Here is a 57,671-nt window from a genome sequence, read left to right as displayed (position 1 = left end):
CGTTGAGCCCCATCCAGCTCTCCGCCCACTCGGCGGTCGAGGTCCGGCGCGGATCGACCGCGTACATCCGGGCCCCGTTCCTGATCCCCTTCAGCACGTGCTGGAAGAAGATCGGATGCGCGAACCGGGCGTTGGAGCCCCACATCACGATGACGTCGGTGTGCTCGATCTCCTCGTACGACGACGTCCCGCCGCCCGAGCCGAACGCCGCCGACAGGCCCGCCACGCTGGGGGCGTGGCAGGTGCGGTTGCAGGAGTCGACGTTGTTGGTGCCCATGACGACCCGGGCGAACTTCTGCGCCACGTAGTTCATCTCGTTGGTGGCGCGGGCGCAGCTGAACATCCCGAAGGCGTCGCGGTTGCGCCCGAGGCCCGCGGCGGCCCGGTCCAGGGCCTCCTCCCAGGTGGCCCGCCGGAACGGCTCGTCGCGGGAGTCCCTCACGAGCGGGTGGGTGAGCCGGGTGTAGGTCTTGGGGGTCCGATCGCGTTTCCTCATGCGGCGCTCCTCAGCGCGAGCAGGTCCGAGATGGCGTGCACGGTGCGCAGGGTGGGCACCTCCACGCCGGTGATCTCCGCCAGCTCGACGACCGCCGCCAGCAGCACGTCGAGTTCGAGCGGCTTGCCGCGCTCCAGGTCCTGGAGCGTGGAGGTGCGGTGGTCGCCGACCCGCTCGGCACCGGCGAGCCGGCGCTCGATGGAGACACCGACCTCGCAGCCGAGGGCCTGGGCGACCGCCAGCGTCTCGGTCATCATGATCTCGATGACTTTGCGGGTGCCGCCGTGCAGGCACATCTGCCGCATGGTCGCGCGGGCCAGGGCGCTGATCGGGTTGAAGGAGATGTTGCCGAGCAGCTTGACCCAGATGTCGCCCCGCAGGTCCGGTTCGACCGGGCACTTCAGCCCGCCCGCCTGCATGGCCTCGCTGAACGCGAGACAGCGCGCGGAGCGGCTGCGGTCGGGCTCGCCGATGGAGAACCGCGTGCCCTCCAGGTGCCGGACCACGCCCGGCCCTTCGAGTTCGGTCGCCGCGTAGACGACGCAGCCGATGGCCCGTTCGGGCGCGAGCACCGCACTGACCGCGCCGTCCGGGTCGACACTCTCGACACGATGGCCGTCGTACGGACCGCCGTGCCGGTGGAAATACCACCAGGGGATGCCGTTCTGGGCCGCGACGACCGAGGTCGTCTCGTGCAGCAACGGCGCGATCAGCGGCCCGCACGCCGCGTACGCGTTGGCCTTCAGGCCCAGGAAGACATGGTCGACCGGGCCGACTTCGGCCGGGTCGTCGGTGGCGTGGGGGCGCGCGGTGAAGTCGCCGCGTGGGCTGCGCACCCGGACTCCGTGCTGCCTCATGGCCGCCAGATGCGGTCCACGGGCGATGAGATGCACCTCGGCACCCGCGCGGTGGAGCGCGGCGCCGACGTAGGCGCCGATGGCACCGGCGCCGAGAACTGCGACTTTCACGGGAACACTCCGTTCGGTTTGAGGGATACCGCGGAGGTGGCTGCCGTCCGGCCGCTCACGGGTCGCGTATGGCTCGCGGACGGCTTGTGTCGACGAAATATTGTCTACAGTATGGAGGTTGGGTGGGCAAGAGTGCGTGCGCCGACCGTTCGGCGCATGCCGGATACCGTTCACCGCATACGGTCGACGTGCCGCCTTCCCAACTCCCCTGCGGATCCCTACCGTCCGGGGTTCATGAGTCCCCCAGTCGCGCCCCCGGGCTGGAGCCGCTGGCTCGTTCCGCCCGCCGCTCTCTCCGTACATCTCTCCATCGGCCAGGCCTACGCCTGGAGTGTGTTCAAGCCGCCCCTGGAGTCCGCGCTCGGCCTCAGCGGCACACAGAGCGCGCTGCCCTTCCAGCTGGGCATCGTCATGCTGGGCCTGTCCGCCGCGTTCGGCGGCACGCTCGTGGAGCGCAAAGGCCCGCGCTGGGCGATGACCGTCGCCCTGATCTGCTTCTCCTCCGGCTTCCTGCTCTCCGCGCTGGGCGCGTCCCTGGAGCAGTACTGGCTGATCGTCCTCGGCTACGGCTTCGTCGGCGGCATCGGTCTCGGCATCGGCTACATCTCGCCCGTCTCCACCCTGATCAAGTGGTTCCCGGACCGGCCCGGCATGGCCACCGGCATCGCCATCATGGGCTTCGGCGGCGGCGCGCTCATCGCCTCGCCCTGGTCGGCCCAGATGCTGGAGTCGTTCGGCAGCGACAGCTCCGGCATCGCACTGGCCTTCCTGGTGCACGGGCTGTCGTACGCCGTGTTCATGCTGCTGGGAGTGCTCCTGGTCCGGGTTCCGCGTCATGCCCCAGGGGCGCGGGGAACCGCGCGACAAGCCCCCACCGGCCCGCAGGTCTCGGCGAAACAGGCCATCCGCACCCCCCAGTTCTGGCTCCTGTGGATCGTGCTCTGCATGAACGTCACCGCCGGCATCGGCATCCTGGAGAAGGCCGCGCCGATGATCACGGACTTCTTCGCGGACACCTCCACCCCGGTGTCGGTCACGGCCGCCGCCGGTTTCGTCGCGCTGCTGTCCGCCGCGAACATGGCCGGCCGCATCGGCTGGTCCTCCACCTCCGACCTCATCGGCCGCAAGAACATCTACCGCGTCTACCTGGGTGTAGGCGCCCTGATGTACGCCCTCATCGCCCTGTTCGGCGACTCCTCCAAGCCGCTGTTCATCCTGGGCGCGCTGGTCATCCTCTCCTTCTACGGCGGTGGATTCGCCACGGTTCCCGCCTATCTGAAGGATCTGTTCGGCACGTACCAGGTCGGTGCCATCCACGGGCGGCTGCTCACCGCCTGGTCCACGGCCGGGGTGCTCGGCCCGCTGATCGTGAACTGGATCGCCGACCGGCAGGAGGAGGCGGGCCGGCACGGGGCGTCCCTGTACGGGCTGTCCTTCGTCATCATGATCGGGCTGCTCGTCGTCGGCTTCGTCGCCAACGAACTGGTCCGGCCCGTCGACGCCCGCCACCACGTCCCCGCCCCGAAGGAGGCCGCCCATGCCGAGCGACAGCAGTCAGAGTCCGCCTAGCCCGGACCGCCGGTGGCTGATCGCCCTCGCCTGGGTGTGGGTGGGCGTACCGCTCGCCTACGGGCTGTACGAGCTCGTCCGCAAGGCCACGCAGCTCTTCACCGGGTAGGCGCACCGGCGCGGTGGGCGTTCGACAGGTGTCCGAGCGTCCGAGGTCCTGACCGAAGCTGACAACGCCGGCGCACGTTTCCTGTCACCTTGGCTGCCGTCGTACCCGTGAGTCACTGATCAGACTGGTGGATCCGCTACCCAAGGCAACGAGGGGGATCCACCCAATGAACGGCTCGCGCATCGCCGCCGTCGGCCACTACCAGCCCGCCAAGGTGCTCACCAACGAGGACCTGGCGGGCCTGGTGGACACCAGTGACGAGTGGATCAGGAGCCGGGTGGGCATCCGTACGCGTCACGTCGCCGGACCCGACGAGCCCGTCGACGAACTGGCCGCCCACGCCGCCGCCAAGGCCCTGGCCGCGGCCGGGCTGACCCCGGCGGACATCGACCTGGTGCTGGTCGCCACCTCCACCGCCGTCGACCGCTCGCCCAACATGGCCGCCCGGGTCGCGGCCCGCCTGGGTGTCCCGCAGGCCGCCACCATGGACCTGAATGTGGTGTGCGCCGGGTTCACCCACGCCCTGGCCACGGCCGACCACGCCGTCCGCGCGGGAGGCGCCAGCCGGGCGCTGGTCATCGGAGCCGACAAGATGTCCGAAGTGACCGACTGGAGCGACCGCAGCACGTGCGTGCTCGTCGGCGACGGGGCCGGGGCCGCGGTGGTGGAGGCCGCGGGCGAGGCGGCCATCGGGCCGGTGCTGTGGGGCTCGGTGCCCGAGATGGGTCGCGCGGTGCGCATCGAGGGCAGCCCGCCGCGCTTCGCCCAGGAGGGCCAGAGCGTCTACCGCTGGGCCACCACCCAACTCCCGCCCATCGCACGCCGGGCCTGCGAGCGGGCCGGGCTGGAGCCGGCCGACCTCGCCGGGGTCGTCCTGCACCAGGCCAACCTGCGCATCATCGAACCCCTCGCCGAGAAGATCGGCGCCGTCAACGCGGTCGTCGCCCGCGATGTCACGGAGTCCGGCAACACCTCGGCCGCGAGCATCCCACTGGCCTTCTCGAAGCTGGTCGAGCAGGGGGCGATCGCCACGGGCGACCCGGTGCTGCTGTTCGGCTTCGGCGGGAACCTGTCGTACGCGGGCCAGGTCGTCCGCTGCCCGTGAGCCCGGCCCGGTCCCTCGTGGTGTGACGCGCTCAACTGCCCGAAACCCTGGCTCTTGTGCGCCGTAGACTGTAGACGAAAGACAATCAATACTGACTCTGCGGCGATACCGGCTCGCGCCGCGTTGTGCACGGCCCTGCCGAGGAGGGGGACCGCGATGCTTTCGACAGGCCTGCCCCAAGGGGCGGTACCCAAGCTGGAACGCCCGGGTCCGCTGCGCGACCGTGTCTACGAGGCACTGCTCGAACTCATCACCACCCGTGCGCTGCAACCCGGCCAGCATCTCGTCGAGAGCGAACTCGCCGGGCATCTCGGCGTATCGCGGCAGCCGGTGCGCGAGGCGCTCCAGCGGCTCAACACCGAGGGATGGGTCGATCTGCGGCCCGCCCAGGGCGCGTTCGTGCACGAGCCGACGGAGGAGGAGGCCGACCAGCTCCTCACGGTCCGTACGCTCCTGGAGGCCGAGGCGGCCCGGCTCGCGGCGGCCAACGCGAACAGTGCGGGCATCGCCGCCCTGGAAGCGCTGTGCGCGGAGGGCGAGAAGGCCGTCGAGGCCGACGACGTGGACGGGGCCGTCGCCATGAACGCCCGCTTCCACGCCAAGATCATGGAGCTCGCCGGCAACGCCGTCCTCGCCGAACTCGCCGCCCAGGTCGACCGTCGCGTGCGCTGGTACTACACGCCCGTCGCACGTCGGCGCGGTCACCAGTCCTGGATCGAGCACCGCGAACTCATCGCGGCGGTCGCCGACCGGGACGAACAGCGCGCCACCCAGCTGATGCGCGCGCACACCGAGCACACGCGGCGCTCGTACCACGCGCGGTCGCGCGCGTAGCGCCCCAGTGCGTTCGTAACGCCGCCACTCCTGCCCTGCGATGGGGGACAGGTGTGGCGGCTTCTTTGTCCACTGAGTGGAAAAAGTAGGGGGCAATTCCTGCGCGACTTCTTCCCACCCCCGGCAGCCGCTGCTACGTTCCCTCCGAAAGCAAGCCACCGTGTGGCGGGAAACCGGCGCGGACAGGCCGATCGAGGCGGGAGGGGCTCGTGAGACGTATGACCGCACGACCCGGAAACGCCCACCAGGCCCGGCTGCTCAAGCTGTTGCGTGACGGCGGCCCCAACTCCCGTGCCCAGCTGGGCGACCAGGTCGACCTCTCGCGGTCCAAGCTGGCCGTGGAGGTGGACCGGCTGCTGGAGACGGGGCTGGTCGTGGCCGACGGACTCGCCGCCTCGCGCGGCGGCCGCCGCTCCCACAACATCCGGCTCAACCCAGAGCTGCGCTTCCTCGGCGTCGACATCGGCGCGACCTCGGTCGACGTCGCCGTCACCAACGCCGAACTGGAGACGCTCGGACACCTCAACCAGCCCATGGACGTGCGCGAAGGCCCCGTCGCGGTCTTCGAGCAGGTCCTCGCCATGGCCGCGAAACTGAGGGCCTCCGGGCTCGCGGAAGGGTTCGACGGCGCCGGCATCGGCGTCCCGGGCCCGGTCCGCTTTCCCGAGGGCATCCCGGTGGCACCGCCGATCATGCCCGGCTGGGACGGCTTTCCCGTGCGGGAGGCCCTCAGCCAGGAACTCGGCTGCCCGGTCATGGTCGACAACGACGTGAACCTGATGGCGATGGGGGAGCAGCACGCGGGCGTCGCCCGCACCGTCGCCGACTTCCTCTGCGTCAAGATCGGCACCGGCATCGGCTGCGGCATCGTCGTCGGCGGTGAGGTCTACCGCGGTACGACGGGCAGCGCCGGCGACATCGGGCACATCCAGGCCGTCCCCGACGGCCGCCCCTGCGCCTGCGGCAACCGGGGCTGCCTGGAGGCCCACTTCAGCGGGGCCGCCCTGGCCCGCGACGCCACGGAGGCCGCCCAGCAGGGCCTTTCGGCCGAACTGGCCTCGCGGCTGGAGACGAACGGCGGCCTCACCGCCGTCGACGTCGCCGCCGCGGCCGCCGCCGGCGACGCCACCGCCCTCGACCTGATCCGTGAGGGCGGCAACCGCACCGGCCAGGTCATCGCCGGCCTGGTCAGCTTCTTCAACCCGGGCCTGGTGGTGATCGGCGGCGGGGTGACCGGCCTCGGCCACACCCTGCTCGCCGCGATCCGCACCCAGGTCTACCGCCAGTCGCTGCCCCTGGCGACCGGCAATCTGCCCATCGTCCTAGGCGAGTTGGGGCCCGCCGCCGGAGTGATCGGCGGGGCCCGGCTCATCAGCGACCACCTGTTCTCTCCCGCATAGCCCCGCACGACAGCCCGCAGTCACCGCACAGCGCCCCCGCACGACAGCCCGCAGTCACCGCACAGCGCCTTGCGCGACAACACAGCGCCCCCGCACGACAGCACGGCTCATCGCACAGCGCCCTGCTCTGCCCTGCCCTGAAACCGGCCCGCACGCCCGCCAAGGGGACCTCATGGCACCAGAACCACCGCTGCTCAGCATGTCCGGCATCACCAAGTCGTTTCCCGGAGTCCGGGCCCTCGACGGCGTCGACCTCGACGTCCAGGCCGGCGAGGTGCACTGCCTGCTCGGCCAGAACGGGGCCGGCAAGTCCACCCTCATCAAGGTGCTGGCCGGCGCCCACCAGCCCGACACCGGCCGCCTCCACTGGCGCGGCGAGGAGGTCACCCTCCGTTCGCCGATCGCCGCCATGCGCCTGGGCATCGCCACCATCTACCAGGAACTCGACCTGGTGGAGCACCTGTCGGTCGCCGAGAACGTCCACCTCGGGCATGAGCCGACCACCGCGGGATTCGTCGTCCGCGGCAAGACGGCCAAGGCTTCAACGGCCGCACTGCTCAAGCGGCTCGGTCATGCCGAGATCGATCCGGCCCGGCTCGTGGGGGAGCTGTCGGCGGCGCAGCAGCAGATCGTGTCCATGGCCCGGGCGCTCTCCCACGACGTGCGGCTCATCGTGATGGACGAGCCGTCCGCCGCCCTCGACCCGGACGAGGTCGACAACCTCTTCCGCATCGTCGGCGACCTGACCGCGGCCGGAGTCGCCGTCGTCTACATCTCTCACCGCCTGGAGGAAATCCGCCGCATCGGCGACCGGGTGACGGTGCTCAAGGACGGACGGGCCGTCGCGAACGGACTCCCGGCGAAGTCGACGCCGACCCGCGAGGTCGTCGCGCTGATGACGGGCCGCAACGTCGAGTACGTCTTCCCCGACCGGCCGCTCTCGCCGCCGCACGGCGAACCCGTGCTGACCATCCGGGGGCTCTCCCGGCAAGGGGAGTTCGAGCCCTTCGACCTGGAGGTCCGCCCGGGCGAGATCGTCGGCCTCGCCGGACTCGTCGGCTCCGGCCGCTCCGAGATCCTGGAGACCGTCTACGGCGCCCGTAAACCGACGACCGGTCAGGTGCTGGTCGGAGAGCGGGCGTTGAAGCCGGGCAGCGTACGGGCCGCCGTCCGGGCCGGACTCGGGCTCGCCCCCGAGGAACGCAAGGCACAGGCCCTGCTGATGCTGGAGTCCGTCACCCGCAACGTGTCGGTCTCCTCCATGTCCCGTTTCTCGCACGGCGGCTGGATCGACCGGGGCGCCGAACTCGGTGCCGCCCGGGCCGCCACGCGCGAGCTGTCGCTCCGGCCGGACAACCCGTCCGTGCCCGTGCGCACCCTGTCCGGCGGCAACCAGCAGAAGGCCGTCCTGGCCCGCTGGCTGCTGCGCGGCTGCAAGGTGCTGCTGCTCGACGAACCCACCCGCGGCGTCGACGTGGGCGCCCGCGCCGAGCTCTACGCCGTCATTCGCCGGCTCGCCGACGAGGGCCTCGCCGTGCTGCTGGTCTCCAGCGAGGTCCCCGAGGTGCTCGGCCTCGCCGACCGCGTCCTGGTGCTGCGCGAGGGCCGTGTCGTCCACACGGCGCCCGCCCGCGAACTCGACGAACACCGCGTACTCGACCTGGTCATGGAAGGAAGCCCGGCGTCATGACGCAGCCCGTCTCCCCGCCGCGGGACAGCACCGCGAAGGTGCCCGGGGCCCAGCCCCCGGCCTGGCGCGGCCTGCCGGCCCGTGCCGACCTCCGTACCCTCTCCCTGCTCGGCGTGCTCGCCGCACTGATCGTCGTCGGCGGCATCACCAAGCCCGACGAGTTCCTCGACACCCGCAACCTGCAACTGGTCCTCACCCAGGCCTCCGTGGTCGGCGTCGTCACCGTCGGCATGACCTTCGTCATCGTCTCCGGCGGCATCGACCTGTCGGTCGGCGCGATCGTCGCCCTCGCCTCGGTGTGGGCCACCACGGTCGCCACCCAGGAGTACGGCTTCGCCGGCATCCTCTTCACGGCGATCGTCGTCGGAGTCGGCTGCGGCCTGGTCAACGGGGTGCTCATCGCCTACGGCTCGATGGTGCCCTTCATCGCCACCCTCGCCATGCTGGCCTCCGCCCGCGGCCTCGCCCTGCAGATCACCGACGGCAAGACACAGATCGTCACCGTGCCCTCCGTCCTCGACCTGGGGGAGCGCGACGCCTACGTCCTCGGCATCCCGCCCCTGGTCATGGTGTTCGCCGTCGTCACGGTCATCGGCTGGCTGGTGCTCAACCGCACCACCTTCGGCCGCCGCACGGTCGCCGTCGGCGGCAACCCGGAGGCGGCCCGGCTCGCCGGCATCGACGTCCGGCGCCAGCGGCTCTACCTCTACCTGCTGTCCGGGCTGTGCTGCGGCATCGCGGCCTTCCTGCTGATCGTCCTGTCCGGCTCCGGTCAGAACACCAACGGCAACCTCTACGAACTCGACGCCATCGCCGCGGCGATCATCGGCGGCACCCTGCTCACCGGCGGCCGGGGCACCATCACCGGCTCCGTGCTCGGCGTCCTGATCTTCTTCACGATCACCAACATCTTCGCCCTGAACAACCTGCAGAGCGACGTCCAGCAGATCGCCAAGGGCGCGATCATCGTCGCCGCCGTGCTGGTCCAGCGCCGTACCGCGAGCACGACCTGAGGAAAGGGTTGACCGCCATGCCAGAGATCACGAGCCGCAGAGGGCTGCTCTTCGGGGCCGCCGCCGTCTCCGCCGGTGCCCTCCTCACGGGGTGCACGAGCAACGAGCCGTCCGACTCCGAGGACGAGCCGGCCGGCAACGACCAGCCGGCCGCGGACGACAAGCCGGGCAAGAAGGTCACCATCGGCTTCGCCGGACCGCAGGCCGACCACGGCTGGCTCAACGCCATCAACGACAACGCCAAGAGCCGCGCCGAGAAGTACTCCGACGTCACCCTGGAGATCACCGAGGGCTCCAACGACACCGCCCAGCAGATCGGCCAGATCGAGACCCTCATCAACAAGAAGGTCGACGTCCTGGTCGTGCTGCCCGCCGACGGCAAGGCCCTCACCCAGGTCGGGCTCAAGGCCATGCGCGCCGGCATCCCGGTCGTCAACCTCGACCGGATCTTCAACACCCCGCAGGCCTACCGCTGCTGGATCGGCGGCGACAACTACGGCATGGGCCTCAACGCCGGGCACTACATCGGCGAGAAGCTCAAGGGCAAGTCCGGTGCCCGCGTCATCGAACTGGCCGGCCTGGACAACCTGGAGCTCACCAAGCAGCGCACCCAGGGCTTCGACGACGCCCTGAAGAACTACCCCAACATCAAGAAGGTCGCCCGGCAGGCCGCCGAGTTCACCGTCGAGTCGGGGCAGGCCAAGATGGCCCAGCTGCTGCAGGCCCAGTCGACGTTCGACGCCCTGTGGAACCACGACGACGACCAGGGCGTGGGCGCGCTCCGCGCCATCGAACAGGCCGGGCGCGACGACTTCCTGATGGTCGGCGGCGCCGGTGCGCTCTCCGCGTTCCAGGCCATCAAGCAGGACGACGGTGTGCTCAAGGCGACCGTGCTGTACCCGCCGACCATGGCCGCCTCCGCGATCGACCTGGCCCGCGCCCTCGGCCAGAGCGAGGGCATCGGAGGTCTCGCCGAGTTCGAGATCCCGTCGTCGCTCACCCTCTACTCGGCCGTCGTCGACAAGACCAACGTCGACCAGTACATGTCCACCGGCTTCAAGTGAGCCGCCCCGCACCCCCCACGTGCGCCACCCCGACCAGGACGAGGAGGACACCCGTATGGGACAGCCGCAGGAGCAGCCGGAGGGGACCGAGGCAGGCAAGCCACCCCTGCGCGTGGGGATGGTGGGCTACGCCTTCATGGGCGCCGCCCACTCCCAGGGCTGGCGCACCGCGGGCCGCGTCTTCGACCTGCCGCTGAACCCCGTGCAGGCGGTGATCTGCGGCCGGGACGGCGCCGCCGCCCGGGCCGCGGCCGACCGGCACGGCTGGGAGTCCACCGAGACCGACTGGCGGGCCCTCGTCGAGCGGGACGACGTCGACCTGGTCGACATCTGCACCCCCGGCGACAGCCACGCCGAGATCGCCCTGGCCGCCCTGGCCGCGGGCAAGCACGTCCTGTGCGAGAAGCCGCTCGCCAACACCGTCGAGGAGGCCACCTCGATGGCACTGGCGGCCGAGCAGGCCCACGCGCGCGGCCAGGTGGCGATGGTCGGCTTCAACTACCGCCGGGTGCCCGCCACCGCCCAGGCCCGCCGCATGGTCGCCGAGGGCCGCCTCGGCAGGCTGCGGCACGTGCGCGTGACGTACCTCCAGGACTGGCTGGTCGACCCGCAGTTCCCGCTGACCTGGCGGCTGCGCAGGGAGCAGGCAGGGTCGGGCTCGCTCGGCGACCTGGGGGCGCACATCGTCGACCTCGCGCAGTACCTGGTCGGGGAGCCGCTGGCAGGCGTCTCCGCACTGACGGAGACCTTCGTACGGGAGCGGCCCCTGCCCACCGGCGCCACCAGTGGGCTGTCCGCCGTCACGTCCGCCGGCACCGGGCAGGTCACCGTCGACGACGCGGCCCTGTTCACGGCCCGCTTCCCCTCCGGTGCGCTGGCCTCCTTCGAGGCCACCCGCTACGCCACCGGCCGCAAGAACGCCCTGCGCATCGAACTCAACGGGGAGCGCGGCTCGCTCGCCTTCGACCTGGAGCGGCTCAACGAACTGTCCTTCCACGACGGCACCGCGCCCGGCGCGGAGGCGGGCTTCCGCCGGATCCTCGTCACCGAACCGGACCACCCCTATCTGGACGCCTGGTGGCCGCCGGGCCACGGCCTCGGCTACGAGCACACCTTCGTCCACCAGGCCCGCGACCTCGTCCACACCATCGCCGAGGGACGCCGCCCCGAACCCTCCTTCGCCGACGGGCTGCAGGTGCAGCGCGTGCTCGCGGCGGTAGAGGAGAGCGCCGAGAAGAACTCCGTCTACACGCCGATCGCGGTCTGAGGAGGCCCCTTTCGATGCCGCGCACTTTCACGCTCTTCACCGGCCAGTGGGCGGACCTGCCCCTGGAGGAGGTCTGCCGCCTGGCCCGCGACTTCGGCTACGACGGCCTGGAACTAGCTTGCTGGGGAGACCACTTCGAAGTCGACAAGGCGCTGAGCGACCCGTCGTACCTGGACGGCCGCCGGGCCCTGCTCGACAAGTACGGCCTGAAGTGCTGGGCCGTCTCCAACCACCTCGTCGGCCAGGCCGTCTGCGACGCCATCATCGACGAACGCCACCAGGCCATCGTGCCGGAGCAGGTGTGGGGCGACGGAGAACCGGAAGGAGTCCGGCAGCGGGCCGCGGAACGCATGAAGGACACCGCCCGGGCCGCGGCCGCCTTCGGCGTGGACACCGTCATCGGCTTCACCGGATCCGCCATCTGGCACCTGGTCGCCATGTTCCCGCCCGCTCCCGAGGCGATGATCGAACGCGGCTACCAGGACTTCGCCCACCGCTGGAACCCGATCCTGGACGTCTTCGACGCCGAGGGCGTGCGATTCGCGCACGAGGTGCACCCCAGCGAGATCGCCTACGACTACTGGACCACCCAGCGGGCCCTGGAAGCCGTCGGCCGGCGCCCCGCCTTCGGCCTCAACTTCGACCCCAGCCACTTCGTGTGGCAGGACCTCGACCCGGTCGGCTTCCTCTGGGACTTCCGCGACCGGATCTATCACGTCGACTGCAAGGAGGCCCGCAAGCGCCTCGACGGACGCAACGGCCGCCTCGGCTCCCACCTGCCCTGGGGCGACCCGCGGCGCGGCTGGGACTTCGTCTCCGCCGGGCACGGCGACGTCCCCTGGGAGGACGTCTTCCGGATGCTGCGCTCCATCGACTACACGGGCCCGGTCTCGGTCGAGTGGGAGGACGCCGGCATGGACCGGCTCCAGGGCGCCCCCGAGGCGCTGACACGCCTCAAGGCCTTCGACTACGAACCGCCCAGCGCGTCCTTCGACGCCGCGTTCAACAGCTGAACCACGGGCTCGGCGACACAGACCTGCCTTGACGTGCTCAAGGCACACTCCGGGGTGACGGCGCACCCCGGCGCCCGCACCGCACGCTTCGCACCCACCCCGTACGGCCCACCCCGTTCCCGGAGGGACTTCGTGCACAGAACCAGACCCAGAAGCACCCGCAGCCCCAGGCGGCCCGGACTGCGCGCCACCGTCGCCCTGTTCACCGGCCTGCTCCTCGCGGTCGGCACCCCGGCCACCGTCGCCGGCGCCCACCCCGGCCACCCGGAACACGACGAACCGGCAGCCGCGGAGGGCCAGTTCCAGCAGGTGCCGCTCGCCAAGGGCGAACCGGAGACGGGCGAGCCGATGTCACTCGCCGTGCTCCCGGACCGCAGCGTCCTGCACACCTCGCGCGACGGCACGCTGCGCCTCACCGACCAGGGCGGCGTCACCAAGATCGCCGGCAAACTCGACGTCTACAGCCATGACGAGGAAGGCCTCCAAGGCGTCGGCATCGACCCGGACTTCAAGAACAACCGGGCGATCTACCTCTACTACGCCCCGCCGCTCGACACCCCCGCGGGCGACGCCCCGGAGACCGGTACCGCCGACGACTTCAAAAAGTTCGACGGCGTCAACCGCCTCTCCCGCTTCGTCCTCAACCCCAACGGCACGCTGAACCTGTCCAGCGAGAAGAAGGTCCTGGACGTCGCCGCCTCCCGGGGCACCTGCTGTCACGTCGGCGGCGACATCGACTTCGACAAGGACGGCAACCTCTACCTGTCGACCGGCGACGACACCAACCCCTTCGCCTCCGACGGCTACACCCCGATCGACGACCGGCCGAACCGCAACCCCGCCTTCGACGCCCGCCGCAGCGCCGGCAACACCAACGACCTGCGCGGCAAGATCCTGCGCATCAAGGTCGCCGAGGACGGCTCGTACACCGTCCCGGAGGGCAACCTCTTCGCCCCGGGCACCGAGAAGACCCGCCCCGAGATCTACGCGATGGGCTTCCGCAACCCCTTCCGCATGAGCGTCGACGACAAGACCGGCACCATCTACGTCGGCGACTACGGCCCCGACGCCGGCGCCGCCGACCCGAAACGCGGCCCGGGCGGACAGGTCGAGTTCGCCAAGGTGACGAAGGCCGCCAACTTCGGCTGGCCCTTCTGCACCGGGGACAACGACGCCTACGTGGACTACGACTTCGCGACCAAGGAGTCCGGCGAGACCTTCGACTGCAACGCCCCGAAGAACACCTCGCCGCACAACACGGGCCTCACCGACCTGCCGCCCGCGCAGGCCGCCTGGATCCCGTACGACGGCGGCTCCGTGCCCGAGTTCGGCAGCGGCTCCGAGTCCCCGATGGCCGGCCCGGTCTACCGCTACGACCCCGAGCTGAACTCCGGCGTGAAGTTCCCGGAGGCCTACGACGGGGACTTCTTCGCCGGTGAGTTCGGCCGCCGCTGGATCAAGCGGATCGAGGAGAACGCGGACGGTTCCGTCGCGAAGATCAACGACTTCCCGTGGACCGGCACCCAGATCATGGACATGGAGTTCGGCCCCGACGGCGCGCTCTACGTCCTCGACTACGGCCTGTCCTGGTTCCAGGGCGACAAGGACTCCGCCCTGTACCGGATCGAGAACGCCGAGGACGGCTTCTCCCCGATCGCCGAGGTCAGCGCCGACAGGACATCCGGAGCGGCCGGCCTGAAGGTGAAGTTCACCGCCTCCGCCAAGGACGCCGACTCCACGGACCTCACCTACGGCTGGGACTTCGGCGACGGCACCAAGGGCGAGGGCCTCACCCCCACCCACAAGTACAAGAAGGCCGGCACCTACAGCGCCACCTTCACCGCCAAGGACCCCGAGGGCAACACCGGCAACGCCAGCGTCCGGATCGTGGTCGGCAACACCGAGCCGAAGGTGACGATCGAGACCCCGGGCAACGGCAGCCTGGCCGCCTTCGGCAAGCCCGTCCCGTTCAAGGTGAAGGTCACCGACCCCGAGGAGACCGTCGACTGCTCCAAGGTCAAGGTCACCTACAGCCTCGGCCACGACTCGCACGCCCACGAACTGACCAGCGAGCTGGGCTGCGAAGGCACCCTGACACCGCCCCCCGGTGACGGCGGCCACGACCCCAACGCCAACATCTACGGCGTCGTCGGCGCCAGTTACACCGACGGCGGGGCGAACGGCCAGGAGTCCCTGACCGGTACCGCCCGCACCGTGCTCCAGCCGCTGCACCGCCAGGGCGAGCACTTCACCACCCAGTCGGGCGTCTCGGTCATCACCAAGACCGGCGCCAACGGTGGCAAGACCGTCGGCGACATCAACGACGGCGACTGGATCTCCTTCAGCCCCTACCGGTTCGACGGGCAGAAGAAGATGACCGTGCGGGCCTCCTCCGGCGGCGCGGGCGGCTTCATCGAGCTGCGCACCGGCTCGCCCGACGGACCGCTGCACGGCTCGGCGTACATCCCGCCCACCGGCGGCTGGGAGACCTTCCAGAACGTCGACGTGCCCCTGCGATCGCTGCCGAAGAAGACCACCGACATCTACCTGGTCTTCAAGGGCGGCGAGGGCGCGCTTTACGACCTGGACGACTTCGAGTTCTCCAAGGAGCCGTTCAAGGGCGGCAAGAAGGTCCTGGTCTTCTCCAAGACCGCCGGCTTCCGCCACGACTCCATCCCGGCGGGCATCACCGCCCTGAAGGAACTCGGCGGCCCGGCCGGCATCACGGTCGACGCGACCGAGGAGGCCAGGCAGTTCACCACGACCAACCTCGCCAAGTACGACGCGGTCGCCTTCCTGTCCACGACCGGCGACGTGCTCAACGCCGAGCAGCAGAAGGCGTTCGAGGACTACGTGGCGGGCGGCGGTGGCTACATGGGCATCCACGCGGCGGCCGACACGGAGTACGACTGGGAGTTCTACGGCGGCCTCGTCGGCGCCTACTTCCAGTCGCACCCGGCCATCCAGAAGGCCACCGTCCGCGTCGAGGACCACGACCATCCGTCGACCGCGCACCTGGACGACGCCTGGGAGCGCACCGACGAGTGGTACAACTACCGCACCAACCCGCGGGAGAAGGCCAAGGTCCTCGCCACCCTGGACGAGACCACCTACCAGGGCGGCACCATGAAGGGCGACCACCCGATCGCCTGGTGCCAGAGCTACGGCGGCGGCCGGTCCTTCTACACCGGCGGCGGCCACACCAAGGAGTCCTACGCCGACGCCGCCTTCCGCTCCCACCTGCTCGGCGGCCTGCAGTACGCCACCGGCCAGGTGAAGGCGGACTGCAAGCCGGGCAAGGACTACCGGAAGATCTTCAACGGCAGGACCCTGGACGGCTGGAAGCAGGCCGGCCCCGGCAAGTTCGACGTCAAGGACGGCACGCTGGTGACCGAGGGCGGCATGGGCCTGCTCTGGTACCAGGCCAAGGAGCTGAAGTCGTACTCGCTCAAGCTCGACTGGAAGATGCGGGGCGACGACAACTCCGGGATCTTCGTAGGCTTCCCCGCATCCGACGACCCCTGGTCCGCGGTGAACAAGGGCTACGAGATCCAGATCGACGCCACCGACGCGCCCGACCGCACCACGGGCTCCGTCTACTCCTTCAAGTCGGCGAACACCAAGGCCCGTGACCAGGTCCTGCGGCCGCCCGGCCAGTGGAACTCCTACGAGATCAAGGTCCGGGGCGAACGCCTCCAGGTGTTCCTCAACGGAGTCAAGATCAACGACTTCACCAACGAGGACCCCCAGCGGAGCCTGACCGACGGCTACATCGGCCTCCAGAACCATGGCGCCGACGACCAGGTCTCCTTCCGCAACATCCAGTTGAAGGAACTGCCCGTCCAGGGCGACTGAACGGCGGCGGGCGGGGGACGCCGGACCCCCGCCCGCCGTCTCCGCATCTCTCCCCCCGGGGCTCGCGCACGATCAGGAGGCTGCCCATGTCCGCGTCCCTCTCCCGACCGCGTGTGGGGGTGTGGCTGATCGGAGCCCGAGGCTCCGTCGCCACCACCGTCTTCACGGGGTGTGCCGCCGTCACCGCGGGACTGCACCCGCCCACCGGCATGGTCACCGAAACACCGGCGTTCACGGGCAGCGGTCTGCCCGCGCTGTCCGACCTCGTCTTCGGCGGCCACGACACCCTCGACTGCCCCCTGCCCAAACGCGCCGAGGCACTCACCGCCGGCGGCGTCCTCCCACCCGGCGTGGCCACCGCCGTCGCCTCCGAACTCGTTGCCGCCGACAGGGAGATCAGACCCGGCGGCCCCACCCCGGGGGACACCAGGAGCGAGGCCGAACTGATCACGGCCTTCGCCGACGACCTGCGCGACTTCGTGCACCGCCACGAACTGGAGCGGGCCGTGGTGGTGAACGTCGCCTCCACCGAACCCGTCTCCCAGGGACCCGGGGCCCCGCTCCCGGCCAGCACCCTGTACGCGCTGGCCGCCCTGCGCGCGGGCTGCTCCTACGTCAACTTCACTCCCTCCGCGGGCATGCACCACCCCGTTGCCACCCGAGAGGCCTATGGCAGCGGCCTGCCCCACGCGGGCCGGGACGGCAAGACCGGACAGACCCTGCTGCGGGCCGTCCTCGGCCCGATGTTCGCGCAGCGCGCGCTGACGGTCCGCGCCTGGTCGGGTACGAACCTGCTCGGCGGCGGCGACGGCGCCGCCCTCGCCGACCCGGCCGCCGCCGCGGCCAAGAACGCCGGCAAGGAACGCGTCCTCGCCGACACCCTCGGCACCGTCCCCGAGGGCGAGGTCCACATCGACGACGTCCCCGCCCTCGGCGACTGGAAGACCGCCTGGGACCACATCGCCTTCGACGGCTTCCTCGGCACCCGCATGATCCTCCAGACCATCTGGCAGGGCTGCGACTCGGCCCTGGCGGCACCCCTGGTGCTGGACCTGGCCCGCCTGACCGCCCGCGCCCACGAGGCCGGGATGTCCGGCCCGCTCGGCGCTCTCGGCTTCTACTTCAAGGACCCGGTGGGCGACGGGCCGTCGGGGCTGGCCGAGCAGTACGGCGAACTGGTCCGGTTCGGGCGGGGCCTGGGGGAGGAGACGGGCCCGGGCGACGAGGCATCGGCCTCGCAGGCCGCCGAAGAGGCCCGTGCGCTCGCTCCGGCGGGGCAGATCACCCCGGACGGGCTCCCCGGAGAGGGGCGCGTGACCGGTTCAGCGGGGCAGGCCGACGAGACGGAGGGCCGCCGGTGACGCGGCGCGAGAACACTCCTGGACGCGGTGGCGGCACAGGGGACGCCGTCACCGAGGTGCCCTCCGAGCCCGACGGTCGCTCGGGGCGCGGTCGCGCCTGGGCCGAACTCCTTCGCCTGCCCGCCCTGTTCAGCGTCCCCGGCGACGCCCTGGCCGGCACGGCAGCCACCGGCGCACCTCCCACCTCCCGCACCCTGCTCGCCATCGCCTCCTCCCTCTGCCTGTACGAGGCCGGCATGGCCCTCAACGACTGGGCCGACCGGGACATCGACGCCGTCGAACGCCCGCACCGACCCCTGCCCTCCGGACGCATCCGCCCCGCCGCCGCCCTCACGGCCGCCGGAGCCCTCACCGGAGCCGGACTGGCCCTGGCCGCCGGCGCGGGCCGCCCCGCTCTGGCCGTCGCCGCACCCCTGGCGGCGACCGTCTGGGCGTACGACCTCGGTCTCAAGCACACACACGCGGGACCCCTGGCCATGGGCACGGCCCGCGGCCTCGACCTGCTCCTGGGAGCCGCTGCCACCACCGGCCGCACCCGTCAGGCCCTGCCCCACGCCGCCCTCCTCGGCACCCACACCCTGGTCGTCACGACGGTCTCCCGCCAGGAAGCACAGGGTGGCTCGCCCCTGCCCCCGCTGGCGGCCCTCGCCACGACCGCACTGCTCACCCGACTGGTGACACGCCGCTCCGCCGCCTCCACGAACAGCCGCAGGCAGGCAACCGCCCACGCGCGGACAGGCCCCCGGGCCCGCTGGCACCCGGTCCAGGCGCCCGGGGCGCTGCTCACCACCGCCCTCGGAGCCGCCTACGCAGCGACGACCGCCCGCCCCTACTTCCACGCCACCCTGAACCCCTCACCTCCCCTCACCCAACGCGCCGTCGGCGCCGGCATCCGCGCCACCATCCCCCTCCAGGCCACCCTCACCGCCCGCTCCCGGGGCACGGCCACCGCACTCCTCATCGCGGCCCTCGCCCCCCTCGGAGCCCGGTTCGCTAAGAAGGTGAGCGTCACATGAGCCCCGACGCCAACGCCCACACCTCCAAGAGCCGTGCCGGCGCCGTGTCCTCCCTCCGTTTCGGCTACGGCACCAACGGCCTCGCCGACCTCCGGCTCGACGACGCCCTCGCCCTCCTCTCCGACCTCGGCTACGACGGCGTCGGGCTGACCCTCGACCACATGCATCTCGACCCCCTCGCCCCCGACCTCGCCGCCCGCACCCGCCGGGTCGCGCACCGGCTGGACGAACTCGGGCTGGGCGTCACCGTCGAGACCGGCGCCCGCTACGTGCTCGACCCGCGCCGCAAGCACGGCCCGTCCCTGCTCGACCCGGACCCCGACGACCGGGCCCGCCGCGTCGGCCTCCTCGTGCGGGCCGTCCGGGTCGCCGCCGACCTCGGCGCCCACGCCGTCCACTGCTTCAGTGGAGTCGTCCCGCAGGGCACCGACACGGACACCGCGTGGAAACGCCTCACCGAGACCCTGAGCCCCGTCCTGGACGCCGCCGCCTCGGCCGGCATCGCGCTCGCCGTCGAACCCGAGCCGGGCCACCTCCTGGCCACCCTGGCCGACTTCCACCACCTCCGCAGCGCCCTGGGCGACCCCGAACCCCTCGGCCTCACCCTGGACATCGGTCACTGCCAGTGCCTCGAACCCCTGTCCCCGGCCGACTGCGTGCGGGCCGCCGCCCCCTGGCTACGGCACGTCCAGATCGAGGACATGCGGCGCGGTGTCCACGAGCACCTCCCCTTCGGAGACGGGGAGATCGACTTCCCTCCGGTCCTGGCGGCCCTCGCCGCCACCGGCTACCAGGGCCTGACCGTCGTCGAACTGCCCCGCCACTCCCACGCCGGCCCGCACTTCGCCGCACACTCCCTCCCGTTCCTCCGCCACGCCGAGCGGACCGCGGCCACCGCGTCGCCCGCTTCCGCTCCGCCCCGCCGGCACGCCGCGCCACCCCACGGCGCTCCCTCCACCACCCATGAGGGGAGCAGCACCCGATGAACCGTCCCCGAGCCACACCAGCGGCGAGAACCGAGAACACCGAGCGCAGCCAGGACGCCCAGAGCATCGAGGAGCCCGACGCGACCGCCGGCCAAGGCCCGGCCTCCCAGGGCCCGACCGCCGCCCAAAACCCGACCACCGCCCAGGGCCCGGGCGACGTCCGCACCGGCGCTCCCTTCTCCACCAGGGACACCGCCCCCACCCCCTCGCTCACCCACCTCCGCCACCACCTCACCACCCACCTCGACCCGCCCGCCCGCACCTGGCTCGACCACGCCCTCGACGAGGCCGCCGCCCACCCCGGCCTCCACGGACCCATCTCGGTCTGGGAGCTGCGCCTCGCCGAAGCCGGCCGGCGCTGCGGCGCCGCGTACGCCGACGCCGCACGCGTCCTCATCCTGGCTGCGGCCCGCGCCGACGCCGACGCCCTGACCCGGGTGTACTTCCAGGGCACCGCCGACGAACGCCGAGCCGTGCTGCACGCCCTGCCCCACCTCGTCTCCGGTCCGGGCGCCCTCCCTCTCGTCGAGGACTCCCTGCGCACCAACGACACCCGGCTCATCGGCGCCGCCGTCGGCCCCTACGCCGCCCGGCACCTGACCGCCCACGCCTGGCGCCACGCCGTGCTGAAATGCCTGTTCACCGGCGTCCCCGTCGACGACGTGGCGGACCTGCCCCGGCGCGCCGCCGACGACGTCGAGCTGGCCCGCATGCTGGCCGACTACGCCGCCGAGCGCACCGCCGCCGGCCGCACCGTCCCCGAGGACCTGTACCGCGTCCTGGACCTGACCGAGTCCGTCACCCCGGCCCCCGGCACGGACCACCCCCACGGCAAGGAGTCCTGATGCGCATCTTCGACCCCCACATCCACATGACGTCCCGCACCACCGACGACTACGAGGCCATGTACGCCGCCGGTGTCCGCGCCGTCGTCGAGCCGTCCTTCTGGCTCGGCCAGCCGCGCACCTCGCCCGCCTCCTTCCGTGACTACTTCGACTCCCTCCTCGGCTGGGAGCCCTTCCGCGCCGCCCAGTACGGCATCGCCCACCACTGCACGATCGCCCTCAACCCCAAGGAGGCGAACGACCCGCGCTGCCGGCCCGTCCTCGACGAGCTGCCGCGGTACCTCGTCAAGGACAACGTCGTGGCAGTCGGAGAGATCGGCTACGACTCCATGACCCCGGCGGAGGACACCGCCCTCGCCGCGCAGCTCCAGCTCGCCGCGGACCACGGCCTGCCCGCCCTCGTGCACACCCCGCACCGCGACAAGCTCGCCGGGCTGCGCCGCACCCTCGACGTCGTCCGGGAGTCCGCGCTGGCCCCGGACCGGGTCCTGGTCGACCACCTCAACGAGACCACCGTCAAGGAGGCCAAAGACAGCGGGTGCTGGCTGGGCTTCTCCGTCTATCCGGACACCAAGATGGACGAGGAGCGCATGGTCGAGATCCTGCGCGCCTACGGAACCGGGCAGGTCCTGGTGAACTCCGCCGCCGACTGGGGCAGGAGCGACCCCCTCAAGACGCGCGAGGTCGGCGACCTCATGCTGGCGGAGGGCTTCGACGAGGACGACGTCGACCAGGTGCTGTGGCGCAACCCCGTCGCCTTCTACGGGCTCAGCGGACGCCTGAATCTCGACGTCACCGGCACGGACCCCACACACGAGGGCAACTCCGTCCTCCGAGGCGCCCCGAAGGACCCGCACGAGGCGGACACCGGCCCGGGGGACGGCGACGTGCCGGCTCGCGTCCCCGCCGCGGAGGCGTGAACCGTGCGCTTCCGCCACCCGGACGGTTCCACCGTCCACCTCGCCTACTGCACCAACGTCCACCCCGCGGAAACCCTCGACGGCGTCCTCGCCCAGCTCCGCGACCACTGCGAACCCGTCCGCCGCCGCCTGGGCCGCGACCGGCTCGGCATCGGGCTGTGGCTCGCCAGGGACGCCGCCCACGCCCTCGTCACCGACCCGTCCGCCCTGCGCGGCCTGCGCTCCGAGCTCGACCGGCGCGGCCTCGAGGTCGTCACCCTCAACGGCTTCCCCTATGAGGGCTTCGGCGCCGAGGAGGTCAAGTACCGCGTCTACAAGCCGGACTGGGCCGATCCGGAGCGCCTCGACCACACCACCGCCCTGGCCCGCGTCCTCGCCGGTCTCCTCCCGGACGACGTCACCGACGGGACCATCTCCACGCTGCCCCTCGCCTGGCGCACCGCGTACGACGACTCGCGCGCGGAAACCGCCCGCACCGCGCTGCGCACACTCGCCGAACGCCTCGACGCCCTCGAGGAACTGACCGGCCGCTCCATCCGCGTCGGCCTGGAACCGGAACCCGGCTGCGTCGTCGAGACCACCCGCGACGCCATAGCCCCGCTCACCGCGATCGGCCATCACCGCATCGGCATCTGCGTCGACACCTGCCATCTCGCCACCTCCTTCGAAGATCCGCACACCGCCCTGGACGCGCTCTCCGCGGCCCGCGTCCCCGTCGTCAAATCCCAGCTCTCCGCCGCCCTGCACGCCGAGCACCCCCATCTCCCCGAAGTGCGCGAAGCACTGGCCGCCTTCGCCGAACCCCGCTTCCTGCACCAAACCCGCACGGCGACCGCCGTCGGCCTGCGCGCCACCGACGACCTCGACGAGGCCCTCGCCGGACACGCCCTGCCGGACGCCTCACCCTGGCGCGCCCACTTCCACGTCCCGCTGCACGCGGCCCCCGCCGCGCCCCTCACCTCCACCCTTGCAGTCCTGACATCCGCACTGACCCGACTGGTCGGCGGCCCGGTCCCGCTCACCCGCCATCTGGAGGTCGAGACCTACACCTGGCAGGCCCTTCCGCCCGAGCTGCGCCCCAAGGGCCGCACCCAGCTCGCCGAGGGCATCGCCGCCGAACTCACCCTCGCCCGCGACCTGCTGACGGACCTCGGCCTGAAGGAGCTGCCATGAGCACCGGCCCCCATGAGGACCCCGAACCGGCCGCCACGGACACGCCCGCCCCGCCTCCGGCCGCCACGGGCCGCCCCACCCCGCTCCTCGTCCTGGACGTCGTCGGCCTCACCCCCCGTCTCCTCGACCACATGCCCCACCTCAAGGCCCTCGGCCAGTCCGGCTCCCGCGCCCCGCTGGGCACCGTCCTGCCCGCCGTCACCTGTGCCGCCCAGTCCACGTTCCTCACCGGCACCATGCCCTCGGAGCACGGCATCGTCGGCAACGGCTGGTACTTCCGCGAACTCGGCGACGTCCTTCTGTGGCGCCAGCACAACGGGCTCGTGGCCGGCGACAAACTCTGGGACGCCGCCCGCCGCGCCCACCCCGGCTACACCGTGGCGAACATCTGCTGGTGGTACGCCATGGGAGCCGACACCGACATCACCGTCACCCCCCGTCCCGTCTACTACGCCGACGGCCGCAAGGAACCCGACTGCTACACCCGCCCGGCCGCACTGCACGACGAACTCACCGACAGATTCGGCACGTTCCCCCTGTTCCACTTCTGGGGCCCCGGCGCCGACCTCGTCTCCAGCCGGTGGATCATCGACGCCACCCGCCACATCATGACCACCCGGCAACCCGACCTGACGCTCTGCTACCTCCCTCACCTCGACTACGACCTGCAGCGCTTCGGCCCCGACGACCCACGCTCCCTGAAGGCTGCCGCCGACCTGGACGCCGCCATGGCCCCGCTGCTGGACGACGCCCGCGCCGAGGGCCGTACCGTCGTCGCCCTGTCCGAGTACGGCATCACCCGGGTGAACCGGCACGTCGACATCAACCGCGCCCTGCGCCGCGCCGGGCTGCTGGACGTGCACACGCAGGACGGCATGGAGTACCTCGATCCGATGGCGTCCCGTGCCTTCGCGGTCGCCGACCACCAGATCGCCCATGTCTACGTGCGTCGTCCCGAAGACCTCGACGCCACCCGGGCGGCGCTCGAGAATCTGCCCGGCATCGCCCAGCTCCTCGACGACGAGGGCAAGAAGACCCATCACCTCGACCATCCGCGCGCCGGCGAACTCGTCGCCGTGGCGGAACCCGACGCCTGGTTCACGTACTACTACTGGCTCGACGACGAGCGCGCGCCCGACTTCGCGCAGCTCGTCGAGATCCACCGCAAACCCGGCTACGACCCGGTCGAGCTCTTCATGGATCCCCTCGACCCCTACGTCAAGGTCAAGGCGGCCACCGCACTGGCGCGCAAGAAGCTCGGCATGCGCTACCGCATGGCGGTCGTGCCCCTGGACCCCTCACCTATTCGCGGCAGCCACGGCCGCCTTCCGCAGAGCGACGACGACGGTCCGCTCCTCATCTGCTCCACCCCCCGTGCTGTCGGCGACCGCGTCGCGGCCACCGATGTGAAGTCACTGCTGCTCCGACTCGCCGGTCTCGCCTGAGGCCACAGCCCTCGCCACCGACCGCTCACAAGTGAAGCACTCACCACTGACAACGCCCCGCGATCACGAGGAGTTCCCCGCATGAGCCGCTTCTCCCAGCCCGACCCCGAACTCGGCCACCGTCTCAGCAGACGAGGCATGCTCGGCGTGGCCGCCGGTGCCACCGCGGCCGCCCTGCTCGGCGCCGCGGCCCCGGCGAACGCCGCCACCGGTGACGCGACCGGCAACGCCACTCCCGCCACCGCCTCCGGGGCCAAGGGACGCGGCCGTCCCGTCCTGCCGCCCGGCCGCCTCGGCATCCAGCTCTACAGCCTGCGCGACAAGGTCTCCACCCTCGGCTTCGGTCCCGTCTTCGCCGAGCTGGAGCGGTACGGCTACGACGAGGTCGAGTTCGCCGGTTACACCCAGGGCTCCGCGGGCCCGATCACGCTCGCCCAGCTCAAGCGGCTGGCCCGCGACCACGGCCTGAACCCGATCGGCAGTCACGTCGGCTACTACTCCAGCGACCCGAACGCCTACACCTTCGCCCAGAACCTCACCAAGGTCCTCGACGACGCCCAGGCCCTCGGCCTCAGGCACATCGGCACGGCCGCCGGCCCGTTTCGCTACGGCTCGACCGTCGACGCCTGGAAGCGTGCCGCCGAGGACTTCAACACCTACGGGGCGGCGGCCAGGGCCCGGGGCATGAAGTTCTACCAGCACAACCACTCCGAGGAGTTCTCCTTCGCCACCGACAACCCCAAGGTCCGCCTCTACGACGTACTGCTCGAGGAGACCGACCCGAACCTGGTCTTCCTGGAGATGGACATCTACTGGGCCTATGTCGGCCAGTTCCGCTTCTCCAAGCGGCCCGACGGCACGCCCGCCCCCTTCGAGCCGCTGAACTACGTCCTGCGGCAGCCCGACCGCTACCCGCTCTTCCACGTGAAGGACGGCGAGAGCGACCCGTCGAACCCGTACGGCTACCGCATGACCGACGTCGGCGACGGGGACATCGACTACCAGCGGTTCATCTCCGCCGTGACCCGGCTGCGCGGCCACCGCATGGCCCACCACTGGCAGGCCGAGCACGACAACCCGGCCGAGTCCTTCACCTTCGCCCGCCGCTCCAGCGCGCACCTGCACTCCCTGAGGGAGAAGTGCTGACCGCTGTCCGGACAATGAGGAGGCCCCTCCCCGAACGGGGAGGGGCCTCCTCATGGGTGCCGCGTCCGTCAGCCCGCCGTCCGTGCCCGAGCCGGTGCGCGACCCGGCCGGCGCAGCAGCAGGGCCACCAGAGCGGCGAGCATGGACACGCCCCCGGCGAGGGCGTACGCGCCGTTGTAGCCCCAGGCCGCGACCACCATCGAGCCCAGTCCGCCGCCGAACAGTCCGCTGATCAGCTTGCCGCTGTAGACCAGCCCGTAGTTGGTGGCGTTGTAGTTCTCCCCGAAGTAGTCCGGGGTGAGCGCCGCGAACAGCGGGTAGAACGCGCCGCCGCCGAAGCCGGACAGAAACGCGAAGAACAGGAACAGCCACTCGCTCTTCAGATCGCCCGCCCAGATCACGCCGAACTGGGCGAGGCCCAGCACGACGATGACGAACACCAGGGTGGACTTGCGGCCCCACCGGTCGGACAGCCAGCCCACCACACCACGGCCGATCCCGTTGACCACCGCCATCACGCCCATCGACGACGCCGCCACCAGCGGGCCGAAGCCCACCTCCTTGGCGAAGTCGACCTGGAACGAGATCCCGAAGATCGACACGCCGGCGGTCATCACCACCGAGATCCACATCAGCGGCAGCATGCCCGTGCGGATGGCCTCCTTCGGGGTGTACTGCCGTACCGCCGGCGGGTTCTTGGCCAGGCTCGCCGCGTTCTTCCGGTCCCCCGCGAAGGACAGCGGGTCGATCTCCGCGGGCCACCAGTTCTTCGGCGGGTCCTTGAAGAAGAACGCGCAGACCACGACCACGATCATGACGTAGGCGCCGATGAGGTCCAGGACGCGGTGGTAGTTCGCCGTGTCGAAGCCGTAGTTGAAGATGAAGATGAACGGCAGTGACCCGTACGCGAACCCTCCGTTGACGAACCCCGTGCGGGCGCCGCGCCGCTCCGGGAACCACTTGCCGACCATGTTGATGCAGGTGGCGTAGACGAGCCCGGCGCCGATCCCGCCGACCACGCCGAAGCCGAGGATCGCCAGCAGCACGTTGTCCAGGTGCGACAGCGCCAGGAACCCCAGCAGGCACAGGCCCGACCCGATGTACATGGCCGAGCGGGCCGACAGATGGCCCTTCTCCCGCAGCCAGCCCGCCGGGAAGGCGATGCCGGCCTGGAAGAACACCCAGACGCTGAGGATCCAGAAGGTGTTGCTCTGCGTCCAGCCGTGCGCGTGGGACAGGGTGTCCTCCGCGGAGCCGTACGCGTACTCGAAGACGCTGATGGCCATCATGGCGATCCACGGCAGATACACCATGATCGTGCGGGAGTGGCCGAGGATGTCCCGGTCGGTCTCGCCGAGGCGGTAGACGCGGCCGTGGGGATCGGTCACCTCGCGGTAGGGACGGTGTGCGGCGGCGGAGGGTAAAGGGGACGTCCTTGCTTCGTACGGATCTGCCGTCATGTCAGGCTGTGTCCTCGCCGAGCGGTTGCGGGTTGGGGGAGATGCGGCCCGTCTTCCTGTCGCGTCCCGGCGGGCTCAGGAACACCGCCACGCAGCCGGCGAAGAGGGAGATGGAGCCGGCCAGGATGAAGGCACCGGAGTGCCCCCAGGCGCCGACGACCACCGCGCCCATGCCGGCGCCCAGGCCGGAGACGAGCTTGGCGCTGTAGACCATGCCGTAGTTGGAGGCGTTGTTGTTCTCACCGAAGTAGTCGGCGGTGAGCGCGGCGAACATCGGGAAGATGGCGCCGCCGCCGAAGCCGGAGATCGAGGAGAAGACCAGGAACAGCGGAAGGTTCTCGGCGTTCGCCGACCAGAGGATGCCGTACTGGGACAGGCCGAGGATCACGCACACGACGAGCAGGCACCGCTTGCGGCCGTACAAGTCGGAGAGCCAGCCGATGACACCGCGGCCGGTGCCGTTGACGATGGCCTTCAGGGACATGGCCGTGGCCACGATCCCGCCCGCGAACCCGGCCTCCTCGCCGATCTCCACCTGGAAGGCGATGCCGAAGATGTTCACGCCGGACGTGCAGGCCAGGCAGAACCACATCAGGGCGACCCGGCCGGTCTTCCACGCCTCCTTGGGGGAGTACTGGCGCACCGCCGGCGGGTTCATGCGCATCGAGCGGGCCGCGCGCGGGTCGTCCGGCGGGTTCAGCGGGTCGATCGTGGAGGGCCACCAGTTCTTCGGCGGGTCCTTGAAGAAGTAGCCGGAGCACGCGACCATGCCGGCCAGGAACACACCGACCGAGACCAGCACCCAGCGGAAGTTGGTCAGGTCCATGTAGCCGTTGAAGAGGAAGACGAAGGGCACCGAGCCGTAGGCGAAACCGCCGTTGACGAAGCCCGTCTTGCCGCCCTTGCGCTCCGGGTACCACTTGCCGACCATGTTGACGCAGGTGGCGTACACCATGCCCGCGCCCATGCCGCTGAACATGCTGAAGCCGATGTAGGCGAAGACCACGTGCGGCGCGAAGGCGAGGGACAGGTAGCCCAGCAGGGTGCCCGTCGCGCCGAGCATCATGGCCCAGCGGGCCGGCAGTTTTCCGCTCTCACGCAGTTTGCCCGCGGGGAAGGCCACCGCGGCCTGGAAGAAGACCCAGACGGTCATCATCCAGAAGATGTGCATGCTGTTCCAGCTGTGCGCCGTGTGCAGGGTCTCCTCGGCGGACGCGAACGCGTACTCGGCGGAGGAGATGCCCATCATGCCGATCCAGGGCAGGATCACCATCCACTTGCGCTTGCGGCCCATGATGTCGATGTCGGTCTCACCGAGGCGGTAGACGCGGCCGTTCGCGTCGGTGACCTCCCGGTAAGGAACCGTTGTGGGCAGATCGGTCGTTGTCATGTCGTGTCGCACCCCTTGCGTCGAAAGATCTGGCCAGCGCCCCCTGTCCCATGCCTTTCGTGCGCGCGCGGGTCCCGGGGCCGGCCGACGCGCACCGTCAGCCGGCCCCCCGCTCACTCACCTCATGTACCGCCCCCCCAGCCGTCCCGCCTCCCGCGCCCAGCGGTACTTCGCGCCGAGCACGGCCACCGGCTTCTCGGTCGTGTACGGGTACGCCACGACCCCGCGTTCGAAGAGGTACTGGCAGGCCTCCTCGACCTCTACGTCCCCCGCGAGCGACGCCACCACGGGCTTCTCGATCCCGCGCTCCCGGAACTCGGCCACCACGCGCGCGGTGAGCTCCGCGAAGACCATGGGAGGAGTGACGATGGTGTGCCAGTAGCCGAGGACCAGCGCGTGGATGCGCGGGTCCTCCAGACCCAGCCGGATCGTCGCCTCGTACGTCGACGGTGGCTCGCCCCCGGTGATGTCCACCGGGTTGCCCGCGGCCCCGAAGGGCGGGATGAACTTCCGGAACGCCTCGTCCAGGTCCGGCGGGATCTCCATCAGGGACAGGCCGTTGTCCGTCACCGCGTCGGAGAGCAGCACACCACTGCCGCCGGCGCCCGTGATGATCACGACGTTGTCGCCCTGGGGAGCGGGCAGCACCGGCAACGCGCGCGCGTACTCCAGCATGTCGTTCAGGCCCGGCGCCCGGATCACCCCGGCCTGCCGCAGGATGTCGTCGTACACGGCGTCGTCACCGGCGAGGGCGCCGGTGTGTGAACCGGCCGCCTTGGCACCGGCCGCCGTCCGCCCGGCCTTCAGCACGACCACCGGCTTCTTCGGCACGGTCGCACGGGCGGCCTCCACGAAGGCCCGGCCGTCCTTGAGGTCCTCCAGGTGCATCGCGATGCAGTCGGTGTGCGGGTCCTCGCCGAACCAGGTCAGCAGGTCGTCCTCGTCCAGGTCCGACTTGTTGCCGAGCCCGACGATCGCCGACACGCCCGTCTTGGTGGTGCGTGCGAAGCCCAGGATGGCCATCCCGATGCCGCCCGACTGCGAGGTCAGCGCCACCCCGCCCTTGACGTCGTACGGCGTGCAGAACGTGGCGCACAGGTCCTGCCAGGTCGAGTAGTAGCCGTAGATGTTCGGCCCCAGCAGCCGGACGCCGTGCCGCTCGGCGATCTCCACGATCTCCGCCTGGAGTTCGTGCTCGCCGGTCTCCGCGAACCCGGAGGGGATCAGCACGGCGTTCGGGATCTTCTTGCGTCCCACCTCCTCCAGGGCCGAGGCCACGAACTTGGCGGGGATCGCGAAGACCGCCACATCCACCTCACCGGGAACGTCCGTGACACTCTTGTACGCCTTGCGGCCCAGAATGTCATCGGCCTTGGGGTTCACCGGGTGGATCTCGCCCGCGAAGCCCCCGTCCACGAGGTTGCGCATCACCGAATTGCCGATCTTGCCTTGCTCGTTGGAGGCGCCGATCACGGCGACCGAGCTGGGCTGCATCAGCCGGCGCATCGAGGTGAGGATCTCGTCGCGCGAGTACTTCCGGCGGGGAGCCGGCTGCGACTCGGCGAGGATCACCCGGATGTCGGCCGCGACGGCCCCCTCCGCCGTCGCGATCACCGGATTGAGGTCCACCTCGGCGATCTCGGGAAAGTCCGCGACGAGTTGGGACACCCGGCGGATCTGCTCGGCGACGGCCCACCGGTCCACGCCCGCCTGGCCGCGCACCCCGCGCAGGATCTCCGCCGACCGGATCGAGTCCAGCATCGACAGCGCCTCGTCGGCGGTCACCGGCGCGAGCCGGAACGTGACGTCCTTCAGGACCTCGACGAGCACCCCGCCGAGCCCGAAGGCGACCACCTTCCCGAACGTCGGGTCCGTGACCGCGCCGACGATGACCTCCTGCCCCTTCGGCAGCAGCTCCTGCACCTGCACGCCCGAGATGCGGGCATCGGCGTCGTAAGCCCGCGCGTTGTCGATGATCGTGTGGAACGCGGTCCGTACGTCGGCCGCGCCCTCGACCCCGACGATCACCCCGCCGGCGTCGGTCTTGTGCAGGATGTCCGGAGAGACGATCTTCATCACGACGGGTCCGCCGAAGCGCGCCGCGAACGCCACGGCCTCGTCGACGTCCGTCGCCAGCTCCTCGCCCGGTACGGCGATCCCGTACGCGTCGGCGATCAGTTTGCCCTCGGGCGCGGTCAGCGCGGTCCGCCCCTCGGCCCGCACGGACTCCAGGAGGGACCGCACCCGCAGGACCCGGTCTTCCGCCATCACGTCAGATCACTCCGTTCGACTTGAGCAGGCGCACTTCCTCGTCGCCGAGACCGAGTTCGCCGACGTAGACCTCTTCGTTGTGCTCGCCGAGCAGGGGTGAACTGGTCACGTGCACGGGAGAGTCGGACAGCTTGAGCGGGCTGCCGACGGTCACGAAGTCGCCGCGCTCGGGGTGCGGGACGGTGACGACCATCTCGTTGGCGACCAGCGAACGGTCCTCGATGATCTCCCGGGTGGACAGGATCGGCCCGCACGGTATGTTGTGCGCGTTGAGCCGCTCCAGCACCTCCCACTTGGGCAGCGTCGAGGACCACTCCTCGATCAGCTGGAACATCTTGCCGAGCTTGGGCAGCCGCGCCTCGGGCGTCGCCCACTCGGGGTCGTCGGCCAGCTCGGGCCGGCCGATGAGCTCGCTGATCGGCTGCCAGCCGACGGGCTGCACGATCACGTACACGTAGTCGTTCGGGCCGCCCGGTGCGCATTTGACCGCCCAGCCGGGCTGACCGCCGCCGGACGCGTTCCCGGACCTGGGAACCTCGTCGCCGAAGTCGTCGTTGGGATATTCACGGAGCGGGCCATGTGCCAGCCGCTGCTGATCCCTCAGCTTCACCCGGCAGAGGTTGAGGACGGCATGCTGCATGGCCACGTTGACCCGCTGTCCGCGCCCGGTGTTCTCCCGCTGGTACAGCGCCGCGAGAATCCCCGCCACGGCGTGCACACCCGTCCCCGAGTCCCCGATCTGGGCCCCCGTCGCCAGCGGCGGTCCGTCCTCGAAACCGGTGGTCGACATCGACCCGCCCATGGCCTGCGCGACGACCTCGTACGCCTTGAAGTTGGTGTACGGGCCCTCGCCGAACCCCTTGATGGAGGCATAGACGATCCGTGGATTGATCTCCTGGATGCGGTCCCAGGTGAAGCCCATCCGGTCCACCGCGCCCGGGCCGAAGTTCTCGACCATGACGTCGGAGCGCCGGATCAGCTCGGTGAGGATCTCCTTGCCGCGCTCGGTCTTGGTGTTGAGGGTGATGCTCCGCTTGTTGCAGTTGAGCATCGTGAAGTAGAGGGAGTCGACGTCCGGCAGGTCACGCAGCTGCTTGCGCGTGATGTCGCCGGTCGGCGCCTCCAGTTTGACGACGTCCGCGCCGAGCCAGGCGAGCAGCTGGGTCGCCGACGGCCCGGACTGGACGTGGGTCATGTCCAGGACGCGGATGCCTTCGAGGGCCTTGGTTCCTGTCATCGGGGGCACCTCACTTGTACATGGTCTGGTTCATGGTTCCGGGGGCGTACGCGTCGGGGTCGACCCAGACGTTGATGAGCGACGGCTTGCCGGACTCGCGGGCGCGTTGCAGCGCCGGGCCGATGTCGGCGGGGTCGCGGACCTCCTCGCCGTGACCTCCGAGCATGCGGGCGAACTCGTCGTAGCGGACGTCGCCCAGGGTGTTGCCGATCCGCTCGCGGTCCTTGCCGTACTTGGCGGCCTGGCCGTAGCGGATCTGGTTCATGGAGGAGTTGTTGCCGACGATGCCGACGAACGGGAGGTTGTAGCGGACGAGCGTCTCGAAGTCCCAGCCGGTGAGGGAGAACGCGCCGTCGCCGAAGAGCGCCACGACCTCCTTGTCGGGCCGCGCCTGCTTGGCCGCGAGCACGAAGGGGACGCCGACGCCGAGCGTGCCGAGGGGACCGGGGTCCATCCAGTGCCCGGGCGACTTGGGCTGCACGACCTGCCCGGAGAAGGTGACGATGTCGCCGCCGTCGCCGATGTAGATCGAGTCCTCGGTGAGGAAGTCGTTGATCTCGCTGACCAGGCGGTAGGGGTGGATGGGTGAGGCGTCGGACTTCAGGTTCGGCAGCCGCTTCTCCAGAGCGGTCTGCTCGGCCGCCCGCAGCTCGTCCAGCCACTCCTTGCGCTTGGACGCGCCGCCGTTGATGCGCCCGGAAGCCGCCTCGGTCACCGACTTCAGCACCAGCCCGGCGTCGCCCACGATGCCGAGGTCGATGTCGCGGTTCTTGCCGACGGTGCGGTAGTCGAGGTCGATCTGCACGACGGTCGCGTCCGGGGACAGCCGCTTGCCGTAGCCCATGCGGAAGTCGAAGGGCGTGCCGACGATGACGATGACGTCGGCGTTGGAGAAGGCGTACCGGCGCGAGAGCTGGAAGTGGTGCGGGTCGCCGGGCGGGAGGGTGCCGCGTCCCGCGCCGTTCATGTAGGCGGGGATGTTGAGGGTCCTGACGAGCTCGATGGCCGCTTCGGTACCCCGGGTCGTCCAGACCTGGCTGCCGAGCAGGACGGCCGGCTTCTCGGCGTGCACCAGCAGGTCGGCGAGCTTCTCGATGGCCTCGGGGTCGCCGGCCGAGCGGGTCGAGGCGCGGTAGGCGCCTTCGTGCGGCACGCGCGCCTTGGCGGCCGGGACCTTGGCGTCGAGCACGTCGCGCGGAATCTCCAGGAAGGAGGGCCCGGGTGCGCCGTGGAAGCACTCGCGGAACGCCATGGACACCATGTCCGCGGCGCGGGCCGTGTCCGGCACGGTCGCCGAGAACTTGGTGATGGGGTTCATCATGTCGACGTGCGGCAGGTCCTGCAGGGACCCCATCTTGTGCTGGGTGAGGGCCCCCTGACCGCCAATCAGCAGCATGGGGGACTCCGCGCGGAAGGCGTTGGCGACACCGGTGACGGCGTCGGTCGTCCCGGGTCCCGCGGTGACCACCGCGCAGCCGGGCTTGCCGGTGATGCGGGCGTAACCGTCGGCGGCGTGGGCGGCGACCTGCTCGTGGCGTACGTCGACGACCTCGATGCCCTCGTCGACGCAGCCGTCGTAGATGTCGATGATGTGGCCGCCGCACAGCGTGTAGATGCGGTCGACCCCCTCGGCCTTCAGCGCCTTGGCTACGAGATGACCACCGGAAATCAAGTCCTGGGTGTCGTCGGGCATGGCGAAGTCCTGTCCCTTCGTAGGGGTTTGGAGCGGCTCGCAGTACATTGCATACAGTCGACGAATACTGTATGAAGCTTGTTATCCCGCATCCGGTGGGTGGTGTCCAGGGGGCGTGCGGCATTTTCAGTCAGGAGCCGAAATGGACCTGTACGAACACCAGGCAAGAGAACTCTTCGAAGAACACGGCATCTTGGTACCGAGGGCCGAGGTGACCGACTCGCCCAAGAAGGCACGCGAGATCGCACGCCGGCTCGGCGGCCGGGTCGTGGTGAAAGCCCAGGTGAAGACCGGTGGACGCGGCAAGGCAGGCGGTGTGAAGCTCGCCGCCGACCCGGCCGCCGCCGAGCTGACCGCACGCCAGATCCTCGGCATGGACATCAAGGGACACACGGTCGGCAAGGTCATGCTGGCCCAACCGGTGGACATCGACACCGAGTTCTACGTGTCCTACGTGCTCGACCGAGCTGCGGGCCGCTTCCTCGCGATCGCCTCCGCGGAGGGCGGCATGGAGATCGAGGAGGTCGCCGCCACCCGTCCCGAGGCCGTGGCCCGTGTCCCCGTCGACCCTGCCGAGGGAGTCACCACCGCGAAGGCGGGCGAGATCGCCGCGGCGGCCGGGCTGCCGCAGCAGACCGTGGACGTCCTGGTACGCCTGTGGGAGGTCCTGGTCCGCGAGGACGCCCTCCTCGTCGAGGTCAACCCGCTCGTCCGCACGAAGGAGGGCCGGATCCTGGCCCTTGACGGCAAGGTCACCCTTGACGACAACGCCCGCTTCCGGCAGGCGCGCTGGGGCGCGGACGAGGCGGAGCACGACGACGCGCTGGAGGCGGCCGCCGCCGCGAAGGGCCTCAACTACGTCAAGCTGGACGGCGAGGTCGGCATCATCGGCAACGGCGCCGGCCTCGTCATGTCGACCCTGGACGTGGTCGCGGGATGTGGCGCGCGACCCGCCAACTTCCTCGACATCGGCGGTGGAGCGAGTGCCCGGATCATGGCGGACGGCTTGTCGGTCATCCTCTCCGACCCGGCCGTGAAATCCGTCTTCGTCAACGTCTTCGGCGGGATCACCGCCTGCGACGCGGTCGCCGACGGCATCGTGCAGGCCCTGGAATCCGTGCGGTTGACCAAGCCGCTGGTCGTCCGCCTGGACGGCAACAACGCGGCAAGGGGCCGGGCCATCCTCGACGAGCACGCGCATCCGCTGGTCCAGCAGGTCACCACCATGGACGGCGCCGCCGCCCGTGCCGCCGAACTCGCCACCACGGCCTGAGGAGAGGGAACGTCATGGCCATCTACCTCACCAAGGAGAGCAAGGTCCTCGTCCAGGGCATGACCGGTGGCGAAGGCATGAAGCACACCCGGCGCATGCTCGCGGCCGGGACGAACGTCGTCGGTGGCGTCAACCCGCGCAAGGCCGGCCGCACCGTCGACTTCGACGACCGTGCCGTGCCGGTCTTCGGCTCCGTCGCCGACGGCATGCGCGCCACCGGGGCCGACGTCACCGTCGTCTTCGTCCCGCCCGCCTTCGCCAAAGCGGCCGTCGTCGAAGCCGCCGACGCCGGCATCGGCCTCGCCGTCGTCATCACCGAGGGCATCCCCGTCCACGACTCCGTCGCCTTCACCGCGTACGCCGGCGACAAGGGCACCCGCATCGTCGGCCCCAACTGCCCGGGCCTCATCACCCCCGGCCAGTCCAACGCGGGCATCATCCCGGCCGACATCACCAAGCCGGGCCGCATCGGCCTGGTCTCGAAGTCGGGCACGCTGACCTACCAGCTCATGTACGAGCTGCGCGACATCGGCTTCTCCACCTGCGTCGGCATCGGCGGCGACCCCGTCGTCGGCACCACGCACATCGACTGCCTCGCCGCCTTCCAGGACGACCCCGACACCGAACTGATCGTCCTCATCGGCGAGATCGGCGGTGACGCGGAGGAACGTGCGGCGGCCTACATCCGTGAGCACGTCACCAAACCCGTCGTCGGCTACATCGCCGGATTCACCGCACCCGAGGGCAAGACCATGGGGCACGCGGGCGCCATCGTGTCCGGCTCCTCCGGCACGGCCGCCGCGAAGAAGGAGGCCCTGGAGGCGGTCGGGGTGAGTGTGGGCAGCACACCGACCGAGACGGCGAGGCTGGTCCTCACCCGACTCGAAGGGCGCTAGCCGGGCCGCCACCGTGTGTTTGCGCGATGCGTAGAACGGCCCGTCAGCCGGGCCGCCACCGTGTGCTTGCGCCACGCGCTGGACGGCCCGTCAGTGGGCCATCAACAACGCCCCTCCCCGCCCCCGACTGTGCACCGAGAGCGGAGCTACCCCATGGCACCCACCCTCACCCTCAAGACCGGCACGTCCTGGCCCGACGCGTGGCGGCGCTGTCTCGCCGTCGCACCCGAGGCCTTCCGCGACGACCGGGTCCTCAACCTCTGGAACGGCGCCTGGCAGGAGGACGGACGGGTTCTGCCCGCCGTCAGCCCGGTCGACGGCAGCCCTATCGCAGGCCCGCCACGTCTGGACGGGACCACCGCACACCGGGCCGTGTGCGCCGCGCTCGACCAGCACCGCGCCTGGCGGCACCTCCCCCTGGAGGAGCGCCGGGCCCGGGTCGCGGCCACCCTCGACGCCCTCACCGAACACCGCACGCTGCTCGCGCTCCTGCTCGTCTGGGAGATCGGCAAGCCCTGGCGGCTCGCCCAGGCGGACGTCGACCGGGCCATCGACGGGGTCCGCTGGTACGTCGACGGCGTCGAACCGATGCTCGTCGGCCGGTCCCCGCTGGAGGGCCCGGTATCCAACATCGCCAGCTGGAACTACCCGATGAGCGTGCTCGTTCACGCATTGCTGGTCCAATCACTGGCAGGCAACGCGGTCATCGCCAAGACCCCGACCGACGGCGGTGTCGCCTGTCTGACCCTGGCCTGTGCCCTCGCCGCCCGCGAGGGAGTTCCGGTGACCCTCGTCAGCGGCAGCGGGGGCGAGTTGTCCCAGGCGTTGGTGCGGGCGCCCGAGATCGGCTGCGTCTCCTTCGTCGGCGGCCGCGACACCGGCGCCGCCGTGGCCACAGCCGTAGCCGACCTCGGCAAACGGCACGTACTCGAACAGGAGGGACTCAACACCTGGGGCATCTGGAACTTCTCGGACTGGGACGCCTTCACCGCGGTGATCCCCAAGCTCTTCGACTACGGCAAGCAGCGCTGCACGGCGTACCCGCGCTTCGTCGTCCAGCGGCACCTGTTCGACGCGTTCCTGGCGGCGTACCTCCCGGCGGTGCGCACGCTCGAGGTCGGGCATCCGCTCGCCGTGGAGCAGCCTGACGACCCGTACCCGGAGCTGGACTTCGGGCCGGTGATCAACGCGGCCAAGGCGAAGGAGCTGCAGGATCAGGTCGCCGTGGCGATCGAACGCGGCGCCGTACCGCTGCACCGCGCCACACCCGACGACGCCCGCTTCCTGCCCGGGCAGGACACCTCCGCCTACGTCCAGCCGGTCACGCTCCTCAACCCGCCCTCGTCCTCCCCGCTGCACCACGCGGAGCCGTTCGGCCCGGTCGACACGATCGTCCTGGTCGACACGGAGGCGGAGCTGCTGGCCGCGATGAACGCCTCCAACGGCGCGCTGGTCGCCACGCTGTCCACGGACGACCGGGCGACGTACGAGCGGCTCGCCCCGCACATCCGCGCGTTCAAGGTCGGCCACGGCACGCCGCGCTCCCGGGGCGATCGCGACGAGCTGTTCGGAGGGCTCGGCGCGTCCTGGCGCGGCGCGTTCGTCGGCGGTGACCTGCTCGTGCGGGCGGTGACGCGGGGACCGGAGGGGGAGCGGCTGCCGGGGAACTTCCCGGAGTACCAGCTGCTGCCCTGACGTAGGGGGGGCGCGTCCGACGCCGGTTCCCCGCGGGGTTCGCGATGAGGGGGGCCGGCGTCGGACGCTGGAAGCGGTCCGACGGCCGGCGGGAGGCCGCCACACGGGTGCGGTCCGACGCGGCGCGGCCCGTCACTTCGAGACGTCGCTCAGCCGATGCCCTGCCGGTCCGGGCGCAGGGCGAAGTCCCGGTCCGGCGCGGTCGCCGCCGCGAGATCGACGGCCTGCCGGAGCAGTTCGCGATGGCGCAGCAGCGGCTCGCGGCGCTCCGGCGGCGCGAGCAGGAGCAGGTCGTCGAGGCCTGCCAGCATGCGCCGGGAGACCTGTGGGCTGCCGATGGCGCACCCCCGTGTCTCGGTGAACCCGAGATCCACCAGCTCGGTCCAGCCGGGCACGGGCTGCACCAGCCGCACCGCACCGGCCCGGTCCCGGTGCAGGGCGGCGTCCAGCGGGCGCCGGCTCAGCGCGGCCAGGAACTGGACGATGCGGTCCAGCGCCTGGACGGCGGTCGTCGGATCGTTGACCGCGGGGGACAGGCCGCGCAGCGCGATGTCGGACAACTGCCGCAGCCCGAAACCGAGATCCTGGTGGTAGGTCCGCTCCACCCCCACCGAGATCGCGTGGCGCAGCGCCCGGCGCGGCGGTACCGGCCCGCCGTGCACCGCCAGCACGGGCATGCCGGGCACCACGAAATCCCCGATCCGAGGAATCAGCCGCAGCACGACCCCATGCTTGCGCGCCACCCGCACCAAGCGCGCGATGTGCACGTCCCGCAGCACCCCGGCCCGGCCTTCGTGCGGCACCCACGCGGTCTCCGCGCCGAGGACCGCGGCTTCCTGCCCGCTCACCGGCACGGGCATCGAGGCGACCACCCGGAACGACTCCGAGGCGATCCGCGCGATCACATGGCTGATCCGCATCAGCCGCAGAGTGGCGTTCACGTAGAGCACGAAGAGCAGCAGGCTCAGGGCGACCATGCAGAGGGTGAGGACCGACTGCACCAGAGGCACCGTCGTGACGGCCCGGGGATCGTCGACGGTGTCGAAGCTCGTCAGGACCAGCAGGGACAGCACGAAGGTCGACAGGAACACCGCGAAGGTCGCCTTGGTGATCCGGCTCCGCACGAAGAGCCGCACCACGCGCGGGGTGAACTGCCCGCTCGCCATCTGCACGGCCACCAGCGAGATGCTGAAGACCACACCGATGAAGGTCATCATCGCGGAGCCGACCGCGCTCACCACCGCTTTCGCGTCCTCCGCGAACCGCAGCAGCTCGCCGAGCGTGTCGTAGTCACGGTCCTGCCGGAGCGCGTCGACGATGGCTGTGTCGAGCGCCTCGGCCCCCAGCCAGACCACGAAGACGCCGGCCATCGCCGCGGTGGGGGCGAACCAGAACGTGTCCCGCAGATGCTCCCTGAGCGGCGACAGCGCACGCGGGCGACGCCCGGCCGCGGGGCTCTGCGTAACCATCCAGTCACTCATGGTGTGACCCTAGAGGGATCGGAGCGCGAGGTCCCGGACCCCCGCCAGGCGCGCGGAAACGCAGGTGAAAGGCACTCCGAAAGCTTGGTATGGTTGTCCATGTCGCCGCGGGGAGCACCCCTGGCACGGCGGCAGACACCTGGTCCGGGTGGCGGAATGGCAGACGCGCTAGCTTGAGGTGCTAGTGCCCTTTATCGGGCGTGGGGGTTCAAGTCCCCCCTCGGACACAGATCAGCTCGGGCGGGTCGAGATCTTCTCGACCCGCCCGAGCTGTTGTGCGACGCCCCCATCCCCGGGATCAGCGCCGGTACCCCCGCAGCTTGCGGTACAGCGTCGCCCGGCCGATCCCCAGCGCGGTCGCCGCGCGCGCCTTGTTGCCGCCGTGGCGGCGCAGCGCCTCCAGGATCGCGGCCCGCTCGGCATGTTCCATCGGGCTGAGCGGACGAGCGGCCGGTCCCTCCCGGACGGCGTCCGGCAGCTCCGCCCGGCGGACCGGCCCGGACACCCGCCGGTGCTCCGCGATGGCCCGTACTACATGGGCCAGCTCGGTGACGTTGCCGGGCCACGGGTACCGTTCCAGCGCCTGCAGGGCGTCCAGGGTCCAGGTCAGCGGCGGCTGCCCGGGTGCCGGGCGGGGGGTGAGGGCCGGCAGGAGTTCCCGTACGTCCTGGGCGCGTTCCCGGAGCGGTGGCAGGGTCACCGAGCGGGCCGACAGTTTGTCCAGCAGGCGCTGCAGGCAGGGGCCGACGGGCGAGCCGGGTGTGTAGGTGATCAGCAGCCGGGTGTCCGGGTGCTGGTCGAGCAGGGAGTTGAGCGCGGCCACGCCGGGCTGCGCGAGGCGCTCGGCGTGCCGGAGCAGGAGCGGGCGATCGGAGCGCCACCCGGGCAGGGCCTGGTCGAGGCCGGTGTCCCGCGCCGCGTCGGCGACCTGGACGGGGCCCGGCCCGAACAGCTCCCGCGCCAGCGCGGACTTGCCGGTACCGCGCTCACCGGTGAGCAGCAGCGGCTCCCGGGAGCGGGCCAGTTGCACGGCCCGCCCGACGGTGTGCCGCCAGGGGACCGAGGAGCCGGTCAGGGCGACCGGCGGGGACGAGGCCGAGGCCTTGGGAGCCGGATCGTCGAGCGGGTCCAGGGCGGCCAGGATCCCGATGGTCCTGCCGTCCACACGCACCGGAGTGACGCGTGCGGTGCACCCGGCTCCCTCCGGCAGCTCCGCGTAGCCCGTGACATCTGATTCCCGCGCGTGGAGCGCCGTACGCTCCAGCACCCCGAGCACTTCGGGCGTCACCAGTCGCTGAGCTGCCTCACTGACCAGCCGGTTGCGGCCGTCGAGTGCCGTCACGGCCCGGTCCGGCCCCCGCGCCGCCCGCACATAGGCGTCCAGCAGCACCGATTCGTCCCACCCGGCCCGTGCCCGCAGTTCCGTCTCGATCGCCGTGACCGTGGCCTCGGCGAAGGCCGCCTGCGGGTGCGGGGTCCCGGCGGCAGACAGCGGGGTCGCGACGGTCAGGGTGCCCAGCACCTGACCGCTCTCCGGCCCGAGCACCGGGACGCTGACCGCTGACACGTCCTGCCACCGGTCGAGGAAGTGCTCGGGACCGTGCACCTCGGCCCGGCCGCGGGTGCGCACGGCGAGTGCCGCGCTGTTGTTGCCGACCTCCTGCTCCGACAGGACGGGGCACGCGCCGAACCCCGGTGCGCTCCCCGCCTTCCACAGCACACGCAGTCGCTCGTCGGTCAGGAGGAGCAGCGCCCCGCCCTCGCCCAGTGCCGGGACGATCCGGTCGAGCACCGGCCGGGCGACGCCGAGCAGCGTCGGCTCCCCGGTGAGCGGGGGGCCGGCCGCCGGCTCCGCCAAGTCGTGGGGCACGCCGAAGAATCGCGCCCGCCGCCACGCCGCGACGACCTCCTCCGGTACGCCCAGGGGCAGCGGACGCCCCGACAGGAACCGCTCGCGGGCCAGGCGCAGCGAGGGCCGGGCGGTGGCTGTGGGGGAAGGGTCTGTGGTGGTCACGGCACGGCCCACCGTAGCGGGTTCGGTTGAACAGGAAACAACTGCGGGTCCGGGTGCCGTCTTGGCAGGCGCCGCGGTGCCCCGTCATTGAGGAACCGGTGCCGTCTTGGCAGGCTCCGCGGTGGCCCGTCGTGAGGAACCGGCGCCGTCTTCGCAAGCTCCGCGGTGCCCCGTCATTGAGGAACCGGCGCCGTCTTCGCAAGCTCCGCGCTTCCCCGTCGTGAGGAACCGGCGCCGCCCTGCGTCGGGATCCGGTGTCTCGTAATGAGACACCCGCACGCGGCCGGAGCGCCCCATGATCATGCACGTCACGCAACCGCCGCCCGACCCCCTCTCGCAGGAGCGCCGCATGGCCACCGTCGTCCAGACCGACGTCCTGATCGTGGGCAGCGGCCCGGCCGGTGCCGCGGCCGCGCTTGCCCTGAGCACCTACGGCGTCCCCAACATCGTGGTGACCCGCTACGCGCGCCTCGCCGACACACCCCGCGCACACATCACCAACCAGCGCACCATGGAGGTGCTGCGCGACCTCGGCGTCGAGCACGAGGTCGTCGCGCAGGCCACCCCGCAGCACCTGATGGGCAACACGACCTTCTGCACCAGCCTGGCGGGCGAGGAACTGGGCCGGGTGCGCTCCTGGGGCAACGACCCGCTCGTGCAGGCCGAGCACGAACTCGCCAGCCCCACCCGCATGTGCGACATGCCGCAGCACCTCATGGAGCCGGTCCTCGTGAACGCGGCCGTCGCTCGCGGCACCCGGCTCCGCTTCGAGAACGAGTACCTCTCCCACACCCAGAACGACGGCGGCGTCACCGCCACCGTCCGCGACCGGCTGCGCGGGGACACGTACGAGATCCGTGCCAAGTACCTGATCGGCGCCGACGGCGGACGGTCGAAGGTCGCCGCGGACGCCGGGCTGCCGATGGACGGCCAGATGGGCGTGGCCGGCAGCCTCAACATCGTCTTCGAGGCGGACCTGAGCAAGTACACCGCCCACCGCCCCTCCACCCTCTACTGGGTCCTCGCCCCGGGCGCGACGGTCGGCGGCATCGGCGCGGGCCTGGTGCGCTGCGTGCGCCCCTGGAACGAGTGGCTGATCGTCTGGGGCTACGACGTGAGCGCCGGCGCCCCCGACCTGACGACCGAGTACGCCGAGTCGATCGTCCGGAAGCTCGTCGGCGACGACGACATCCCCGTGACCATCACGTCGTCCTCGGCGTGGACCGTCAACGAGATGTACGCGCAGACATACGCGAACGGCCGGGTCTTCTGCGCCGGTGACGCCGTCCACCGCCATCCGCCGTCCAACGGTCTGGGCTCGAACACCTCGATCCAGGACGCCCACAACCTCGCCTGGAAGCTCAAGCTGGTCCTCGACGGCACCGCCCACCCACGGCTGCTCGACAGTTACACCGCCGAACGCGCCCCCATCGGGCGGCAGGTCGTCACCCGCGCCAACCGGTCCATCCGCGAGACCGCCCCGGTGTTCGAGGCCCTCGACGGGCTCTCCCCGCAGACCCCCGAGCAGCTCCGGGCCAACATCGCCGCCCGCAAGGACGCCACCGAGGCCGCCGAGAAACAGCGGGAGAAGCTGCGCGACGCGATCGCCTTCAAGGTCTACGAGTTCAACGCACACGGCGTCGACCTCAACCAGCGCTATCCGGCGGAGGCCTCCGCCGCCATCGTCCCGGACGGCACGCCCGACCCCGGCTTCAGCCGTGACCCCGAGTTGCACCACCAGCCGTCCACCCGGCCCGGCGCCCGGCTCCCGCACGCCTGGATCACGAGCGGCACCCGCACGCTCTCGACCCTCGACACCGTCGGCCGGGGCCGCTTCACCCTGCTGACCGGCATCGGCGGCGAGGACTGGGTGCGGGCGGCCTCTGCCCAGGACATCGAGATCGCCACCGTGGTGATCGGCCCCGGCCAGGAGTACGAGGACCCCTACGGCGACTGGGCGCGCCTGCGCGAGACCTCCGACGCGGGCGCCCTCCTCGTCCGCCCGGACGGCTTCGTCGCCTTCCGTCACGCGTCCATCGCCCCGGACGCCGGGAAACTGCTCGCGGACGCGCTGCGGCGCATGCTCGGGCACGGGTGAGCGCGCCATCATGGAAGAAGCGGACGCCGACGACGAGGAGCCGGGATGACCACCGAAGCGACCAGGGCCGGCGTCACCGAGCAGGTCCTCGCCGGCCTGCGCGGGACCGCCGACCCGCGGCTGCGTGAACTGCTCACCGGCCTCGTCCGCCATCTGCACGACTTCGCGCGCGAGACCCGTCTCACGCAGGAGGAGTGGGAACGGGCGATCGCCTTCCTGACGGCGACCGGCCGGGCCTGCACCGACACTCGGCAGGAGTTCATCCTGCTGTCGGACGTGCTGGGCCTGTCCATGCTGGTGGAGACCCTGAACGGCGACCGTGCGGCAGGGACCACCGAATCGACCGTGCTGGGCCCCTTCCACATGACCGAGTCGCCGCCGCGCGCGCTCGGCGACGACATCGACCTGGTGGGCGGCGGTGAGAGGTGCGTCGTCAGCGGCCGGGTGCGGTCCGCGGACGGCACCCCGCTGCCCGGCGCCGTCGTCGACGTCTGGCAGGCCGACGACCAGGGCTATTACGACGTCCAGCAGCCCGGCGTCCAGCCCGCGGGCAACGGACGCGGGCTGTTCACCGCCGACACCGGGGGCCGCTTCTGGTTCCGCACCTGCGTCCCGGCGGCGTATCCGATCCCCACCGACGGTCCCGTGGGCGAGCTGCTGCGCGCGACCGGGCGGCACCCCTACCGCCCCGCGCACATCCACTTCATCGCCGCGGCCGAAGGCCACACACCCGTCACCACGCACATCTTCGTGGCCGGCGGCGACTACCTCGACTCCGACGCGGTGTTCGCCGTGAAGCAGAGCCTCGTCCAGGACTTCGCGGAGACCGACGACCCGGCCCTGGCCCGGGAGTTCGGCGTGGAGAACCCCTTCCGCCACGCCCGCTTCGACCTCGTGCTGGAGCGGACCGCATGACGTTCCAGGACGAGTTCAGCTACGAAACCCGGCCCCAGCGGGTGGTCTTCCGGCCCGGCGCGGCCGTCACCGCGCCCCCGGGCGAGGCGGCGCGCCTGGGTCTCGGGCGGCTGCTCGTGGTGTCCGGCAGCCGGGGCGAGCGGGCGGCGCGGGCGGTCGCGGACGCGCTCGGCGACAGCTGCGCCGGTCTGCACGCCGAGGCACGGATGCACGTGCCCGTCGAGGACGCCGACCGGGCCGTCGCAGCCGTCCGGGCGGCCGGGGCGGACGGCTGCGTCGCGGTCGGCGGCGGCTCCGCGATCGGGCTCGGCAAGGCGATCGCCCTGCGCACCGGACTGCCGCTGATCGCCGTACCGTCCACCTACTCCGGCTCCGAGATGACCCCGGTGTGGGGCCTGACCGAGCAGGGCGTCAAACGCACCGGCCGCGACCCGGTCGTCCAGCCCCGCAGTGTCGTCTACGACCCCCGGCTCACCCTCTCCCTGCCCGTGCAACTGACCGTGACCAGCGGGATCAACGCACTCGCGCACGCCGTCGAGGCGCTGTACGCCCCGGACGTCTCACCGCTGGTGACGGTCATGGCCGAGGAGGGCGTCCGGGCGATGGCCGGGGCGCTGCCGCGGCTGGCCACCGACCCGACGGACCTCGACGCGCGCAGCCGGGCGCTGTACGCGGCATGGCTGTGCGGCGCGTGCCTCGGCGCGACGACCATGGGGCTGCACCACAAGTTGTGCCACGTCCTCGGCGGCACCTACGGCCTGCCCCACGCCGAGACCCACACCCTCGTGCTGCCCCACGCCCTCGCCCACAACGCCCCCGCCGCCCCGCAGGCGTTGACGGTCCTGCGCCGCGCTCTCGGCACCGACGACGTGCCCCGCGCCCTGTGGGACCTGGCCGGTCGCCTCGGCGCCCCGCGCTCCCTGGCCGAACTCGGCCTCACCGAGGCCGACCTCACCCCGGCGGCGGCCCGGACCGCGGGCGAGCCGTACGCCAACCCGCGTGAGGTGACGGCGGAGGGGGTTCGCGGCGTACTGCTCGCGGCGTACGAAGGGGGGCCGCCGGACTCCGGCTCGCGGACAGAAGGTGACCGCAAGTCTTCCTAGGGTCGTGGCATGACTCAGACGCAGAAGATCCTCGTCACCGGCGCCACCGGAACCGTCGGCCGTCAGGTCGTCGCCGAACTGCTCGACCGGGGGCACGAGGTGCGTGCCCTCACCCGTGACGCGGGGAAGGCCTCCTTCCCGCCGGGTGTCGAGGTCGTCGAGGGCGACCTGACCGAGCCGGACGGCCTGGCCCCGGCTCTGGACGGCGTCACCGGCCTGCACCTGATCACCTTCGGGGGCGCCGCCTTCAGCCCGTTGGAGACCGGCCCCCGGATCCTGGAGCTGGCCCGCTCCGCCGGTGTCCGTCACGTCACCGTGCTGCACGGCGGGGGCCCCACCCCGCTGGAGGACGCGGTGCGTGCCGCCGACGGCGTGGACTGGACCGTGCTGATGCCGGTCGAGTTCATGGCCAACGCCCTGGAGTGGGTGGACGGGATCGTGGCCGCGGGCGAGGTGCGGGAGCCGTTCGTCGACCGGCTGAGCGCCATGGTCCACGAGGGCGACATCGGGGCCGTCGCCGCGGTCGCGCTCACGGAAGAAGGGCACGGCGGCCAGGAGTATGTGATCACCGGGCCGGACGTGCTCACCGTCGGCGACAAGGTGAAGACGATCGCGGCGGCCGCCGGCCGGGAGATCACCCTGATCGAGCTGACCGAGGAGGAGGCTCTCGCGGGGTGGCGGGCGGCGGGCCTGCCGGAGGACGTCATCGGCTTCCTGCTCATGGCGTACGGGAACACCCCCGAGGTGGGCCGCACGGTCTCGGACACCGTGGAGAAGGTCACGGGCCGGCCGGCGCGCACCTTCGCCGGGTGGGCCGCCGAGCACGCGCATCTCTTCGGGGGACGCTCGTGACTGTCTCGTATTGAGACACCCGTACGCGGACCCGGCCCGTCAAGATCGACAAGGGGGTGTGACCGCAGCAAGGTGCGGCCGTCGGCATGCGCTGGATCGCTGACCGCACGGCCGCACACCCGAAGAAAGGTGACCACCATGGCCCTCGCACTGCTCCGGCGCCGGTGGCTCAAGAACACCTCCGCCGCAGCGGCGGGCCTCGCCCTCCCCCTTCCCGACGGCGCGGGCTCCGTGGCCCGCGAGGTCGTCGACCCGATGGGCTCGCCCCTGGCGGCCGCGGACGTCACCGTCACGGCCCTGGACACCCACCGCGTCGCCGCACGCGGCACCACCGATCCGTACGGGTACTTCCTCGCGGCGCTGCCACCCGGCCGGTACAGCCTGCTCATCTCGGCGCAAGGCCTGCGGCCGCACCGCGAGACGATCGAGACGGGCCCGGGCGCCCCGACGGTCCCCGAGCGCGTCTGGCTGCAGCCCGCCGAGGCGCTCCAGTTGCCGACGCCCGGAACCTGGCTCTTCGACCCGCCGCACACGGCGATCCGGTTCATCGCCAAGCACGTCGGGATGGCCCATGTGCACGGCCGCTTCGAACGCTTCGAGGGCGGCATCCGGGTCGCCCCGGACATGGCCGACTCCCGCGTGCACGTCCGGATCGACGCCTCCAGCATCACCACCGGCAACACCACCCGCGACAACCACCTGCGATCCGCCGACTTCCTCGACGTCGAGCGCTTCCCGTACATCGACTTCACGAGCGCCCGCTTCGCCTACCGGGGCGGCACCAAGTGGACGCTGCAGGGCTCCCTCACGATGCACGGCGTCAGCCGCTCGGTGGCCCTGGACACGACGTACCTCGGCACCGTGAACGGCGGCTACGGCCAGGAGCTGCGCTGCGCGGCCCTGGCGACGGCGGAGCTGCACCGCGAGGACTACACGCTGAACTGGCGCTCCATGCTGGCCCGGGGCATCGCGGTCGTCGGCCCGACGGTCCAACTGGAGCTCGACGTCCAGGCCATGTACCGCACCCATGACACCCCGACCCCGCCGGAATAATCCCTCGCCTCCTTCCCCCCGGTCTCCCTACACTCACGGACGGACCCGGCGCCGCCCACTACCGAGCGCCGGGCGTCAATGCGACGACGAAGGGAGACGGCCATGCGTGACCACACCGCTGTCGCCGTCTCCCTGCCGCGCTACCAGGTGATCCTCGTGTCCTGCGTCGCTCCGGTGCCCGCCGCGCGGCGGCACCGGACGCCCGGGACGAACGCCTGACCCCCGACGACCACTGACGAAAGCGTCAGGTCCGGGTGCCGTCTGCCCGTCTCGCACCGGTAATCGCGCTGCCCCTTTCCCGAACCGCACCGAAAGGCCCCGGGCCGTGCGCACCCACTTCAACCCGCTCTCCGTCGGCCGCAACCTCGGCATCCTCGCCCACGTCGACGCCGGCAAGACCACCGTCACCGAACGGATCCTGTTCGCCACCGGCACCACCCACAAGCGCGGTGAGGTCCACGACGGCACCACCGTCACCGACTTCGACCCGCAGGAGCGCGACCGGGGCATCACCATCTTCGCCGCGGCGGTCAGCTGCGCCTGGGACGGTCACCGGATCAACCTCATCGACACCCCGGGGCACATCGACTTCGCCGACGAGGTGGAGCGTGCCCTGCGGGTGCTCGACGGTGCGGTGGCCGTGTTCGACGCGGTCGCCGGGGTGGAGCCGCAGAGCGAGTCGGTGTGGCGGCAGGCCGACCGGTACGGCGTGCCGCGGATCGCGTTCGTCAACAAGATGGACCGTGCCGGGGCCGACCTCGACGCGGCCGTGGCGTCGGTCCGGGAGCGGCTGCACCCGGCACCCCTGGTGGTGCAGCTGCCGATCGGAGCGGAGGACACCTTCACCGGCGTCGTCGACCTGGTGCGTATGCGCGCACTGCTGTGGGCCGATGACGGCACCGCCGAGGACGTGCCGGTCCCCGACGGCCTGCGGGGCGAGGCTCTGGCGCGCCGCCGGTCGCTGGAGGAGGCCGTGGCGGAACTGCACCCGGGCGCGCTGGAGGAGTTCTGCGACACGGGCGCGCTCGGCGAGCGGACCCTCGTCTCGGCGTTGCGTCAGGTGACCCGTGACGGTGACGGCGTGGTCGTGCTGTGCGGCTCCGCGTACCGCAACCGCGGTGTCGAGCCACTGCTGGACGCCGTCGTGGCCTATCTGCCGTCGCCCCTGGACGTGCCGCCGGTCAGGGGCACGCACGAGGGTGAGGAGCAGGAGCGGGCCGCCGATCCCGCGGCACCGGTGGCCGCCCTCGCGTTCAAGGTGCACGCCACCTCGACGGGACGGCTGACCTATCTGCGCGTCTACTCGGGCACGATCGAGAAGGGAGACACCCTGTGGGACGCGAGTGCGCGGCGCACCGAGCGGATCGGGCGGATCCTGCGCGTCCAGGCAGACCGGCACGCGCCGCTGGACCGGGCGGTCGCCGGGGACATCGTCGCCGTGGTCGGACTGAAGTCCGCCCGCGCCGGCTCGACCCTGTGCGCGCAGCACACGCCGCTCGTCCTCGAACCGCCCGGTGTGGCCGAGCCGGTGGTGTCGGCCGCGGTCGAGTCCCGCCGGGCCGGTGACACCGACCGGCTCGCGTCGGGGCTGGCGCGGCTGACCGACGAGGATCCCTCGCTGGTCGTACGGACCGACCCGGAGACCGGGCAGACCGTGCTGTCCGGCATGGGCGAACTGCACCTGGAGGTGGCGGTGGAGAAGCTCCGGCGTGAGCTGGGACTGGAGGTCAACGTCGGCCGCCCACGGGTCAGTTACCGCGAGACCGTCGGACGGGGCTTGTCCGGCCTGGTGTTCCGGCACGTCAAACAGGACGGCGGCGCAGGGCAGTTCGCCCATGTGGTCCTCGACGTGGAGCCGTACGAGGAGGGAGGTTTCGCGTTCCGCTCGGCCGTGGTCGGCGGGCGGGTGCCGCAGGAGTACGTGCGGGCGGTCGAGGCCGGCTGCCGGGACGCCCTGGCCGAGGGGCCGCTCGGCGGTCACCCGGTCACCGGGCTGCGCGTCACGCTCACCGACGGGGCGACCCATGTGAAGGACTCCTCGGACACGGCGTTCCGCACGGCCGGCCGGCTCGGTCTCCGGGAGGCCCTGCGCGCCTGCGCGATGGTCCTGCTGGAGCCGGTCGTCGAGGTCACGGTCACCGTGCCCGAGGACGCGGTCGGCGGTGTGCTCGGCGATCTCGCCGCCCGGCGGGGCCGGGTGACCGGCTCGGCCGCCCGTGCGGGTGCGGCGGTCGTCACCGCCACCGTGCCGCTGGCCGAACTGTTCGGCTACGCGACCCGGCTGCGCAGCCGCACCCAGGGCCGCGGCACCTTCACCGCCCGGCCCACGGGCTACGCGCCGGTTCCGGTGGCCTCACCGGCCCGGTAGACAGGCCGGCCCCTCCCTCCCGACCGGAAGGGAGGGGCCGGTTCCGTCACGGGTACGACACCACCGGCCTCCCTCTCCGACCGGAAGGCAGGACCCGTTCCGTCACGGGTACGACACCACCGTCGACGGCACCGTGGACGTCCCCGACGTCGGCGATCCCGTGTCGTTGATGACGCGCTCGTACTGCCCGTTGCCGCCGAGCGAGACCACGAGCAGGTCGTGGAAGCGCACCCGGGGACGGTTCGGCGCGGCGAAGCCGTGGTGCTGCACGATGCCCGGGTCGACGTTGTAGTAGCAGTAGCTGCCCAGGCCCCAGCCCTCGTGGGTGGTCACGCCGTCCCCGACCCGGTAGGCGGCGTAGCCCTTGACCGGGCCGTTCTGGATCGCGGCCTGGTTCGGGGCGTCGTACGCCTTCTCGTTCTGGTAGAAGATCGTGCGCCCGCGCTCGCCGAACCACTGCACGTCGTACTTGTTGAAGTGCTCCACGAACAGCCCGGTCGCCAGCACGTCGTGCCCGTTGACGACCACGCCGTAGTCCGCACGGTTGGTGTCCCAGCCCACGCCGTCGCCGTGGTCGGCACGCCAGACCCAGGTGTGGTCGACGATGGTGTGCCGGCTGTTGACGACCATGCTGGTGGTGGCCTTGCCCGGGCCCGCCCCGCCGATGCGGACGAACACGTCCTGGACGGTCGTCGGGTTGTCCGCATGGTCGCGGGAGGCGCCGCGGGGGCCGATCTCCAGCAGGGTCGCGGAGTTGACCGGCCCGGCGTCGACGAGGAACCCGGCGAGCCGCGTGTCCTCGTCGGCCAGCGCGTACGTCGTCGTGAGGTACTGCGTCAGACTGCCGCGGAGCTGCGCGGCGGCCAGGGTGGGCTTCACGAGGACCTTTCGGGCAGGGCGGCTGGCGGGACCGTCGGTTGCACCCCGGTGTGACAGCCGGCGAGGGCACCGTGACGATCAGCATCAAAAATAACGCCCACCTCGGACATCGGTACCCGCCTCGTCGAATTCCCGGACTCGGCCGCGCGGCACGGACGGGGCGCGGGCGGGTCGGTGACGCCCGTGACCGAAAGTCCGTGCCTGCGCCTCGGCTGCCCTCCTTGGGCCCGCCGCCGGGCACCGGCTTCGGAAGAGCGCGAGGTTAGGATCATCGTGCACACGCGGTTTGCCATGCCGACGTCACGGGGGCGGGGGTACGAAGCATGGGCGTTCGTGGAGCGGGCGCGGGCCAAGAGGGCGGCGTCGATCTGAGGGTGTCGAGCCAGGACCTCACCAAACTGGCCGATGACCTCGACGACATGCAGGTTCATCTGGACAAGCAGGTCAGACGGATGGACGCGATCGTCGACCGTATCGAAGCGGGCTGGCGGGGACCCGCGGCGACGGCGTACCGCGGGTTCCACCGGGCGGCGGCCGAGGACGCCGTGCGCATCCGCGAAGTGATCCGTCACCTCGAGCAGGCCGTACGTCTGAGCCGGGACGGCTTCACGCAACAAGAACTGGACGTGGTGGCCGGACTGCGGAGCATTGCGGTGGACATCGACAGCGAGGTCGACAAGCTGTCGACACCCAACCCGGAGTCGATCGGGCCTGCCCACCCGCGCAGCAGCCTCGACTCCTTCTGACGGTCTCCCGATCCCTTGCCGCGACGCGACGACACCTATGAAACGGGGAACCATGCCGACCGGAAGCGCGGACGACGGCCACATAACCGTCTCCTTCGCCACCCTCCGCGAACTCGCCGCCGAGCTGGAGGACACTCTCAAGAAGCTCAACAGCGGCCTGGACGACCTCCACGACCGAGTCGTGCCGGTCGTGCTGTCCTGGGAGGGGGAGGCCCGTGAGGTCTTCGTCGACAAACTCGACGAGTGGGACCGCTCGGCCCAGGACCTCCAGGCGGCCCAGAAGTGGCTGCACGAGTGCGCGACCACCAGCCACATCAATTACGCGGCCGCGCACCAGGCCGTGCTCCGTGGCTGGGGGGCCGGCTGATGGGGACGCCGCCGAGCCAGAACGGCACCATCGACGTCAAGCCGTCCGACCTCCACCGCGTCTCCGGCGGTGTGGCGAGCCAGCAGACGGTGATGGACAAAGGCGCCAAGAGCCTCCTCGACGATCTGCACAAGTACCCGGACGCCGGCGGTTACGGCACCTCGCCCCAGGCCCTCGCGACGTCGTACGTCAAGGTGGGCAACCGTTTCCTCGAGGTGTGGGCCAAGAGTGTCGTCAGCATCGGCGGTGCGGCGGTCGGCTTCACCTCGACGGCCAATGCCTATGCCAAGGCGGAGGCGGTCAACGACCCGACGGGGAAGGCGAAGCCGGTCGTCCAGCCGTTGCCGAAGGTCATCGAGAAGCCGCCCGCCTACGGCTCCGTGCCGAATCTGAAGTGGGGCGACGACGACGGCGGCGACGACTTCATCCGCAGGCTCCTCGAGTGGGTGCCCGAGCCGGTCCGGGACGTACTGAGGCCAGTGGTCGAGCACGCCTTCCGGATGGGCAAGGTCGCCGAGGTCTATCCGTTTCCGCAGCAGCACTACCTGGCCTCGCTGTCGAAGGCGTGGATGGCGTCGACCACCTCGCTCTCCACGGCGGAGAGCGGTTTGACCGGGAACGTCAGCAGCATCACTCAGCAGACCAACAGCGAGTGGCACGACGCGATGCGCCAGTTCTGCAGTTCGCTGTGGGGCACGACGGCGTGGGGCAAGAGCCGCGAGAACTACCAGTGGAAACACGACAGCTCTTCCTCGCAGACCGCCACCCACCCCGTGATGACCGTGCTGTTCGACACGGCTCAGAAAGTCAGCGATCTCCTCTACGAATTCGCCGAGGCGGCCGTCTACCTCAATCGCGAGGTATGGGACGTCTACATCGAGGCCGTACGCGACGCGATTCCCAAGGTCGAGGTCAACCTCAAGGACGGCGTCGGCATGGACGACGTCAAGGGGCTGGTGAAAGGGGTGGCCAAAGGTGTCGCCAAAGGCGCGAGCCAGTTGGGCCAGGGCATCGTCCTGAACATGGACACCGCCAAGCTGAACTCGATCGTCACCGAGTACAACCGACGAGTCGACGCGCTCGTTCCGAAACTCGATGCGCTCATGGCCCCGTTGGACGAGGCACACCGTAGCGCTCCGAAATTCGAGGCCCAGGAGGCGCGGGCGGAAGGCTTCGGCATGCGGGCCCTGGAGGACTTCAAGGACTCGCAGGTTTGGCTGAAGGTCGACTCGACCGGCAAGTACGACCTCAACCTCGCCGCCAACGAGTACATGGAGAACGGCCACACCCTGGACAAGCACGTCGGCAAGACGGACGAGCAGCTGGCCCAGCGGCTTCGGGACCAGCAGGTGAACGGTCCGACGCAGGCTTGGCCGTACGGCAAGCCGTACCCCGGCGCCGCGTCGTCCTTCCCGGACTACCAGCGGGCGCAGGAGCTGACGAGTACAACCTCAACAAGAACAAGGCCGCCATCGAGGCGTGGATCAAGGGCCCGCCGCCGGCGGAAGACGGCAAGGTCAAAGACTTCCACTCGACCACGCCGAACGGCGAGATCAGCGGCCGCAGCGTGTTCAAGCAGCCGGTCGACCAGAACGACCCGCTGTCCGGGTACAAGCAGGGCGGCCTCAACGCCAAGGCGTACGACGTCACCGGCATCGACACAAGAATCCGGTACGACAGCAGCCGTAACCCGCCGTTCACCGTCATGACGTCGATGCCCTCCAAGGCCTAGCGCCCCGCATAGAAAGGCCAGCACCACATGTCCGTCGACCAGATTGTCTGGGAAGCCGCGGTACGCCACCTGTTCGAGGACGCGTTGCCGTACGACGCCACGGGTCCGCGGCGCCACCAGGACTGGGTCCTCGACGTCCTCGCGCTGATGGCCCGGGCCGTACCGGATCCCCGGGGCTGGACCGGTCTCGACGACACGGCGCAGACCCCGGAGCGCGAGACGTACCCCACGTATCCGTTCGCCGTCCACCCTCCGGAGTACATCGCGCTGCGTCTCCATGAGATCGACCGGGCCAGCGCCGAGAACCTGCTGCTGGCCCTCACGGACGACTGCTGCACCCTGTCCAACCTGAAGCGCTTCACGGAGAGCGAGGAGGAACTGCGAGCGATGGCACGCACGATCCTCGCGCGGTACGGGGACGAGGCCACCTACCACACCAACGTCAGCAGGCCCGGCCCTGTGCCCGGCACACTCGACTTCACGACGTCGCACTGGGGGTACAGCCCGCTGGCGGTGACCAACGACTACTCGGAGGACTGCGGCCTGATCGTCGTCTCCGACACCGAGGTGGGCATGTTCTGGAACTTCTCCGACTACTGATCCGGCTGCCGATCCGTACAAGCGCAGCTCCTGACCAGATGCTTTGAGAGGATGCCTCCGTGCTGACTCGTTCCGCCTCCTACCCCGACCGGGAGACCGCCCACTGGGCCACCCAGCAGGTGGTGACCTCCAACGAGCAGGTCATCCACCGCTGGCTCGCCCAGGGCGCCCGTGCCCGCCTCACCATCGAGGCAGCCTGGCCCTCCCGAGAGGAGCCCGTGGGCCGGGTCCAGCTGGAGGGCGACCTGCTGGCGGGGCGGGGGCCCGTCGACGTTCGTGCGGCGCGCGTCGTTCTGCGCCGCGAGCCGTCGAGCCCGCACGGCTTCGTCGTCCACACGACCGTCCCGTTCTACCTGTAGGGGCTGCCCGCACATGTCCATGAAGCCCCTCGAACACGACCGCCGGTACGGCGAGCTGGACCAGGTGATGCGCGCATACCTGGGGCAACCGGCCGACGACAGCCCGGAACGGCGCAGCCGCGCGCTAACCGCGTACCTCCGCCATACCTGGCACACCCGCCCCTGGGCCATCGCGGAGGCGGAACGCCAGCTGCGCGAATACAGCCGCAACCCGCCAGGCCGCTTCCGGCAGACGCTGGGCGAGTTCTACTCGATCCCGGACACCGGGACGGCAGCGTCCGAGATCGGCGACTGGCTGATGATGCTGGCTGATCATCTGAAGAAGAGCATCGAGGAAGGCGACGTCCCCGAACCGTCGTCCCCGCAGACGCACTGGGAGTGGCACGCGCGCTTCCCGGAGACCGCGCAACTGCTCGGCGGCTGGTTCTCGCAGGACATCGTCGACGAGTTCCCCGACCATGATGCCGCCGTCGCCGACTACGCCGCCACCACCGACCCTCACCTGGTCGCACGCCTTGTGGGCGAACTCCACGAGCTGCTCGCCCTCCCCTTGGACGAGGGGGAATACGCCTTGGCAGCCGCCGAACTGGGCATGGAGGTCGGCCCACCCGAGCCGTTCTCCTACGGCGCCTGGTTCCAGGCGGTGGCGGCCACACTGTCCGGCTGATCCGGCGGTCGGTCAGGTCCAGCCTGTCACGTCTCCGACGAAGTCCGTTTACGAGCGGTTGCTGCCGCGCGATGAAGGGATATGCCGGTGCTCCAGCGCCTCGCGGACGACCTCGGGGCCTCCGCTCTCCCGGAAGACCGGCAGGCCGAGTCCTCGCTTGAGCTCCTCCTTGGCGTCCTTGAGGTGGCCGGTGTCTTTGTCGAGCAGGCGGTCGGGGACCTTCGACGCGGATCTCGACCTCTGGATGCCGAAGCCGCCGCTGTCCTTGCTCGCGGTCGATGCCGGAGCAGCCGGCACGACCCTGGCGGCACCACACTCAGATCGCAGGAGTAGTCATCAGTTCCGATTGGTACCCGACGTCGATGACGTGGCGGGACGTCGATCCGACCACGCACCCGTTCGACCCCGGCCAAGCGCCCGATGTAGTGCGTTACGTGGTGTCCTCGCCTGACCCGGAGTCGGGTCGGCCACGAGGGCTGTGGTCGGACAACGCGGTCGCCCGGGGCCTTGCCGAGCACTACGGCTCATGGGCGTTCGGCTGCTGCTACGCCGTTGACGAGTACCCTGGCTCGGGGGCGCTCATTCAGGACCTGCCGACGAGTGGACTGGGCAGCGGCGATCTGGAACAGCAGGCGCAGCGGTATACCAGCGCCCTGCTCCAATGGCGCGCTTGGATCGAGGAGATCTCTGCGGTCTTCGCGCAGTTCGCCCCCGGACCCGACGCGGGCGGTGAGGAGAGACGGCGGATGCGTGAACGCGCTGTCGCTCCACTCGTGACACTCGTCGTGGAACGCACAGGGGCTGGCGAGACCTGGCGTGGTGCCTGTGCGCAGACGCTCATCTGGTATCTCGAATCGACGGGGTTGAGCCCCCTGGAGGCCGAAGAACTGGCCGACGAGGTCGTGGACTCGCAATTCGAGAGCTGGGTGGCCCCCGATGCGGAAGTGGTCGGCAGTGCCGCCAAGGCCATCAGGGAGCATGGCGCGTGACGACCTCCAGAACTGGTTGCGGGTACGCTCGCAGATCCCGTGGCACGAGGCCTCCGATGAACTGGTAGGGCCCATCCGGGGCACTCACGACGCCCTGGAGGCGGTCGCTGCCGCGCGCGACGGACACGGTGACACGACGCGTGGGATCCGCATGCGATCAGCCTGGCGGTTGGCTCGGACGGACGCCGCGGCGGACCGCCCGCTCGGCTTCGGCCTGCTCCTTGAGTGGCAGAAGCTGATCCTCGGGCGCCCGGACGTAGCATTCCGCAGCCTTCCGGCCTTCGCGAAGGGGGGACGTGAACGGTACGGAGTGTGCGAGGAAACAGCTGAGCAGTTCGAGGCGTGCCTGTCCCAAGCCACCCCGACCGTCACGGACGTCCCCCTTGCCGCCCGGGCTGCACGCGCCTATCTGGACGTGTGCTTCTTCCACCCGTTCGACGACGGCAACGGCCGGGCGGCCCTGCTCACGATGGGGTTCGTCCTGGCACGCGAGAAGGTGTTCCTGGACGAGGTCGGTCCCGTACAAGTGCGACGGTACGCCGATGATCCGGTCGGGGCGCTGTCACTTGCTCGCTTGATCCACGTCCTTGCGGGCGCGGCAGCGCGGCGAGGAGGGGTACTGACGCACCCGGACCCCGGGGACGCGGGATTTTCGGACCACGATCGCAGCCCCGCCCGGTCGCCTCTTCCCGCACAAGGCGGTCACCGTGCCTGAGAGTCACCCCGTTCGTACGTTCACTTCGACCTACCGGAATACGAAACCACCCAATGGGCCACCCAGCAGGTCGTCTTCGCGAACGAGCAGGTCATCCACCGCCGGCTGGCCCGGTCGACGCGTTCCCGTTTGACCATCGAGGCGTCCTGGCCGCACAGGGAGCAGCCGGTCGGCCGTGTGGTGTTGCAGGCGATGATGCTCGCGGGGCGGGAGCCCATCGACGTGCGGGCTGCCCCGGAGGCCACCTCGTCGATCCCGCCGCGTGTGTCGAGCGCCGGCGGGGGATCGGTTGCCGGGGTTCCGCGCGGGTGTCGGAGACCTCCACGCGCAGCCGCCGGCCGTCCGCCTCGGCGGCCAGCCGGACGTGGAAGTCCCGTCCCAGGACGCGTCCGTGCTGGACGACGCTGCGAGAGTGTGGCCGCACGACAGGATCACCCCCGGTGGCACCGCTCCCGCAACTTCGCGAGGACCGCCTTCTCATGGGAGTCGAGGTCACCGTCCACGGTGGCCACGCGCTCCGCCGCGTCGAGGACGTCGCTGAGATTGCCCGGCTCGGCGTCCACGCGCTTCCACACCTCGGCCGGGTCGATGTCGACGACGTGCGCGAGCCGTTCGTCGACCACCTCGTGCCGCTCCCGGACCAGCCGCACCAGATGCCGCATCAGCAGCGCCTCGTCGTCCGCGATCTTGGAGTTCGCCCTGATGACGAGCCATGCGACCCACAGCATCAACTGCGGGTGCCGGCTGTTCCCGCTCATCCCCTCGGCGAGTTCGATCACCCGCGCCTCGTTCCGGAAGACGGCCCGCGCGTGCCGGCCGGCGAGGAGCGTGGTGTAGCGGTTCAGCAGGACGGCGAGAGGGACGCCGATCAGGGGAATACCGATCTTGATGACGTTGCGCTGCAGGAGGTGCTTCCCGACGACGGGGAGCGCCTTCCCGGCGGCGAGCACCGATTTCGAGTAGAAGCGCTTGACCAGCGGTCGCATCAGGGCGGGGACCGCTTTGACCACGGTCTTGTTGGCCGCTTCCCCGCTCTTGATGGTGAGGGCCACGCGGATGAGCTTCCACAGGTCCTCGGGGTCGTGCACGTCGAGCGGGACCCGGTAGAGGACGGAGATGTCGTAGGCCAGGCGAAGCTGGAGCTGAGTGATGAACGCGATGTCGACCATCACGGTCGCCACGGCCGCGGGGACGGTCGCCGGTGAGGCACCCCCGAGGCTTCCGATGGTGGCGGCGACGGTCGCCGTGTAGGCCCCGGCGGAGAGCCCGCCTTCCAGCGCGGCGTACCGGGACGCCATCTTGATCCGCTGATCCACGATGGCGTCCGCGGGCACACCCGCGTACCGGTCCTGGAAGTACTGCCAGTCGACCTTCTCGGTGTACGAATTCATGGCATGGGCGGCGAGCTTGCTGAACCAGTTGCCCGACCTGATGTCGTCCGCGCTCAGGCCCTTGACGAAGTCCTTGATCTCGGCCTGCTCCTGCTCGACGACCTTCCGGTCGGCGGCGTCGTGGGCTTCGTCCGTGCCGGTGTCGGCAGCAT

Annotated in this window: 47 protein-coding genes, 1 tRNA gene and 2 pseudogenes (2 of these 50 only partly in view); 38 read left to right on the top strand and 12 right to left on the bottom strand. The window is 70.9% G+C overall.

Annotation, left to right across the window (positions count from 1 at the left end):
* Positions 1–496 carry the 5' portion of a molybdopterin oxidoreductase family protein gene (locus ABTX60_RS10955; protein ID WP_352096764.1) on the bottom strand. Its footprint begins 1,430 nt before the window's first position, so the window shows 496 of its 1,926 coding nt (coding positions 1–496); its start codon is at positions 494–496; its stop codon lies beyond the left edge, outside the window.
* Positions 493–1,464 carry a 2-dehydropantoate 2-reductase gene (locus tag ABTX60_RS10950; RefSeq protein WP_352096763.1) on the bottom strand — a complete coding sequence of 324 codons (972 nt, stop codon included), beginning with the start codon at positions 1,462–1,464 and terminating at the stop codon, positions 493–495. Before ABTX60_RS10950 ends, ABTX60_RS10955 begins: the two co-directional genes overlap by 4 nt.
* A gap of 234 nt (positions 1,465–1,698) precedes the next feature.
* On the opposite strand from ABTX60_RS10950, the gene ABTX60_RS10945 reads away from it, so the two are divergent.
* The 19 genes from ABTX60_RS10945 (at position 1,699) to ABTX60_RS10855 (ending at position 25,275) form a co-directional block, all read left to right on the top strand.
* Positions 1,699–3,033 carry an OFA family MFS transporter gene (locus ABTX60_RS10945; protein ID WP_352096762.1) on the top strand — a complete coding sequence of 445 codons (1,335 nt, stop codon included), beginning with the start codon at positions 1,699–1,701 and terminating at the stop codon, positions 3,031–3,033.
* A complete protein-coding gene (locus ABTX60_RS10940) occupies positions 3,002–3,142 on the top strand; it encodes an MFS transporter small subunit (protein ID WP_179272410.1) in 141 nt (46 codons plus the stop codon). The genes ABTX60_RS10945 and ABTX60_RS10940 overlap by 32 nt, the downstream gene beginning before the upstream one ends.
* A 166-nt stretch (positions 3,143–3,308) precedes the next feature.
* Positions 3,309–4,247 carry a beta-ketoacyl-ACP synthase III gene (locus tag ABTX60_RS10935; protein WP_352096761.1) on the top strand — a complete coding sequence of 313 codons (939 nt, stop codon included), beginning with the start codon at positions 3,309–3,311 and terminating at the stop codon, positions 4,245–4,247.
* A gap of 156 nt (positions 4,248–4,403) precedes the next feature.
* Positions 4,404–5,081, top strand: coding sequence for a GntR family transcriptional regulator (locus ABTX60_RS10930; RefSeq protein WP_352096760.1), 678 nt, complete (start codon positions 4,404–4,406; stop codon positions 5,079–5,081).
* 218 nt (positions 5,082–5,299) lie between these two features.
* Positions 5,300–6,481 (top strand): ROK family transcriptional regulator, encoded by a 1,182-nt coding sequence (locus tag ABTX60_RS10925; RefSeq protein ID WP_352096759.1) that lies wholly within the window; start codon positions 5,300–5,302, stop codon positions 6,479–6,481.
* Between the two features lie 172 nt (positions 6,482–6,653).
* Positions 6,654–8,171 (top strand): sugar ABC transporter ATP-binding protein, encoded by a 1,518-nt coding sequence (locus ABTX60_RS10920; RefSeq protein ID WP_352096758.1) that lies wholly within the window; start codon positions 6,654–6,656, stop codon positions 8,169–8,171.
* On the top strand, positions 8,168–9,184 hold the full coding sequence (locus ABTX60_RS10915; RefSeq protein ID WP_352096757.1) for an ABC transporter permease: 1,017 nt from the start codon (positions 8,168–8,170) through the stop codon (positions 9,182–9,184). The genes ABTX60_RS10920 and ABTX60_RS10915 overlap by 4 nt, the downstream gene beginning before the upstream one ends.
* Positions 9,185–9,201: 17 nt before the next feature.
* Positions 9,202–10,248, top strand: a complete 1,047-nt coding sequence (locus ABTX60_RS10910) for a substrate-binding domain-containing protein (RefSeq protein WP_352096756.1) — start codon at positions 9,202–9,204, stop codon at positions 10,246–10,248.
* Positions 10,249–10,303: 55 nt separating this feature from the next.
* Positions 10,304–11,515, top strand: coding sequence for a Gfo/Idh/MocA family protein (locus ABTX60_RS10905; protein WP_352096755.1), 1,212 nt, complete (start codon positions 10,304–10,306; stop codon positions 11,513–11,515).
* Positions 11,516–11,529: 14 nt separating this feature from the next.
* On the top strand, positions 11,530–12,528 hold the full coding sequence (locus ABTX60_RS10900) for a sugar phosphate isomerase/epimerase family protein (RefSeq protein WP_352096754.1): 999 nt from the start codon (positions 11,530–11,532) through the stop codon (positions 12,526–12,528).
* 132 nt (positions 12,529–12,660) lie between these two features.
* Positions 12,661–16,383 carry a ThuA domain-containing protein gene (locus ABTX60_RS10895; protein WP_352096753.1) on the top strand — a complete coding sequence of 1,241 codons (3,723 nt, stop codon included), beginning with the start codon at positions 12,661–12,663 and terminating at the stop codon, positions 16,381–16,383.
* 86 nt (positions 16,384–16,469) lie between these two features.
* A complete protein-coding gene (locus tag ABTX60_RS10890) occupies positions 16,470–17,744 on the top strand; it encodes an inositol-3-phosphate synthase (RefSeq protein WP_352096752.1) in 1,275 nt (424 codons plus the stop codon).
* Positions 17,741–18,760, top strand: a complete 1,020-nt coding sequence (locus ABTX60_RS10885) for an SCO3242 family prenyltransferase (RefSeq protein WP_502992306.1) — start codon at positions 17,741–17,743, stop codon at positions 18,758–18,760. The genes ABTX60_RS10890 and ABTX60_RS10885 overlap by 4 nt, the downstream gene beginning before the upstream one ends.
* Positions 18,757–19,746, top strand: a complete 990-nt coding sequence (locus tag ABTX60_RS10880; RefSeq protein WP_352096751.1) for a sugar phosphate isomerase/epimerase family protein — start codon at positions 18,757–18,759, stop codon at positions 19,744–19,746. The genes ABTX60_RS10885 and ABTX60_RS10880 overlap by 4 nt, the downstream gene beginning before the upstream one ends.
* Positions 19,743–20,591 (top strand): EboA domain-containing protein, encoded by an 849-nt coding sequence (locus tag ABTX60_RS10875; protein WP_352096750.1) that lies wholly within the window; start codon positions 19,743–19,745, stop codon positions 20,589–20,591. The genes ABTX60_RS10880 and ABTX60_RS10875 overlap by 4 nt, the downstream gene beginning before the upstream one ends.
* Entirely contained in the window at positions 20,591–21,511 is a 921-nt protein-coding gene (locus ABTX60_RS10870) for a TatD family hydrolase (protein ID WP_352096749.1), read from the top strand. The genes ABTX60_RS10875 and ABTX60_RS10870 overlap by 1 nt, the downstream gene beginning before the upstream one ends.
* A gap of 3 nt (positions 21,512–21,514) precedes the next feature.
* Complete coding sequence (gene eboE, locus ABTX60_RS10865) at positions 21,515–22,684, top strand: metabolite traffic protein EboE (RefSeq protein WP_352096748.1); 1,170 nt, start codon at positions 21,515–21,517, stop codon at positions 22,682–22,684.
* A complete protein-coding gene (locus ABTX60_RS10860; protein ID WP_352096747.1) occupies positions 22,681–24,129 on the top strand; it encodes an alkaline phosphatase family protein in 1,449 nt (482 codons plus the stop codon). The genes eboE and ABTX60_RS10860 overlap by 4 nt, the downstream gene beginning before the upstream one ends.
* Before the next feature lie 81 nt (positions 24,130–24,210).
* A complete protein-coding gene (locus ABTX60_RS10855; protein WP_352096746.1) occupies positions 24,211–25,275 on the top strand; it encodes a sugar phosphate isomerase/epimerase family protein in 1,065 nt (354 codons plus the stop codon).
* 68 nt (positions 25,276–25,343) lie between these two features.
* On the opposite strand, the gene ABTX60_RS10850 is transcribed toward ABTX60_RS10855, so the two are convergent.
* From ABTX60_RS10850 to ABTX60_RS10830, 5 genes are all read right to left on the bottom strand, one after another.
* A complete protein-coding gene (locus tag ABTX60_RS10850; protein ID WP_352096745.1) occupies positions 25,344–26,735 on the bottom strand; it encodes an OFA family MFS transporter in 1,392 nt (463 codons plus the stop codon).
* Position 26,736: 1 nt separating this feature from the next.
* Positions 26,737–28,125, bottom strand: a complete 1,389-nt coding sequence (locus ABTX60_RS10845) for an OFA family MFS transporter (RefSeq protein ID WP_352096744.1) — start codon at positions 28,123–28,125, stop codon at positions 26,737–26,739.
* A 117-nt stretch (positions 28,126–28,242) separates the two neighbouring features.
* Positions 28,243–30,393 (bottom strand): acetate--CoA ligase family protein, encoded by a 2,151-nt coding sequence (locus ABTX60_RS10840; protein ID WP_352096743.1) that lies wholly within the window; start codon positions 30,391–30,393, stop codon positions 28,243–28,245.
* Between the two features lie 4 nt (positions 30,394–30,397).
* Complete coding sequence (gene frc, locus ABTX60_RS10835) at positions 30,398–31,633, bottom strand: formyl-CoA transferase (protein ID WP_352096742.1); 1,236 nt, start codon at positions 31,631–31,633, stop codon at positions 30,398–30,400.
* A 10-nt stretch (positions 31,634–31,643) separates the two neighbouring features.
* Positions 31,644–33,326 carry a thiamine pyrophosphate-binding protein gene (locus ABTX60_RS10830; RefSeq protein WP_352096741.1) on the bottom strand — a complete coding sequence of 561 codons (1,683 nt, stop codon included), beginning with the start codon at positions 33,324–33,326 and terminating at the stop codon, positions 31,644–31,646.
* A 142-nt stretch (positions 33,327–33,468) separates the two neighbouring features.
* Here ABTX60_RS10830 and sucC point away from each other — a divergent pair, with 142 nt between their 5' ends.
* The 3 genes from sucC to ABTX60_RS10815 all read left to right on the top strand — a co-directional run bounded on the left by sucC (position 33,469) and on the right by ABTX60_RS10815 (position 37,190).
* Positions 33,469–34,599, top strand: coding sequence for an ADP-forming succinate--CoA ligase subunit beta (gene sucC, locus ABTX60_RS10825; RefSeq protein ID WP_352096740.1), 1,131 nt, complete (start codon positions 33,469–33,471; stop codon positions 34,597–34,599).
* A gap of 14 nt (positions 34,600–34,613) precedes the next feature.
* The gene (sucD, locus tag ABTX60_RS10820; protein ID WP_352096739.1) at positions 34,614–35,495 is read left to right on the top strand and encodes a succinate--CoA ligase subunit alpha; all 882 of its coding nucleotides are present in this window, start codon (positions 34,614–34,616) and stop codon (positions 35,493–35,495) included.
* Positions 35,496–35,648: 153 nt separating this feature from the next.
* Positions 35,649–37,190, top strand: a complete 1,542-nt coding sequence (locus ABTX60_RS10815; protein WP_352096738.1) for an aldehyde dehydrogenase family protein — start codon at positions 35,649–35,651, stop codon at positions 37,188–37,190.
* A gap of 149 nt (positions 37,191–37,339) precedes the next feature.
* Here ABTX60_RS10815 and ABTX60_RS10810 read toward each other — a convergent pair whose 3' ends face one another.
* A complete protein-coding gene (locus ABTX60_RS10810; RefSeq protein ID WP_352096737.1) occupies positions 37,340–38,671 on the bottom strand; it encodes a DUF2254 domain-containing protein in 1,332 nt (443 codons plus the stop codon).
* A gap of 142 nt (positions 38,672–38,813) precedes the next feature.
* On the opposite strand from ABTX60_RS10810, the gene ABTX60_RS10805 reads away from it, so the two are divergent.
* Positions 38,814–38,898 (top strand) — tRNA-Leu (locus ABTX60_RS10805).
* A 71-nt stretch (positions 38,899–38,969) separates the two neighbouring features.
* Here ABTX60_RS10805 and ABTX60_RS10800 read toward each other — a convergent pair.
* Complete coding sequence (locus ABTX60_RS10800; protein ID WP_352096736.1) at positions 38,970–40,685, bottom strand: sigma-54-dependent Fis family transcriptional regulator; 1,716 nt, start codon at positions 40,683–40,685, stop codon at positions 38,970–38,972.
* Positions 40,686–41,034: 349 nt separating this feature from the next.
* Here ABTX60_RS10800 and ABTX60_RS10795 point away from each other — a divergent pair, with 349 nt between their 5' ends.
* The 6 genes from ABTX60_RS10795 (at position 41,035) to fusA (ending at position 49,074) form a co-directional block, all read left to right on the top strand.
* On the top strand, positions 41,035–42,783 hold the full coding sequence (locus ABTX60_RS10795) for an FAD-dependent oxidoreductase (RefSeq protein WP_352096791.1): 1,749 nt from the start codon (positions 41,035–41,037) through the stop codon (positions 42,781–42,783).
* A gap of 45 nt (positions 42,784–42,828) precedes the next feature.
* Positions 42,829–43,698, top strand: a complete 870-nt coding sequence (locus ABTX60_RS10790) for an intradiol ring-cleavage dioxygenase (RefSeq protein ID WP_352096735.1) — start codon at positions 42,829–42,831, stop codon at positions 43,696–43,698.
* Entirely contained in the window at positions 43,695–44,801 is a 1,107-nt protein-coding gene (locus tag ABTX60_RS10785; RefSeq protein WP_352096734.1) for a maleylacetate reductase, read from the top strand. The genes ABTX60_RS10790 and ABTX60_RS10785 overlap by 4 nt, the downstream gene beginning before the upstream one ends.
* A gap of 9 nt (positions 44,802–44,810) precedes the next feature.
* The gene (locus ABTX60_RS10780) at positions 44,811–45,653 is read left to right on the top strand and encodes an NmrA family NAD(P)-binding protein (RefSeq protein WP_352096733.1); all 843 of its coding nucleotides are present in this window, start codon (positions 44,811–44,813) and stop codon (positions 45,651–45,653) included.
* Between the two features lie 138 nt (positions 45,654–45,791).
* Positions 45,792–46,706: a YceI family protein gene (locus tag ABTX60_RS10775; protein ID WP_352096732.1), complete on the top strand. Its 915-nt coding sequence runs from the start codon at positions 45,792–45,794 to the stop codon at positions 46,704–46,706.
* Positions 46,707–47,031: 325 nt separating this feature from the next.
* Positions 47,032–49,074 carry an elongation factor G gene (fusA, locus tag ABTX60_RS10770; RefSeq protein WP_352096731.1) on the top strand — a complete coding sequence of 681 codons (2,043 nt, stop codon included), beginning with the start codon at positions 47,032–47,034 and terminating at the stop codon, positions 49,072–49,074.
* Positions 49,075–49,176: 102 nt separating this feature from the next.
* Here fusA and ABTX60_RS10765 read toward each other — a convergent pair.
* A pseudogene (locus ABTX60_RS10765) lies at positions 49,177–49,881 on the bottom strand (pectate lyase-like domain-containing protein); the annotation flags it as partial.
* 395 nt (positions 49,882–50,276) lie between these two features.
* Here ABTX60_RS10765 and ABTX60_RS10760 point away from each other — a divergent pair.
* The 6 genes from ABTX60_RS10760 to ABTX60_RS10735 are packed head-to-tail and all read left to right on the top strand — an operon-like array spanning position 50,277 to position 54,424.
* Entirely contained in the window at positions 50,277–50,699 is a 423-nt protein-coding gene (locus tag ABTX60_RS10760; protein WP_352096730.1) for a WXG100 family type VII secretion target, read from the top strand.
* A 52-nt stretch (positions 50,700–50,751) separates the two neighbouring features.
* Positions 50,752–51,066, top strand: coding sequence for a WXG100 family type VII secretion target (locus tag ABTX60_RS10755; RefSeq protein WP_352096729.1), 315 nt, complete (start codon positions 50,752–50,754; stop codon positions 51,064–51,066).
* Positions 51,066–52,775 carry an RNase A-like domain-containing protein gene (locus tag ABTX60_RS10750; protein ID WP_352096728.1) on the top strand — a complete coding sequence of 570 codons (1,710 nt, stop codon included), beginning with the start codon at positions 51,066–51,068 and terminating at the stop codon, positions 52,773–52,775. Before ABTX60_RS10755 ends, ABTX60_RS10750 begins: the two co-directional genes overlap by 1 nt.
* 50 nt (positions 52,776–52,825) lie before the next feature.
* Positions 52,826–53,398: a hypothetical protein gene (locus tag ABTX60_RS10745; RefSeq protein ID WP_352096727.1), complete on the top strand. Its 573-nt coding sequence runs from the start codon at positions 52,826–52,828 to the stop codon at positions 53,396–53,398.
* A 59-nt stretch (positions 53,399–53,457) separates the two neighbouring features.
* The gene (locus tag ABTX60_RS10740) at positions 53,458–53,757 is read left to right on the top strand and encodes an RNase A-like domain-containing protein (RefSeq protein ID WP_352096726.1); all 300 of its coding nucleotides are present in this window, start codon (positions 53,458–53,460) and stop codon (positions 53,755–53,757) included.
* Positions 53,758–53,770: 13 nt separating this feature from the next.
* The gene (locus tag ABTX60_RS10735; RefSeq protein WP_352096725.1) at positions 53,771–54,424 is read left to right on the top strand and encodes a contact-dependent growth inhibition system immunity protein; all 654 of its coding nucleotides are present in this window, start codon (positions 53,771–53,773) and stop codon (positions 54,422–54,424) included.
* A gap of 48 nt (positions 54,425–54,472) precedes the next feature.
* Here ABTX60_RS10735 and ABTX60_RS10730 read toward each other — a convergent pair whose 3' ends face one another.
* Positions 54,473–54,721: a hypothetical protein gene (locus ABTX60_RS10730; RefSeq protein WP_352096724.1), complete on the bottom strand. Its 249-nt coding sequence runs from the start codon at positions 54,719–54,721 to the stop codon at positions 54,473–54,475.
* A gap of 65 nt (positions 54,722–54,786) precedes the next feature.
* On the opposite strand from ABTX60_RS10730, the gene ABTX60_RS10725 reads away from it, so the two are divergent.
* The 3 genes and pseudogenes from ABTX60_RS10725 to ABTX60_RS10715 form a co-directional block, all read left to right on the top strand.
* A complete protein-coding gene (locus tag ABTX60_RS10725) occupies positions 54,787–55,413 on the top strand; it encodes a hypothetical protein (protein ID WP_352096723.1) in 627 nt (208 codons plus the stop codon).
* Entirely contained in the window at positions 55,403–56,128 is a 726-nt protein-coding gene (locus ABTX60_RS10720) for a Fic family protein (RefSeq protein WP_352096722.1), read from the top strand. Before ABTX60_RS10725 ends, ABTX60_RS10720 begins: the two co-directional genes overlap by 11 nt.
* Positions 56,121–56,362 (top strand): annotated as a pseudogene (locus ABTX60_RS10715) (RNase A-like domain-containing protein); the annotation flags it as partial. The gene ABTX60_RS10720 and the pseudogene ABTX60_RS10715, both read left to right, overlap by 8 nt.
* Positions 56,363–56,559: 197 nt before the next feature.
* On the opposite strand, the gene ABTX60_RS10710 reads toward ABTX60_RS10715, so the two are convergent.
* Positions 56,560–57,671 carry the 3' portion of a hypothetical protein gene (locus ABTX60_RS10710; RefSeq protein ID WP_352096721.1) on the bottom strand. It continues 19 nt past the right edge of the window, so only the last 1,112 of its 1,131 coding nucleotides appear in the window; its start codon lies off the right edge, out of view — the gene reads right to left on this strand; the stop codon is at positions 56,560–56,562.

This window comes from Streptomyces sp. NPDC126510 (assembly GCF_040302345.1).
GTDB lineage: Bacteria > Actinomycetota > Actinomycetes > Streptomycetales > Streptomycetaceae > Streptomyces.
Note: the sequence above shows the minus strand (reverse complement) of the source record. Positions and strands in the feature narration are given on the sequence as shown.

Bases quoted from the DNA above. Each gene is read 5' to 3' on its own strand.
- ABTX60_RS10945 (WP_352096762.1), top strand. From the start codon at position 1,699: ATGAGTCCCCCAGTCGCGCCCCCGGGCTGGAGCCGCTGGCTCGTTCCG.
- ABTX60_RS10940 (WP_179272410.1), top strand. From the start codon at position 3,002: ATGCCGAGCGACAGCAGTCAGAGTCCGCCTAGCCCGGACCGCCGGTGG.
- ABTX60_RS10935 (WP_352096761.1), top strand. From the start codon at position 3,309: ATGAACGGCTCGCGCATCGCCGCCGTCGGCCACTACCAGCCCGCCAAG.
- ABTX60_RS10930 (WP_352096760.1), top strand. From the start codon at position 4,404: ATGCTTTCGACAGGCCTGCCCCAAGGGGCGGTACCCAAGCTGGAACGC.
- ABTX60_RS10925 (WP_352096759.1), top strand. From the start codon at position 5,300: ATGACCGCACGACCCGGAAACGCCCACCAGGCCCGGCTGCTCAAGCTG.
- ABTX60_RS10920 (WP_352096758.1), top strand. From the start codon at position 6,654: ATGGCACCAGAACCACCGCTGCTCAGCATGTCCGGCATCACCAAGTCG.
- ABTX60_RS10915 (WP_352096757.1), top strand. From the start codon at position 8,168: ATGACGCAGCCCGTCTCCCCGCCGCGGGACAGCACCGCGAAGGTGCCC.
- ABTX60_RS10910 (WP_352096756.1), top strand. From the start codon at position 9,202: ATGCCAGAGATCACGAGCCGCAGAGGGCTGCTCTTCGGGGCCGCCGCC.
- ABTX60_RS10905 (WP_352096755.1), top strand. From the start codon at position 10,304: ATGGGACAGCCGCAGGAGCAGCCGGAGGGGACCGAGGCAGGCAAGCCA.
- ABTX60_RS10900 (WP_352096754.1), top strand. From the start codon at position 11,530: ATGCCGCGCACTTTCACGCTCTTCACCGGCCAGTGGGCGGACCTGCCC.
- ABTX60_RS10890 (WP_352096752.1), top strand. From the start codon at position 16,470: ATGTCCGCGTCCCTCTCCCGACCGCGTGTGGGGGTGTGGCTGATCGGA.
- ABTX60_RS10880 (WP_352096751.1), top strand. From the start codon at position 18,757: ATGAGCCCCGACGCCAACGCCCACACCTCCAAGAGCCGTGCCGGCGCC.
- ABTX60_RS10875 (WP_352096750.1), top strand. From the start codon at position 19,743: ATGAACCGTCCCCGAGCCACACCAGCGGCGAGAACCGAGAACACCGAG.
- ABTX60_RS10870 (WP_352096749.1), top strand. From the start codon at position 20,591: ATGCGCATCTTCGACCCCCACATCCACATGACGTCCCGCACCACCGAC.
- ABTX60_RS10860 (WP_352096747.1), top strand. From the start codon at position 22,681: ATGAGCACCGGCCCCCATGAGGACCCCGAACCGGCCGCCACGGACACG.
- ABTX60_RS10855 (WP_352096746.1), top strand. From the start codon at position 24,211: ATGAGCCGCTTCTCCCAGCCCGACCCCGAACTCGGCCACCGTCTCAGC.
- ABTX60_RS10850 (WP_352096745.1), bottom strand. From the start codon at position 26,735: ATGACGGCAGATCCGTACGAAGCAAGGACGTCCCCTTTACCCTCCGCC.
- ABTX60_RS10845 (WP_352096744.1), bottom strand. From the start codon at position 28,125: ATGACAACGACCGATCTGCCCACAACGGTTCCTTACCGGGAGGTCACC.
- ABTX60_RS10840 (WP_352096743.1), bottom strand. From the start codon at position 30,393: ATGGCGGAAGACCGGGTCCTGCGGGTGCGGTCCCTCCTGGAGTCCGTG.
- frc (WP_352096742.1), bottom strand. From the start codon at position 31,633: ATGACAGGAACCAAGGCCCTCGAAGGCATCCGCGTCCTGGACATGACC.
- ABTX60_RS10830 (WP_352096741.1), bottom strand. From the start codon at position 33,326: ATGCCCGACGACACCCAGGACTTGATTTCCGGTGGTCATCTCGTAGCC.
- sucC (WP_352096740.1), top strand. From the start codon at position 33,469: ATGGACCTGTACGAACACCAGGCAAGAGAACTCTTCGAAGAACACGGC.
- sucD (WP_352096739.1), top strand. From the start codon at position 34,614: ATGGCCATCTACCTCACCAAGGAGAGCAAGGTCCTCGTCCAGGGCATG.
- ABTX60_RS10815 (WP_352096738.1), top strand. From the start codon at position 35,649: ATGGCACCCACCCTCACCCTCAAGACCGGCACGTCCTGGCCCGACGCG.
- ABTX60_RS10810 (WP_352096737.1), bottom strand. From the start codon at position 38,671: ATGAGTGACTGGATGGTTACGCAGAGCCCCGCGGCCGGGCGTCGCCCG.
- ABTX60_RS10795 (WP_352096791.1), top strand. From the start codon at position 41,035: ATGGCCACCGTCGTCCAGACCGACGTCCTGATCGTGGGCAGCGGCCCG.
- ABTX60_RS10790 (WP_352096735.1), top strand. From the start codon at position 42,829: ATGACCACCGAAGCGACCAGGGCCGGCGTCACCGAGCAGGTCCTCGCC.
- ABTX60_RS10785 (WP_352096734.1), top strand. From the start codon at position 43,695: ATGACGTTCCAGGACGAGTTCAGCTACGAAACCCGGCCCCAGCGGGTG.
- ABTX60_RS10780 (WP_352096733.1), top strand. From the start codon at position 44,811: ATGACTCAGACGCAGAAGATCCTCGTCACCGGCGCCACCGGAACCGTC.
- ABTX60_RS10775 (WP_352096732.1), top strand. From the start codon at position 45,792: ATGGCCCTCGCACTGCTCCGGCGCCGGTGGCTCAAGAACACCTCCGCC.
- ABTX60_RS10760 (WP_352096730.1), top strand. From the start codon at position 50,277: ATGGGCGTTCGTGGAGCGGGCGCGGGCCAAGAGGGCGGCGTCGATCTG.
- ABTX60_RS10755 (WP_352096729.1), top strand. From the start codon at position 50,752: ATGCCGACCGGAAGCGCGGACGACGGCCACATAACCGTCTCCTTCGCC.
- ABTX60_RS10750 (WP_352096728.1), top strand. From the start codon at position 51,066: ATGGGGACGCCGCCGAGCCAGAACGGCACCATCGACGTCAAGCCGTCC.
- ABTX60_RS10745 (WP_352096727.1), top strand. From the start codon at position 52,826: ATGTCCGTCGACCAGATTGTCTGGGAAGCCGCGGTACGCCACCTGTTC.
- ABTX60_RS10735 (WP_352096725.1), top strand. From the start codon at position 53,771: ATGTCCATGAAGCCCCTCGAACACGACCGCCGGTACGGCGAGCTGGAC.
- ABTX60_RS10725 (WP_352096723.1), top strand. From the start codon at position 54,787: ATGACGTGGCGGGACGTCGATCCGACCACGCACCCGTTCGACCCCGGC.
- ABTX60_RS10720 (WP_352096722.1), top strand. From the start codon at position 55,403: ATGGCGCGTGACGACCTCCAGAACTGGTTGCGGGTACGCTCGCAGATC.